This window comes from Mesorhizobium sp. WSM4808 (assembly GCF_055811675.1).
In genome coordinates, this window is the sequence record NZ_JBVVQX010000002.1 from 397585 (window position 1) to 454122 (window position 56538).

Here is a 56538-nt window from a genome sequence, read left to right on the forward strand (position 1 = left end):
GGCGCCTTGCGCAGTACCAGCGGGTACTCGACATTCGCGAGGACGTTCATGTGGGGAAACAGGGCATAGTTCTGGAAGACGATGCCGATGTCGCGCTTGTTGGGCGCCAGGCGGGTGATGTCCCGATCCCCCAACAAGAGTTTGCCGGAATCTGGCCGGACAAATCCGGCCAAGGCCATGAGCAAGGTCGTCTTGCCCGACCCCGATGGGCCTAGCAGCGTGAGGAATTCGCCAGCCTTGATGTCGAGCGAAACATCGTCCAGCGCGACGTAGGTCCCATAGGTTTTGCGAACGCTGTCGATGGTGATCGCGAGCGACTTCATCATGTGCTCCAGCCCTAGAGCCGATGTATTCGAAGCTTAGCGGCTCATCATTTCATCGAAGGCCCTCTGGGCAGCCTCGCCGTTCTTGACCCACCAATCCGCGTTCGAGAACACCGAAGTGCCGGCATTTTCAGGCGCGGTCGCAAGGGTCTTCAGACGGTCCGCGGGAATAAGGCCACCCTCATAGCCAGCAGGATTGACCGGGCCGTAAGCGATGAAATCGGTCAGCTTGGCCACGCGCGCAGGCTGTGTCATCGCAGCTATCAGCTTCATGGCCGCTTCCTTGTTCGGCGCCCCCTTCGGCACTCCAAGACAGTCAGTGCCAATGACGGAACCCTTGAACGTGTAGTCGGCCGCGCCGCCATCTTTTTTCACTGTCTCCGCCCGACCGTTCCAGGTAACGATCAAATCCGCCTCACCGTCTTTCAGCAACTGCGCCGACTGAGCGCCCGAGGTCCACCACACCGAGACATTTGGTTTGATTGCTTCGAGCCGCTTGATGGCGCGATCCAGACCCTCCGGCGTGCCGAGCACGGGATAAATGTCCGCCGGCGCCACGCCGTCGGAGAGCAGTGCGATCTCGATCGAGTCTTGAGCATTGGCGCGCAGCGCGCGACGACCAGGAAACTTGGCAACATCCCAGAATTCCGCCCACGTCTTCGGCGGGTTCTCGCCGTATGTCTTGGTATTCCATGACATGACGGTGCCATAGGAGTCGAACGGATAGCAGTAGTCGGACTTTGCGCCATCTGGCACCGACTTTGGGTCGATAATCTTGTAGTCGAGAGGCTCCAGCAGCGATTGTGCGGCAGCCTGTGCGCCTTCCGGTGAGCCAAGGTGAATGACGTCGGTCGTGATAGCCCCCGAGGTGACCTGCATCTTCAAGGCGGCTAGGCCGTCGCTTAGGGTCTCCTCGCGGACATCGTATCCAAGCTCTTTTGCAGCAGGACCCCACATAGCTTCCTTCATGGCATTACCATAGTCGCCACCCGCTGTCGTAATGGTGACTGTTTGAGCATGGGCGGGCAAAGCAGCCGAGATTGCAAATGCTGCTAAGGAAATGCGTAGCCAAGACATAGGTTCTCCTCCCGAAATTATGAAATGTCGCTCAAAATCGCCGTTTCTCTTTAATCGTAACGTTACGATTGCACTCAATCTAAACCGAGTCAAGCTGCTTCCCCGAGGAGTTAGGATTGACCGGGATATCGAATCCGGTAACGTCACGGCGCTTCAGCAGGAAATCAGCCGGCGATTTAGCAATGAAGGCGGGCGACAATGGCCAATCTAAAACAGCTCGCGGTGGAACTTTCCCTTTCGGTGACGACGGTTTCCCGCGCTCTGAAGGACGGGCCAGAAGTCCATCCCTTGACCATTGCACGCGTGAAAGACGCGGCGAAACGGGCCGGTTATCTGCCAAATCATCATGGCTACGCGCTCAAAACCGGCCGAACGCTGACGATAACGGCAGTATACCCGATGGAGACACAAGACCATCTGTCCGATCTATTGAAGCTTCCCTTGATCGAGGGCATGACGCTGGCGGCGCGGCAAGCGGGTTATAGTCTCTCCATCTATTCCACCACTCCCGATGACGATCCTGTCGAGAGTGTGCAGCGGCAGCTTCAAGCGCGCAGCACAGACGGACTGATCATCACGCGCATGGTGTCGGGCGATCCGCGAGTCAAGCTGCTGCTGGATGCAGGCATGCCATTCGTCACATTCGGAAGAACGGACCTGAACGTCGCATATCCTTACGTTGATATCGACAACGAACAGATTGCCTACGAGGCGACCCGACGGCTGATGGATAAGGGCTGTCGACGCATTGCATTGCAACTTCTCGTTCCGGAAGATCAGGCGAGTGCCATGCGTCTTGCCGGGTATCAAAGGGCGTCGGCCGAGGCCGGTATTCCGATCGACCAATCGCTGATCGGTCACGGCATGTTCACGATGGAATCGAGCGCAGGCTGGTTCGATCGCCTACTGGCGTCGTCAGATCGGCCGACCGGCTTGGCATGCGCCAACGAACTGGGCCTTCTCGGGGCGTTACATGCTCTTGGCAGAAGAGGTCTTGTGCCAGGGAGCGACGTCCACATCGTCGCTCGTGACAGCACGCGGCTTGCACGCTTCCTGCCGGCAAAGATCGGCGTTCATTTCGTGGATATGGCCGGGGTTGGACGCAAACTCATCGAGGTCCTGGAGAGCCGGATCATCGATCCGCTTGGCCCGGTCTCGACGATCTTGTTGCAGGGGAGATACGAGCCCGCTGAATAGTCTATCCGCAGACCCAACTTGCATTCTGCTGCGACATACGGATTCGCCTGACTACAACCCGGTTCTGAAAGTCACTCGGCTGGCGCGGCGCCGACCTGACCGGCGACTTCCTGGTCGAGCTCCGCCAGGAATTCGGTGATTCGCGCGGCATTGTCGCCAAGGTCGTAGCGGCCGTAGCGGGATGCCGACCGCATATCGACGATGACCGTGTCGCCATCGTCCGTCACGCGGATCGCCACATCGGCGGGAAGGCCGATCACGAAGCCCTTGGCGACGGCGGTGATGGTCACCTCGCTTTGCCCGGCGAGATCGGGATAGGGCTCCGACAGCTCCCAGTCGCGCCGGTCGAGTACGGATTCGACGGCATTGACGACAGTCTCGAACGGCAGGTCGTAGCTGCGTGCGCTGACCAGCGGATAGCTATCGGCCTGCAGCCGCTGTTCCCCAGGCGTCGACGGTGCAAGCACGTTCATATCCTTCGTCCGGTCGCTCACGTCGAGCGTCGGCGGTTCGTCGAAATCCGTCGAGATATCCCTGAGCGGCGGATAGATCGTCGCCCAGTAGGCGGCGACGCCGTAGGGTGCGAGCACCAGCAGTGCCAGCAGCGCGCCGACCGTCAGGTCGCGGCCGCCGCGGTCGCCGAAATTCCACAGCCGCGAAAAGGCAAACCCGGCAAACAACAGCGCCATCGCCGCCAGCAGCGCGACAATGCCGAGCACCCACAGAAAGACAGGTGTTTCGACGAGATCGAAGCGATGGCCCACAAAGACCGTCAGCAGCAGCACCAACGAAAAAGCCGCCGTGCGCCGCGACCAGCCGGCCGCCTTCGACGTTTGCCGTTCAGGAATGCTAACCATCGTTTTCCGTGCTGCCCCAACCCGAACGGAGACTTAGTGCCTATTTGCGATGGCATGAAGCCGAAACATGCGACATCGCGTCAATCGGTCGGCAAGCGATAGTCCTTGAATTGCTGGCGCAAGGTGATCTTCTGGATCTTGCCGGTTGCGGTGTGCGGAATTTCGCCGACGAAAGCGACATCGTCCGGCATCCACCATTTGGCCACCTTGCCATCCATGAACCCGAGAATGTCAGCCTTGGTCGGTTCCTTGCCCGGTTTGCGGACGACGACCAGCAGCGGCCGTTCGCCCCATTTCGAATGCTGAACGCCGATGGCTGCCGCCTCGGCGACATCGGGATGGCCGACAGCCAGGTTCTCGAGGTCGATGGTCGAAATCCATTCGCCGCCGGATTTGATGACGTCCTTGGCGCGATCGGTGATCTGCATGTAGCCGCCGGCGTCGATGTGGGCGACGTCGCCAGTGTCGAACCAGCCATCCTCATCGAACTGCTCCACGCCGGCGTCGCCATAATAGGCACGGGCAACGGCCGGCCCACGCACTTTCAGGCGGCCAAAAGTCTTGCCGTCCCAGGGCTGCTCGTTGTTGTCGTCGTCGGTCACCTTCATTTCGACGCCGAAGGGCGGGTAGCCCTGTTTCTGCTGAACGTCGAGCCGGGCTTCGCCCTCAAGACCAGCATGGTCCGGCTTCAGGGTACACAGCGTGCCGAGCGGCGACATTTCGGTCATGCCCCAGGCGTGGATAACCTGGACATCGTAGTTCTGCTGAAACTTGGTCATGATCGCGCGCGGGCACGACGAGCCGCCGATGACAACCTTGTTGAGATGGGGAAGCTCCTTGCCGGTCTCCTCCAGATGCTGCAGCAGCATCATCCAGACGGTTGGCACGGCGGCGCTGAAGGTCACTTTCTCGGTGTCGAGCAGTTCATAGATCGAGGCGCCATCCATCTTGCAGCCGGGCATGACCAGCTTGGCACCGATCATCGGCCCGCTCTGGCCAAGGCCCCAGGCATTGGCGTGAAACATCGGCACGACAGGCAGGATCGTATCGCGCGACGACAGTCCCATGGCGTCGGGCATGGCAGCGATCATGGCGTGCAGCACGTTCGAACGATGGCTGTAGACGACGCCCTTGGGATCGCCCGTGGTCCCGGACGTGTAACACATGCCGGCGGCGGTGCTTTCGTCGAAGGTCTTCCAGGCGAAGTCGCCATCCGCTTCGTCAAGCCAATCTTCATAGGCGACCGCGTTGGGCAATGTCGTCGGCGGCATATGCGCCCTGTCGGTCAGCACGATCACCTGTTTCAGCGACTTGACGGCGCCGGCGATCTTCTCGAGCAGCGGCACGAAGGTCAGGTCGACGAAGACTGCCTTGTCCTCGGCATGGTTCATGATCCAGACGATCTGCTCGGGAAACAGCCGCGGATTGAGCGTGTGGTAGATGGCGCCGATGCCCATGATGCCGTACCAGGCCTCGATATGGCGTGCGGTGTTCCAGGCCAGCGTGGCGATGCGGTCGCCCAGCCCATAGCCGTCGCGCTCGAGCCGCTGGGCGACCTTCAGGGCACGGCGATGGATGTCGGCGTAAGTGGTGCGCACGATCGGCCCCTCGATCGAGCGCGTCACGATCTCGCGCACGCCATGCTGCCGCTCGGCATTGTCGATGAGCTTATGGCAAAGCAGTGGCCATTCCTGCATCAGTCCCAGCATTCGATCCTCCCTCACGCTTTTGCGTTGTGCTTTTCGAGCTATTGTGGAGCGAACCGGCGGATTGTCCAGCCGCCAGCACCCCTGAGCGCCGCATTGGTGGAAAACCGCCACAATCCGGCCATCGTCGGCGTTAAGTTTCGTTAACGGGCAAAGGGGTGCGATTGGCGACTGAAAGAGGTTCGCATGGACGCGCAGCTCGACGACAAGGCTCTCGAGAGTACGCTTGCCGAAAGTCTGGCCGATCTGGTGCCGGACACAAAGACTGTTTCCGAAGATGAATTTGTTGAAGTTGTCGGCGGCGCGCTGGAAGCGGTCGGCGGCACGCTGCTGTTCAAGATGTGCGTCCAGAATCAGGGCGAGGACCAGCACGTCGCGGCCGCGTCAGTCGGCGATGGCGGAAACCGCCAGTTCCTGCTGCTCACCTTGCCTACCGGCGGCGGTTCCCTGAAGGTCGAGACCGTCTCGAGAAGCAGCAACCCGGTCGCCGGGATCGCTGCCGCCTATGCCGGTCTCATGGACGTGTTCAAGGCCGCCGCCTGACCGCTGACGACAAGTACCTCGAAGATTCCAGGGTCCGATTCATCAATGTCGGCCTCGGCAAGTTTTGCGGGCTGGATGGCGATAGCGGCCTTGCGCAACGGGCTTGCGCGACACACCTTAAGTCGACGCAAGGAGAGCCCCCCGCATGGATCAGATCGCCAACCCCGCACCCGGTTTCCAACGCAACCCGGACAAAATCATCACTGTCGAGCCCTATGCCGGCACCGTTACCGTGCGTGTCGGAGACGTGGTCATCGCTTCAACAACGAAGGCCAAGGTGCTGACCGAGGCCCCCTATCCGGCGGCCTTCTACATTCCGTTCGCCGACATCGATTTCGGCAAGCTCGGCCGCACCGACCACTCGACCCATTGCCCCTACAAGGGCGATGCAAGCTATTGGAGCGTGCTGCCTGCCGGCGAGACCGGCCAGAACGCCATGTGGGCCTACGAGCGGCCTTTCGACGAAATGGCTGAAATCCGCAACCACGGCGCATTCTACGCAAGCAAGGTCACGATCGAAGCCAAACCGGACTGAGCCAACGCCGAAGGCATCGAGATCCGCTCGGCTGGCCAGTCACTCCGTCGTGCCGTTATTGCCGATGCCCTCGGCATCGTCGAGCCGCACAAAGGTCAAGCCTTTGGCCTTGAGCGCCAGCAGCCCCTGCACCACGCCTTCGCCGGCCGCATGGGTCGGCTGGTTGATGTGCGAGATGATGACGTCGCCATCCTTGGCCGCCGCGATGCGCCGGGCGGTCTCCTTGGCGCCAAGCAAAGAGCCGCCGTCGCCATTTATCGAGAATCCCGCGACCTTGAAGCCAAGCTTGCGGATCATGGCGATTGACGACGGGCTGTATTCGGCGGTTGCGCCACGAAACCATTTCGGCGCCGGCTCGCCGGTCCCGGTAAGAGCGGCGGCTCCCGATTCGACCTCGGCCAGCACCGCATCCGGGCTGCCGGCGCTGCGAATGCCATAGATTTTCCGCGGCGTGTCGACCGCCGGGACATGGTGGCCGCCATGATTTTCCAGTTCGAACAGATCGGGATGCGCCCGCATGATCTCGACGGCGGCGGCGTTTCGCTTCAGCCAGATGCCGGTCACGAAAATGGTGGCGGGGATCTTGTTGTCCACCAGCGCCGAAAGGATCCGGTTGTCGGTCTGTCCACCGCACGCGTCGAGCGTAAGCGCCACACGGCCGGCTCCGCTCGCCTGCGACTTGATGTGCAGCGTCGGCTCGACGAGGGGCGCGGCATGGCTGGCGGATGCCATCGCCCACGACAGGGCGATCATGCAGAGATTTTTTTGCAGCAGGCGCATCAAACCGATTCCCGGACCCGTCATTTCAAGCAGGCATCCCAACGACCCGCATGAAGGCGGAAATCGGGATGGCGCATAGCAGAAAAGCGCTCCGCGACAATGTGACCATTCCTGTGGGCGACAGGTCATTCCACCGCGTCGAGAGCGGTCGTGCATGCGGCGCATGATCTCAGATGGCGTGTTCCAGCTTCATTTCGGTGCGCGAAAGAACCTCGCGCACCGCATCGACCACAGGCTTGACCTCCAGGCCCCAGACGCAGCATGCCTTGCTGGGATCCGGCGCGCGGCAGAGGTTTTCGGCCATGCAGGCGCAAGGCATCGGCGGCTGGAGCGAGATGCTGGGCACGCCGACGGGACCCCAGCGCGACGGCTCCGTCAGACCGAACAATCCGACAACCGGGGTTCCGGTGGCTGCGGCCATGTGCATCGGGCCGCTCTCATTGCCGAGAAACAGCCGGGCCTGTTTCAGCACCGCCAGCAGGCTTTCAAGCGACAGGTCACCGACGAGATTGACGACCGACGGCGCGGTCCTGGCGACGATACGTTCGGCGATCTCGCGCTCGTCCGGGCCGCCCACCAGGACTACGTCCAGGCCGGTCTCGCCGGCAATCTCGACGATCACTGCTGCAAACCGCTCCGGCTGCCAACGTCGGCCCTCGAAGCTTGCACCCGCATGTACCGCGATGAATGCGTTTGGCCTCAGATGGTGCTTACCCAGCAGCGCCAATGCTTTCGCCGTCTCCATTGGCAGCGGCTCAAGGTTTGGAATCACCGTGCGAAGTTCGATGCCGAGCGCTTCGAGCGGCGAGAGGTAGCGGTACAGGAAATGCTGACCATCAAAGCCGTAGGGCTTGGCAAAAACATTGGCGGGTTGCCGCTCCAACATACGCAAGGGTCTTTCGGAAGGACTGTAACCGACACGGGTCTTGGCGTTGACGAGCCCGGTGACGATGCGCGACGTCTTCGAGTCGGTCAGGTCAATGGTCAGGTCGAAACGGAAGCGGCGCAACGCCTGCACCATGGCGTAAAGCTCTTTCCCGCGCTCCAAGGACGTGCCGCGCATGCGGTCGCGCCTGAATGTGACCACCTCGGAAGCTATATCATGGGCGATCACGAAGCTCTCGAAGCGAGCCTCGCACAGAAAGACGATGCTGGCGCCGGGGAATGCGAGCCGCAGGTTCTTGGCGAGCGCCGAGGCGAGGACGAGATCGCCTATGAACTTGGTTTGGACGACCAGGATCGAGTGGAACGGCGCGGGAGAAATCTGCAGCATCTGTTTCCGGGAGCAATTTGCGGATAGCCGCAAATTGGGCAGGAACAATGTCGAGATTGCGCGACGCCGCCAGCACGTTCGCGTGAATTGCCTTACAAAACGGTAAGCTGGATGGATCCTATCGGCGGCCTGCCTTCGCAACCAGCACCGCAGCCTGCGCGGCCGCCAGCCTGGCGATCGGTACGCGATAGGGCGAACAGGACACGTAGTCGAGGCCGACCTCTTCGCAAAAGCGGATCGAGGCCGGATCGCCGCCATGTTCGCCGCAGATGCCGAGCTTGATGTCTGGCCGCGTCGCCCTGCCCTTTTGCGCGGCCATGCGCACCAGTTCGCCGACGCCGTCGATGTCGAGCGAGACGAACGGGTCCTGATCGATAATGCCCTTCTGGCGGTAGGTTTCCAGGAACGAGGCCGCATCGTCGCGCGAGATGCCGAAGGTCGTCTGGGTCAGGTCGTTGGTGCCGAAGGAGAAGAATTCGGCTGACTCTGCAATGACATGGGCACGGATCGCGGCGCGGGGGAGCTCGATCATCGTGCCAGTGAGATAGTCGATCTTGACGCCGGTTTCCTCCATGACGCTCTTGGCAACCGCATCGATGCGCGCCTTGACGTAATCGAGTTCCTTCACCAGGCCGACGAGCGGCACCATGATCTCGGGGACCACCAGAGCGCCGGCCTTCCTGCCGGCCTCCACGGCCGCCTCGAAAATGGCCCGCGCCTGCATCTCGGCGATCTCGGGATAGGAGACAGCCAGGCGGCAGCCACGATGGCCGAGCATCGGGTTGAACTCGTGCAGTGCCTCGGTGCGCTGCCTGAGCTTGTCCGGCGACACCTTCATGGCGGCGGCGACCTCGGCCACCTCCTCCTCGGTCTTCGGCAGGAATTCGTGCAACGGCGGATCGAGCAGGCGGATCGTCACCGGCAGGCCGGCCATGATCTCGAACAGTTCCAGGAAGTCCGAGCGCTGCATGGGCAGAAGCTTGGCAAGTGCGGCGCGCCTGTCCTTTTCGGTGTCTGCCAGGATCATCTCGCGCATGGCAACGATGCGGTCGCCATCGAAGAACATGTGCTCGGTGCGACAAAGGCCGATGCCTTCGGCGCCGAAGGAGCGCGCCATGCGCGCGTCGAGCGGCGTTTCGGCATTGGTGCGCACTTTCATGCGGCGGACCGCGTCCGCCCACTCCATGATGGCGGCGAAATCGCCGGAAAGTTCCGGCTGCAGCATCGGCACCGCGCCCTTCAGCACCTGGCCATTGCCGCCATCGATGGTGACGATGTCGCCCTTGCGGAAGGTCGAGCCCATCGCCATCAGCGTGCCAGCCTTGTAGTCGACACGCAGCGAGCCGGCCCCGGAGACGCAAGGCTTGCCCATGCCGCGCGCCACCACCGCGGCGTGGCTGGTCATGCCGCCGCGCGTGGTCAGGATGCCTTCCGCCGCATGCATGCCGTGGATGTCTTCGGGACTGGTTTCGATGCGCACCAGGATCGCCTTGCGCCCTTGCGTCTTCAATTCCTCGGCGTCGCCGGAGGAAAAGACGATCTCGCCGGTAGCGGCACCGGGCGACGCCGGCAGTCCGATGCCGATGACATCGCGCGCGGCCTTGGGGTCGATGGTCGGATGCAGCAACTGGTCGAGCGAGGCCGGGTCGATACGGGCGACGGCTTCCTCTTTGGTGATCAGCCTGTCCTGCGCCATCTCGACGGCAATTTTCAGCGCCGCCTTGGCGGTGCGCTTGCCGGACCGGGTCTGCAGCATCCACAATTTGCCGCGCTCGATGGTGAATTCGAGATCCTGCATGTCGCGGTAGTGCTTCTCCAGACTGTCGGAGATGTTGACAAAGGACTGGAACGCGTCAGGCATCAGCTTCTGCAGCGACGGCCTGTCCGAGCCAGCTGCGATACGTGCCGCTTCGGTGATGTTCTGCGGCGTGCGGATGCCGGCGACGACGTCCTCGCCCTGCGCGTTCACCAGGAACTCGCCATAGAGCATCTTTTCGCCGGTCGAAGGGTTGCGCGTGAAGGCAACGCCGGTGGCCGAGGTTTCGCCCATATTGCCGAACACCATGGCCTGGACGTTGACCGCCGTGCCCCAGCTTTCGGGAATGTCGTGCAGCCGGCGGTAGGTGATGGCGCGGTTGTTCATCCAGCTCGAGAACACGGCTGATATCGCGCCCCAGAGCTGCTCATGCGGATCCTGCGGAAAAGGCCTGCCGAGCTCTTCCTCGACCTTGGCCTTGTAGAGCGCGATGACGCCTTGCCATTCGATCGCCGTGAGTTCGGTGTCGAGTTCGTGCCCGAGACCGCCTTTCTGATCCTCCAGGATTTCCTCGAACACCTCATGATCGAGGCCCATGACGACATCGGAATACATCTGGATGAAGCGGCGGTAGCTGTCATAGGCAAAGCGCGCATCGCCGGAATCGGCGGCCAGCGCCTCGACCGTCTCGTCGTTCAGGCCGAGATTGAGCACGGTGTCCATCATGCCGGGCATCGAGGCGCGAGCGCCCGAACGCACCGACACCAGCAGCAGTTTCGACGGGTCGCCGAACCGACGGCCGGTCAGCCGGCCGATGTGATCGAGCGCGACCGCGACATCGGCTTCCAACCCGGCCGGATAAATACGGCCATTGGCGTAGTAGGCGTTGCAGACCTCCGTGGTGATGGTGAAGCCCGGCGGCACCGGCAGCCCCAGGCTGCACATCTCGGCCAGGTTGGCGCCCTTGCCACCCAGGAGATTCCTGTCGCTGGCACGGCCTTCCGCCGCACCATCGCCAAAGGTGAAAACCCATTTGGTCATGCATCGCTCTCCGGTTGCAGGAGATTGGAAAGATTGGCGAAACGGAAAGTTCCGCCGGTCCGTCCTTGGAGCGATATGATGCTGCAGTGCGAAACGCAAGGCATCGGCAAAGCCGCCCGGCCACTACAATCGATTAAGCAAAGCCGTGCCCCAGCATGCGGCAAAAAGACTTGCCAAGTCAGGAATTCTGGAGTAGAACATACAGTGAACAAACAGGTGGGCCATGAAACTGCCCGGAAAACTCGACTATCTGGAAATGCCCGCGACCGGTGGAACGCTGGACCGGCTGAAGGCTTTCTACAGTACCGCCTTTGCCTGGTCGTTCACCGATTATGGGCCGACCTATTCGGCCTTTGCCGAAGGCCTGGACGGAGGCTTCCAGGCAGATGCCGCGGAAGCGCCATCAAAGCCGCTGCCCGTGCTCTACAGCAGGGATCTGGAGCAAACCCTCGACGCTGTCGAAAGCGCCGGCGGCACGATCGTCAAACCGATCTTCCCGTTCCCCGGCGGCCGGCGCTTCCACTTCGTCGATCCAGCCGGAAACGAGATGGCGGTGTGGTCCGAATAGCCCGCTGCATATCATTTGCCAGCGCTGCGTTGCCTGCCCAATTCGAGCGTTCCAACCGTCACTCATAAGGATTGTGCTTTTTGGCTGCTCTGCTAATAACGCGCCGCACAAGCGACTCTGACGGCAATTGGGGCGTCGCCAAGTGGTAAGGCATCGGTTTTTGGTACCGACATTCCCAGGTTCGAATCCTGGCGCCCCAGCCAATCACTTTTTTTCTGGTGATGGCAGCGCGCTTGTCCACAGCCCAGGCATGCCAGTGTCGTTGCAGACCAGCTTGGTGCCGTTCTCCTCCGACAGGGGGGCGTGCTCGACCAAGCAGTCCATTCCAACCCGCGCCGCTTTCTGCTTGAATGACCCTCGACGTCCCGCAACGGAGCATCGGCCTATCTCAAACGATCCCTTCGCTTCCTTGCAGCAACGTTTCCTTGCCCGGTGTGCGGATCGGCTCGTGGAGTTGAAGGCCGCCCGTGAGAGGAGGGCTGTGCCCGGCAGCAGTTCCGGCGATACGCTGATCGGGATCGCTCACTCGCTGGCGGGTGGGGCCGGAACGTTCGGCTTTCCGGATATCAGCGTGCGAGCGTCCGAGCTTGAGACGTTGCTGATCGAGCGGTCGGATGTCGCACATACTGCGCTCGATGCGCTTATTGCGGAGATCGAGCGGACGCTGAAGTGACTCAGCCGAAGAGGCTCACTTCTTCGGTCCAGTCAGGCCGGTCCTGGTCATCTCGCCCCAGCTCTGGTCGGCGCGCAGATACTGCCACCAGCCCTTCACGCGCCAGAAATTGTTGAGCTGGCGGTAGCCGAAATTCTCGATCACCGCCACGGCCGTGAGTACGGCAAGGTCCCGCGCGCGCGGAAAACGCTGAAGCTCGGCTTCTTCGAGAACCAGCGAACACACGCTCACGCAAACGCCGTAGGTGAAAACCAGCGACGTGAATGCCAAGAGATATTCGGTCGAGAGGATGCCGAGTAGCCAAAAGGCCGGGATCAGCACATAGCCCAGCACCTCCGATATGGGCCCAAGCACATCGACAATCAGTATGTGACCAAATCCGAGGAAGCCGACCCGCCCATAGCGGGGGTTGAAGAGCATGGAGCGGTAGCGGAAGAAGCACTCGAGCGCACCGCGCTGCCAGCGCGTGCGTTGCCTGGCCAGAACGCGCAGTGACTCGGGTGCTTCTGTCCAGCACACCGGCTCCGGAATGAACTGGATGCGGTATTTGCGTTTGGTGTCCATCATGTGGCGATGCAGCTTGATCACAAGGTCCATGTCCTCGCCCATCGATCCCTTGGTGAAGCCGCCAACCGCCACCACTTCGGCGCGGCGGAACACGCCGAAGGCGCCGGACACCAGCATCAACGTGTTGATGCGGCTCCAGGCCAGCCGTGCCATAAGGAAGGCCCGCAGATATTCGACCACTTGGAACAGTGCCAGCAACCGGCTGGGTAGGCGGATCTCGCGCACCCTGCCCGCTTCGATCCTCGATCCGTTGGCGATGCGGATCGTGCCGCCGACGGCGATGGTGCGCTCGGGATCGTCGATGAAGGGCTGGGCCGCGCGCATCAGTGCATCGGGCTCGAGGATGGAGTCGCCGTCGATCACACAAAAGAGCGGCGCGCGGCAGACATTGATGCCAGCATTCTGGGCATCGGCCTTGCCGCCATTTTCCTTGTCGACCACGAACAGCCGTTCGGTCATCGGCGAGGAATAGAGGCCGCGGATCGGCTTGTGCATCAGGGCCTCCTCATAAGGCCGGTGGAATTTCACCAACTTGAAGCCTTCGATAAGGCGCTGCAGAGTCTGATCCTTCGAGCCGTCGTTGATGACGATGATCTCGAAGTTCGGATATTCGAGCGCCAGCATCGAGTGCACGCTCTCCACCACATTCACTTCCTCATTGTAGGCGGGCACCAGCAGCGCGATCGGCGGCGCTACGTCGCCATAGCGGTGCCACAGCAGAGCCGAACGCGCGACCGGCGGGCGCTTGGACAAGGCGTAGGCGGCGATGATGAGCTGCAGCAGGTAGACCGCCGTCTGCGCCAGCCCCGCCCCGATGATGAACCAGGACAGGATGGAGGCCCCCAGAACGATCTCTTGGCTCCAGTCGAACATCAGATGGCAGGCCCCTCGGCAAGGATCAGCGAGGCCGTGCGCTGCCTGCGCGAGACGTCGCTGGCGGCGATCTCGCGCAGCACCTGCTCTCCCTTCTGGCCGAACGAGCGGAGCGCGTTGGCAGCGGCATAGCGCACAGTCCATGCCTCGTCGTCCATAAGCTGCGCGAGGGGCGCGGCGAGTTCAGACAGGCCGAGGCGGCCCGCCGCATCGGCAGCGTCGGCTCGTACATCCCAGCCGCCATTTTCCATCGCCTTGATCAGGATGGCCGGCGCATTGGCATGCCCGGTCAGGCCGAGTGCCCGCAATGCGGCTGCGGCAACCTCCGATGACGGATCGCCGGCCGCGCGGGCAAAGAACTCGCCGAATTGGAAGCCACCGGCGCGGGCAAGGGCATCGATCGCAGCCGCCCTGATGAAAGGCACGGCGTCCAGCCGGCCGGCGTAATCCCTGAGCTCGTCGAACCGCTTTGGCGGAAAGCGCCTGAAAAGCTCGATCAGGCGTCGCGAGCGCTGTCCCGCTACGCCGATCTTGCGCAGCGTTATGACGAGCGGCGGCAAAGCGCCGAGATCGCACAGCGCGATCGCGACGGCGATCCTGACCTCACGTGATCCGTCGCGGTCGAGCGCCGAAAGCAGGCTTGCCACCGCGTTTTCCGAACGCAGCGCCGCCAGCATCTCGGCCGCGTGGATGCGTTCGGCGCCGTTGCCTTTTTCCAGTTGGGCGCCGACAAGCGCCGGCAGGCCACATTCGTTGAAGGCTGAGAGGAGCTCGTCGTGCTCCTCGCCGCGCAACAGCGAAATAAACTCGAAGCCGGCATCGACCGCCACCCTCGCCGGCACCGCAAGCAGCGCCGTCTTCAATGCGTCGCGATCCCGATTTTCGGTGAAGGCGATCAGCGCCGTCAGAAGAAGGCGCCGCTGATCGGCGCCCGTCGCCCCCCGGCGCTCCTGCAATACCCGACGCACGATCAGCAGAAGCATGATCGCCAGGGAAAGGGCACTGAGCAGGATGGATAGGTGCCAGATGTACAACATGATCAGAACCGCGTGGTTAGGCCGAGCCCGAATATGGTTCGGTCGAATGTCGGGCGCTGCTCATGGGCGAGGCTGCCGCGCAGCGTCAGCGGATCGGTGACGTCCCAGGAGATGCCGGCAAAAACGGTACGCGTCGGCACCAGCGTGCCGTCGGAGATTTCGGGGGCATCCGCATAGCCACCGAACACATTGACGCTCGGGGTAACTGCAAGATCGGCCCGCAGGACATAACCATCGGCGCGCGTGCCGATATCGTCGGCTGCGTGAACCCAACGTGCCGAAAGCCCCAGCCGGCCGTCCAGGACATAGGCGTGCACCCAGGGCGAGGTTGTCGTGACCTCGGCGTTGGCGAAATCATCGTAACGGGTATCGACGTTGAGCGAGAACGGGCCAAACGCCTTCCCGGGCGCCATGATCTGCCACGAAGCGCCGGCGCCGATCGAATATCGGGCCAGGAAATCGGCATCCGGCGTCGCCGCTGCCAGCACATAGGCCGAAACCGTGGGCGAAAAGGCCTGGTCGATGCGGCCGTCGATCTGAACATCGGTGCGACCGTAGCGAGTCGCCATCCGGGTGTGGCTCGAAATGGTCGTCTGCGGGGTGAGTCGATAGGCAAGGCCAACCGAACTGTCGGTCCAATCGCCAAGCCCCTCGGTGAGATCGCTCACTTCGCTGCCGAGATCGAGCCGCCATCTGCGCGGCGGCGGTGCGGCCAGCCTCTGCTCGATATCACGCGAGCCGGGTTCAAGGGCGAGCGCCTGCCTGTAGGCGTCGCGCGCGGCGTTGTCGTCGCCACGGGCGCGGCGCACATCGCCGATTCCCACCAGCGCCTCGGCATTGCGCGGATCGATCGCCAGCACCCGCTGAAACGACTGCTCGGCCCGCGTGTAATCCTGCTCGATCAGGGAAATCCGCGCATCGAGGCCGAGCGCCTCGGCATTGTCAGGCACAGTGCCAAGCACGTCATCAATCGTTGCGCGGGCGCGCGGCACGTTGCCCTGCCAGATCGCCAGGCGGACCTTGCCGAGGCGGGCGTCGAGAAGGTCGGGCTTGATGGCCAGCGCCTGGTCGAAGAAATGCCCGGCCTCGTCGAATTTCTGTTGGGAGCCCGCAACGAGACCCATGGCGACCAGGATGTCGGTGTTTTTAGGCGCCAGCCCGAGCGCGCGGCGATAGGCGTTCTCCGCCTCGGGTAATTGTCCCGCCGCCCGCAATCTCTGGCCTTTCTCCATCAGGCCGGCGACAGGATCCGGCCGCGGCGGGCGCAGCTTCTTCCTCGCGGTTGCAGGCTTCTGCTTGCTGCTGTCGGCCTGCTGGGCCTTGCGGATGTTGGCGACAAGCGTCGCCGCGTCGGCATTGCCCCGCTCGGCACGCGACACCTCTTCTGCCAGTTGCAGCGCGGCGTCGAGATTGCCGGAGCGGAATTCGATCTGGGCCATGCCGAAGGCGGCATCCAGATAGGTCGGCGCAAGCGCAAGCGCCTTGGAAAAGGCTTCACGCGCGGCCGGCAGATTGTTGCGGCCAAGCTCTGCGAAACCAAGTTGCACCAGGGCATCGGCATTGTCGGGCTTGAGCGCCAGCGCACGCCGCAGCAGCTTCGCCGATTCGTCGAAATGCTGGGCTTGCCTGGCCTTGACGCCGGAGGCGTACAGTTCGTCGACCGCCTGGGCCAGCGCGGCGGCAGGCGCCGTTTCAACCGCCAGGAAAACGCATGCCGCAATGACGGCGCGCCGGCCGCGCCACATCAGCGTTTCCCGCTCTTGCGCGCCAGCAGGCGCGCAAGCCGGGCCAGGAGCTCCTCGGGAATGAAGGGTTTCACAAGGTAGTCGTCGGCCCCCTTCTCAAGGGCCGAGACGATGTCCCTTTCGCCCTTGCGGGCGGTCAGCATGACAACCGGAGTATCGGACAAAGCGGGATCGCTCTTGATGCGGGCAAGAACCTCCAGTCCGTCGGCCTTGGGCATCATCGCGTCGAGCACGATGATGTCCGGCGCCTCATGCTCCGCCTTCAAGAGCGCTTCCGCCCCGTCTACCGCCTTGATGACGTCGTATCCCTTTGCCCTGAGCCTGAATTCCATCAGTTCGAGCAAGAGGGGATCGTCATCGCAAATCAGAACTCTTGCCTTCGCTCCGTTCACCAGCCTTGCTCCGGTTCGCGCCTCGTTTTGCCGCTTGCCCCCCGGAGTGATTGATCCATGAACCGACATCCGCCAACGCGGTTCATGCAGACAGACACATTCTTCTCAATCTCTCGCCGAGCTCCGCCCATGCCGCGCGATTATAGACAACCTGATTCGCTACGCCTGCACCTCGGCACAATCAGTAGATGAATAAGGCGACATGGTATAGGAGCCGTGAACGGCGTCGCACAGTCTGCAGCCAGACTGCGCTCGGTGCCTAAGCCAAACGTCGGATCAGGCGCGCGATAGAAGCAATCGTTTGACTTCACCGGCAAGCGCAAGCGGGTCGAACGGCTTGGCGATCACCCCTACCGCCCCCATCGCCAGATAGCGTTCGACTTCATGCGTCTGGGTGCGCGCGGTGATGAACACCACAGGTATCGAAGCCATCGGCCCGGACTCGGCCAGGCGCCTCAGCGTCTCCGGCCCATCCATCTCCGGCATCATTACGTCGAGCAGAATGAGGTCGGGCCGCCATTCGGCGGCATCGGCCAGCGCCTGCATGCCGGACGGGCAGGATCTCACCTCGAATTCCGGCTCGAGCTCCAGCGACATCTGGGCGATTTCGCGGATATCGTCCTCGTCATCCACATAGAGTATCCGTGCGGCCATCAGCGTGTCTCCTTGGTGTTCGCGCCAGGCTGAGTGAGGGACGAAACCAACATGCTACTGACCAGCTTTGCCACATCGATCTCCGACGCCCTGGTCTTTGTCATGATCGCCTGAACGCGATCACCGAGTTTCTGGTCGAGCTCCGCCGCCGAAAACACGATAACCCCGGTCTCTAGCGGCAGATCGACAAGGAGGTCCAGGCCAGATCCGTCGGGAAGTGCAATGTCCAGGATAATCAGATCGAAGCGATGCTTCGCGACCGCCTGCCGGGCTTCCTGCAGCGTCTTTGCGGATGTGATCGAGACGCCCGAACCCAGCCCTTCCGACATCACCGCAAGCACGCCCTCATCGTCTTCGACATGGAGAATCTGCGGCCTCGGCTCGGCCCTGCGGCCCAGGATCTTGGCGAGAGCCGCGTGAAGCCGTTTCGAATCCACCGGCTTCTCAAGCCAGTCGACAATGCCGACGGCGCTGCCGTTCAGCGTGCGCCTGGCCTCGTCGGCGACGGCAGAGATGACGATGACCGCAATGTCGGAGTTCGCCGGCGATGCCCTGATGTCATGGAAGAGCTTGATGCCGGATTCCCCCGCCAGCTTGATGTCGAGCGTCAGCGCCACGTAGTTCCGGGAGCTCAGGAGCGCCTTGGCGGTCTCGATATCGGGCGCGACGTCGCTGGAAAAGCCTTCCGCATCGAGAAGTGCTGCGATCACTGCTGCAACGTCGGGCTCGTCCTCGCAGATGAGAACCCTCAGGCGATTGTCAGCTTCTTGCGGTTGCCGGGTCGGCGAATCCGGCTTGGGGTCCTGCCTGCGCGCTTCGGGAAGGTCGACGTGAAACGAGGTTCCCTTGCCTTCCTCCGTTTCGAAGGAAACGGCGCCACCCAGCTTTTCAGTGATGGCCTTGACGATGCTCAAACCCAAGCCCGTGCCGCCTATCTTGCGAGTGCTGGAGGCGTCCGCCTGCTCGAACTTCCCGAATATACGGTTGCGGAACGTCGCGGGGATGCCGGCGCCCTGGTCCACCACGGAAATGCGCAGCATGTCGCGGTCACGACGCTGGAATTTCACGGTGACGGTGCCATCGGTGTGTGAGAACTTGATCGCATTTGACAGGAGGTTCGCCATCACCTGATGCAGGCGATCCGGGTCAATGTTGGCCTCGGCGCGCGGCGCATCGTCGACCAGAACTATCCTGATCCGACTATCGGCCATGTAGTTGGAACTGGCGGCGATGGCCTGCTCCAGGACCTGACGGACAGGCATCTGCTTGATCTTGAAAGTGATCACGCCCGATTCGATCTTCTCCATATCCAGGATGTCGTTGATGAGAAGAACCAGCCTTTCGCTGTTGGTGTGGGCGATGTGGACGAGATTGGCGGCCTTGGGCGGCAGTTCGCCGGCCACGCCGGCCGTGATCAGGCCAAGCGAGCCGCGGATGGAGGTCAGCGGGGTCCGCAATTCGTGGCTAACCGTGGAAATGAAATCGTTCTTGAGCTGGGCGGCGCGCTTCTGCTCGGTGATGTCGCGATTGTAGGTGATGACGCCGACGATCTTGCCGGCCTCGTCGCGAAAAGGGGCCTTGAGCGTGTAGAGCCAACCTTGCCGCCCATCGGGGAAATGCGCCGGCTGGTCGATCCGCAACGTCTGCCCGGCCTCCAGCGCGCCCATCTCATCCTGCCGGAAGCGTTCGGCCACCTCCTTGGGGTAGAAATCGAAATCCGTCTTGCCGATCAGATCGTCAACCGAAGCGGCGCGAACCATTTCGGCGGTGGCGGGGTTGGCGGCGATGAAGCGGCCGTCGACATCTTTTATGTTCAGGCAATCCGGCAGTTCGCGCACCATGGCCCGGTAGGTCATGTTGGACATCAAGAGCTCCCGCCGGCGCTGCTGTCGGTCGAGCAGGACGCCGATGATGATTGTGCTGAGAAAGCGGAACACGAGGGAGGGGAACGTGCTCTGCTGCACAAGGCCCGTGACGGCTTGCGCCGGGATGACCAGGAGCGTGATCAGCCCGGCGAGAGCGACCGTTACGCCCAGACCGAATATGTCATACATGGTGCGCGATCGGGCCGCGACGATGTGGTGCCACGCAATGCCTACGATTGCGGTGATGAGGATACCCATGACACCAGCACCCGCACCCTGCCCGCCGAGATGGACGCGATAAACAATGGAGCCGAACGTGGCGATGAGCATTGCCGGCCATCCGCCAAAGAACGCGGCAGCAGCAATGAAGGCGGCGCGCAGATCGACGACGAAGCCGGAGACGGACAGGGCCGTCGCCATGGAAATGATCGCGCCCACGCACATGACCACGCCGAGAAGCAGCGACTGCATCCGCCGCGAGAGACGCCCGGTGAAATCCGCCACAAGGTCCCAGGCGACCACAAGGATGGACACCAGGGCAAGGTTGGCGAGGAGTGAGTGCCAGATGTCGGTCATGACTTCGGCTCCTTTTTTCCGATAAATACCGACAAAACCTATCCGAGGTCTAAAGAAGCTGCCCGGCCATGCCGTTCTATTCGATTTCGGGCACATGGGACCCGAGTACCTTTGCGATCTTCCATGAAGCCGATCAGCTCATGATTCGACGGTGTCGTAAGCGCAGATGAGCAAGAGCCATCGCGGCAAATTCGGGTCTTGCACATGATCTGGACAGTGTCGCCTTGAACATCTCCTTCTTTCCATACATAGGTCGACCAGGTGGGTGGCGGCTCAACATGGAACTTCAATGAATCTTCCTATCTTCGCCATCAACCTCGATCGCGAGACCCAGCGCTGGAGCGAATTGCTCGCCAGCGCCGAAGCGGCAGGACTGACCTTGCAGCGCATTGCCGCCGTCGACGGTCGGGCGCTTGCTGAAAAAGACTGGACGGAGATCGATCTTCCAGCCGCGCGCAAGCTGAGCGGGCGCGACATCCTTTCGGGCGAATATGCCTGTTACCGTAGCCATATCCGGGCGCTGGAAACGTTCCTGGCCGGTGGCAGCGCCCATGGCCTGATTGTCGAGGACGACGTCCTCTTCAGCAAAAACACCATGCGGCGCATCGAGGCCATCATCGCGGCGGTGCCGGATTTCGACGTCATCAAGCTGACCAACCATCGCATGAGCTTCTTCATGCGCGCCGTCGAAACGGTTGAAGGCGACGAGATCGGTCGTGCGCTGCATGGCCCGCAAGGCTCGGCCGCCGCCTATCTGGTGACGCGAGAGGGCGCGCAGGGTCTGTTGTCGGCGCTCGCCGTAATGAAAATGCCATGGGACGTCGCGCTCGAGCGCTTTTGGGATACCGGCCTGAAAGTCTATTCGGTCCGCCAAAACGTGCTTGGCTTCGCCGCCAGCAGTGGGATTTCGGGCATAGCCGGTCCCTCGGGAAGCTACAAATCCGCAAGGCTGGGCGGGCCAAGCCGGCTACGTGCCGGGGTGTTGCGGGCCAGCGACGAGCTGCGCCGCCTGCATCACGTCCTGCTGCCGCCCCCTCTGCCGCGAGATGCCCTGGATGATGCCAAGGACAACGCGCCTCGCCACACCTTGCTTCTGTTGCTTGCGGCATTCGCCATTCTCGCTTTGGTCTCCGCGGTGTGGCGCGAGGCCGACACCTACCGCTATGCGGGCCTGGCGCTGGCCCTGGTCGCGGTCATCCGCTGGTTCAGAGTGGATTTGTGGACCTACAGCAAACCGCTGATCGGTTGGGTCGGCTTTCTCTGTCTGGGCTGGTCGCTCTATGTCTTCATCCGACTGGCGATCGTCTATTTCGGCACCCACCAGTTGGGTGGCGCCGAAGGCATTTACATGTTTCCGCTGTTCTATGCGACGACCGGCTTCGCGTTTCTGCTGTTTGTCAGGCAACCCGCACGGCTCGTGCTCTGGTTCATGATCCTCAGTCTCGTCTTCCTGGCGGCGGACACCTTCTATTCGGACATGTTTCAAGGCATCCAACCGACCCCGTGGCTTTTCAACAATCCCATCCACGCGTCGGTGGCGGCCGGTTTCATCTTCCTCTGCACGCTGCAATTCATGGCCTACTCGGCCCAGAGAACGGACCTCGGGAAAGCAACCAAGAACCTGCATTGGGTCCTGTCGACAGCCGTCCTGCTGCTTGCCCTCGTCAACATCATCGAGATGCGCTCAAAGGGAGTGTGGCTTGCGCTTGCGCTCGCTCTGCTCTTGTTGGCGGTCATGACCCTGGCGAGAGGCCATCGCCGCGAACTGTTGGTTTCGGGTGGCGTGCTGGTGATCGTGGCGGCCGGCATTGTCGCGGCACACAACATCTTCTCGTCCACCGCCGACGATACCATGGCATTCGTCAAAACCTTGGTTCCGGATGTGTTCAGGCATGGGGTCCTCCCCGCCTTCGACCGCGCCATCGCGAGCGACGCGGTTCCGCTTGCAGCCAAGGAAAGGCTGATGCTGTGGGCGGATGCGATCAATATCTGGAAGCGCCACCCGATCTTCGGAGCCAGTTCCAGCTGGCTGACCGAATGGCAGAACAGAACCTATCATCCCATGATCTTCAATGTCTTCCACAATGGTTATCTGGAGATTGCCGTGCGTTATGGGGTGGTCGGACTGGCGTTCTTTGCCTTTCTCTACACCTGGTCGGCCAGGCAGGTTCTGCTGGCCATGCGAGCCAAGCTCGTCGCTCCGGCCGCATGGTCCTGCTACATCTCCACACTGGTCTTCTTCGCCCTAACCATCCTCACCAATTCCAACAACCGGCTGGCCATGGGCGAGGCCTTCATGTGGTTTGCCGCAGCGTTCGGCTTCTATTGTTTTTATGTTCGCCAGCAGAAGAACCTTGTCGCGCCGCGGACCTATTTTTAGGGCCTGCCGGCGCAGCACGTATCTGACCAGCCGATTGCGACCAATCCACCTTTGACGCCCCGCTCAATTTCCCGATAATCGGGAAAGTCGATGCCAAAATCGATGGCTTATCGCCGGCAACCCCTTCGTTACGATCGACACGGATCACAGACAGGGGTTGTCACGGACATGCTGACGGACAGGCAGGCACGCGAGGCGGTGGAGCAGTACCGCGAGGAAGGATACGCGGTCGTTCGACAATTCGTCGACGGCGACGAGATGATCCGGCTGAAGAAGGAAACCGATGCGGTCTATGCCGAAGGCCTCAAGCATCACGCCACCTTCCGGCACGGCAACCTGAATTTCCAGATCCTGCCTGAATCGGACTTTGGCCAACGCTATGTGCTGCAGGCTTACTGGTTTTCCTGGATCAATTCCTATTTCGAAGAATTCCGCCGCAATCCCGACTATCTGAAGCTGCTCGAGAGCCTGATCGGCCGTGACATAAGGCAGATCGCCCAACAGCTGCACTGGAAGCCGCCCGGCGCCAATGTCACGGGTTATCGCTTCCACCAGGATTTGCGCTTCCGTAACCAGGCGGCCTTCGACAATGTCGCCGACGCCACCGTGACAACAGGCCTCGCGGTCGATCGGGCGACGCTGGACAATGGCTGCCTTCAGGTCGTGCCCGGCAGCCACAAGCTCGGCTATCTCGGCCTGTCGGACGAGGGAACCGGCGAGCTGATGAAGGGCCTGACCGCCGAAGAAGAGTTGCGCAAAGTCGGCATCGACCCAGCGACCATCGTTCCGCTGGTGCTAGAGCCGGGCGACCTTGCTTTATGGGGGCTGCTTACCGTGCACGGCTCCTCGCCCAACAAATCGCAGCACGACCGGGCCTTTGCGCTGTCCAGCTATGTGCGGGCCGATACGACGCAACGTGGCGAATGGGCGTTCAGGGACGGCGTTTCGGTGCCGCTCGGCAAGACGCCGGCACTGTGCAAATACGAAAAGCTCTTCGAGGAGCCGGGACCGATGTACGACACCACCGCCTGGTGGAAATGACGCTGCCGCGTCGGGCGACGGGGGCAGAGGGGGCCTGGCGTTCGCGCCAGGCCCCTGGCGGAGTTGGCCATGGACAATCGGGCAGCATTTCAGGCGGTGAAGTCGGCCGACAGTTCGCGGATCAGGAAATCGACGAACGCGCGCACCTTGGCCGCAATATAGGTGCGGTGCGGATAGAGCGCGTAGATCGGGCTGGAGCCGGGGCGAAACTCATCCAGTTGCACTTCCAGCCGGCCGTCCCTGATCGCAGCGTCGACCAGGAGGCTGGGCAGGTTGCCGATGCCGAAACCGGCGGTAGTCATCTGGTAGGCGGCCTCGACGCTGTTGGTCGAGATGCGCCCGCCGATAGCCGCATCGAAAGGGCCATCGGGTCCGATGAATGGCCACGTGCCAAGGCGCTTGGCGAAATTGCTCAGCACGCAGGAATGGCTTGCCAGCTCATCCGGGTGGACCGGACGGCCGTTTGCATCCCAATAATCGGGCGTGGCGCAGACATAGTTGCGGACTTCACCAAGCCGGCGCGCAATCAGGGCGGAATCCGCCTGACCGCCGAAGCGGATGGCCACATCATAGCCTTCCTCGACAATGCCGACGACATAACGCGCGGTGAGGTCGAACTCGATCGTGGTGAGCGGGTTTTCTTCGAGGAATTTCGGCACCAGCTTGGTTATGCGCGTGTGGCCCAGAACATTGGAGCAGGAAACCCGGATCAGGCCGCGCGTCTCCTTGTGCAGGCCGCGCGTCGAATCCTGCAGTTCGGATATGTCGTCGAGCAGGCTGCGCGCACGCGGAGCATAGTCGCGGCCCGCCTCGGTGAGGCTGAGACGCCTTGTGGTGCGATTGATGAGCCGGACGCCAAGGTCGTCTTCCAGTTCCTTGATGGTACGGCTGACGGCCGTCGTCGACATGTTGAGATCGCGCGCCGCCGCCGACAGGCTGCCCAGCAGGCAAACCCGATCGAACACCCGCATCGCCGTCAGAAGATTCATCTTGCCTTCCCCTCGCCGTCGCGGCCCCGCCGCCATCGGCTGCGTCCTGTAGAAAACAGCGCCCAGCAACGACGCGGCAAGGGCATTCCACCGAATTTGGGCGTAAAATCAACAATGGGAGAACCGATATGACATCCAGACCTCTTCATCCCGCGATCGGCACATTTGCGAAAGGCGCGAAGAGCGGCGCGCTTGGCCGCCGCGAGTTCCTGGCGCTGGCCAGCGCCTTCGGCGCCAGCACGGCGATTGCCTACGGGCTCATCGGTCAGCCGGTCCCGGCGCGAGCCGAGGAAGCCGTCCAACCCAGGAAGGGCGGCGTGGTGCGTGTTGCCATGCAGGTGATGGAGCTGGAAGACCCGCGCAAGTTCAAGGTTTCGCAGATGGGCAACATCGCCATGCAGTTTCTCGAACCGCTGGTGCGCTGGAAGCCGGATTTCACCTTCGAGCCGGTGCTGCTGCAGAGCTGGGAGATCAATGCCGACGCGACGGAATATGTGCTCAAGGTGCGCCCGGGGGTGAAATGGTCGAACGGCGACGATTTCACCGCCACGGATGTTGCCTTCAACATCACGCGCTGGTGCGAGAAGGATGCCGCCGGCAACTCGATGGCCGGGCGCATGACCGCGCTGATCGATCCCGACACCAAGGTGGCGCGCACTGGCGCCATCGAGGTTCGCGACGGCCACACCGTGGCCCTGAAACTGGCTCAGCCCGACATCACCATCATCCCAGCGATGACCGACTATCCGGCATTGATCGTCCACCACACATTCAATCCGAAGGCGGCGCCACTGTCGGCCAACCCCGTTTCCACGGGCCCGTTCGAACTTAAAAGACTCGATGTCGGCGTTGCTGCCTCGGTGCGCAAGCGGCCGGACGGGTCGTGGTGGGGCGGCGAGGTGTTCCTCGACGGCATCGACTGGACCGACTACGGCACCGACTCGGCCGCCACCGTCTCCGCATTCGAATCCGGTGAGATCGACCTGAATGGGCAGACGCAGTCCTATGACGTCGCCATGCTCGACAGGCTGGGCCTGAAGAAAAGCGAGATCGTCACTGCCGCCACCCTGGTCTCGCGCTGCAACGTCAACGCCAAACCCTATGACGACAAGCGCGTGCGCAACGCCATACAGCTTGCGGTCGACAACGAAGCGGTGCTGCAACTGGGCGCCGACGGCATGGGTATCGTCGCGCAGAACGATCATGTCGGACCGATGCATCCCGAACACGCCGACTTGCCGCCGATCAAACGTGATCCGGTCCGGGCCAGGGCATTGCTCGAGGAAGCCGGCCAGCTCGATTTCGAATTTGATCTGATCTCGGTCGAAGCCGATTACCGCAAGGAAAGCTCCGATGCCGTCGCCCAGCAGATGCGCGACGCGGGCTTCAAGGTGAAACGCACTGTCATCCCGGAATCGGCATTCTGGAACGACTGGACGAAGTATCCCTTCGCGACCACCAATTGGAACGCCCGACCGCTCGGCATCCAGACCTATGCGCTTGCCTACCAGACCGGTTCGGCATGGAACGAGACAGGGTTCGCCGATCCCGACTTCGATGCCAAGGTCCACAAGGCCAACGCCATCGCCGATCCGGAGCAGCGCCGTGCGGTGATGAAGGAACTGCAGGTCATGCTTCAGGATTCCGGCATCATCGTTCAGCCCTACTGGCGAAAGCTGTTCTGCCATATGAAACCTGCCTTGATGGGCTACCAGATGCATCAGGCCTATGAGCAGGACTTCACCCGGGCCTGGCTCGCGGCCTGATCGCGGGCAACCCTTCCGACAGGCGGCGCATTTTCCGGCGCCGCCCATCGCCTGCTCACCGGGAAAGTTGCGCCGAAGCTTCGGCATCAAGGGCGTTCGAGGAGCAGTGCGGGCTTCGCATCGGGCATGATGCGCAGGTGCGGCCACACGCGCCATACCTTGGCAGGTCGGCCGGAATCCCGGGCCAGCGCACCGGACCGGCTGGCACATCAAGCGTGTGAAACATTCTGGTTTCCGCCTCTGTCATCATCAAGCTCCGGTTCATGGCTGGAGCTTACTTTTGACTGATGGAAGTGAAACCCGCTTTCCCGGGCAACGACCTTCCCGAAAACCGGGAGAATTCGCGCTCTTGGTGCCGACAGGAACCGAAGCGGCAAGATCGAGCCGCATGAGCGGTCTGCCGCCGCCTGATGTTTATGCCGGATCTCAACAGGTCTCTGCCGCTCAATTGAACTGAATTCGCCTGCTTATTGCGCGGAACTCCAGCCTGTCTCGGGCGTTGGACGCCAATATCTGCAAGATATTTCCGGTCGACACGACAGGCAGTATTATGAAGCTGGCGAAACGCCCCGAGCCACACACGGTCTTCGGACATGAAGCAATTTTGCGGTTGAGATCGCGGAACATGCGGCGTTATTTCCATCCTATCTGGAGACCTTAAATTGCCAGTTCGAATATGCTGCGTCTTTGGCAGCTGGCAATTGCTCAGCCTGGTTGCTTCTCTTCGCCAGTCAACAATGGATGGAAGCTCCCCGGCGGATGAGGAGCATGAGGATTACCTTCTGCTCTATGAAACGGCCGGCGTTTCCGAGCATTTCAAGACCGGTCTTGCTGAACTTGCGTCTACAGTATGGACTTGGAAACGGGTCATATGGGCATACGACCTTCTGACGTCCGAGCGTAAATATGGGCAACTGCAAATTTTCCGGATTCATCGTCTGATCCGAGACACAATTGGCATCGACGCGAGTTCCGCGGTTGAAATCTGGGCCTGCTTCGTTAACCGGCCATCGGAAAAAATACTGCTGGACTCATACCCAGAAGCCAAGATCGTTTTGTATGAGGATGGCTTGACGTCATACCTTCCATTCGAAATATCAACCATGTCACGGCCGCCAGGCACCAGGTTTAGACGGCGCATCACCGGAGCCTTGATTGCAGGACTCTCTACAATTTCACCGGCGTTCCGACTGAGGAAAGCGGCCGACAAGATAGAAAGACACCATCTGAGACGGGTGACAAAGTTTTATTCTTTGCTCCACGAAATCCCCATTCACGATGCTCTGGAGAACGTACCAAGATTCCAGGTCGGCGCTTCGCTGATGCGCGACGTAATAGATGAAGCCTGCAGGGATGCGCTTTCCGACGGCAATGAACATTGCCGTGCGTCAGCCAACCCACGGATCCTGCTGCTCGGCCAGGCATTGTCGCGAAACGGCATAATGTCGTACGCGCAAGAGGCGGCGATCTATAGACGCATTGCGGAGCAGATCGTTGAGAGAGGATACGACGTCGTCTGGAAGGAACATCCCAGAATAAGCACGCCCTTCTTCCCCGAATTGCTGGATACCATCGGCAATGTGACGGCCGACGCCAGCACCAGGATCATGGAGGCGAACCTTCCGCACATATATCCGATAGAGCTTGTCGTATCCCGGATGAACATTGTTGGGTGCGTCTCCGGCACGTCAGCTGCCCTTCTCTACCTGAAGTGGCTTTACGGCATCAAAACATACACATTTGCGGAAACCTTGATCCCCCTGATGACTGGCGCGGATATTCTAATGAGCGAAATGGTGAAAGCCTATGCGGAGCCCTTTTCAGCACTCCACTCTTTGAACGAGACGCAGACGGGAATCCGTTGAACGGCGGCAACGCCGCGCTACGTCCCGGCGCATCAAGACCAGGATGAGGCGGAACAGACCTGGCTGAAAAGGCTCAAGCAAAAATTGCGGCTTTGAAAGACAACGCCGTCGATCTGAGTTTCAGCCTGAACCGCCAATACCGAGCTGGTTTCGACCTTCGCGGCGGGCAGGCACAGATTGGAGCAGAATGAGACTTCATCCAGCCGCCGAACGGATTGCTTTTTTCAGCACGCTTGTCGCTGTTCTTGTCCTTGCACTGGTGCCTATACCCGGACTCGAGGAGTACGGGATCGATATCGGTTTCCATTACGACAAGCTGAATCACGCCAGCGCCTTTGCCGTCATGACTTTCCTTGGAGGGCTCGGCTGGCCTGATCGCAAGGTCAGGCTGATCGTCTTCCTTGCAGTTGTTGGAGCGGCGATCGAGGTCCTCCAGGGCACGGCGCTGATACGACGTGATCTGGACGTGTCCGACTGGGTTGCCGATTGCGTCGGCATCGCGTGTGGCCTCGTGGCCGTGATCTGTGTGAACTGGATCTTGCGGCGCAGAGGTTGAGCCTGTTCTCAAGCCTTTGTGCACGGGGCCGATAGCCAGAGGAGTTCGCCCCCGGCTCCATTGACTCGGCGAAATCGGATTGCAACGGTCCGATCCGAGAGTGGGCGGTTTTTTCTACCTTGGCCGGACAGATGAAGCTTCGGGCGCGGCACCCAGGAAGCGCGCCATCAGTATTGAGGGACGATGACGATCAAGATCAGGCTTCCGGGTGGTGTGTTGAAGGTCAAGCAACGTCATGAGTTGCGGCGACGGGAGCACAAGGGCGAAGTCCCGGCCTGGCAGTTTGGCAAATATTTCGTCATCTGGTGGCCCAGTACAATTCCCGATCGACCCTCCAAGAGCTCGAATACTAACGAGGAGCTTGAAATGAACATTCCGTCGACTGGAGAAAGCACGTAAGCTCTATGCATCATGGCTTTGCGAATCAGATTGCCGGGGGCACACTGAAGGTGAAGACCTACCGCGAACTGCGTGATCGCGAGCGGGATCGCAGGGTGCCTGTGCTGAAACTGGGATCGCTCTATTTCGTCTGGTCCTCGGCCAAGCATCATTCGCACAGGCACAGTCCGCGGCCCTGACATTTTTTTGCCGGGCGAAAACCGCTTGCACACTTTTCCCAGCGCGACCTGGGTCAGCTTGCCTCGCGCATCGCCTCGGCCGCCTGCAGGTCCACCGACACCAGTTGGCTGACGCCCTGCTCGGCCATGGTCACGCCGAACAGCCGGTTCATGCGCGCCATGGTGATGGGATTGTGGGTGATGATGACGAAACGCGTCTCGGTGGTGGCCGCCATCTCGTCCATGAGATTGCAGAAGCGTTCGACATTGTGGTCGTCGAGCGGCGCGTCGACTTCGTCGAGCACGCAGATCGGCGCCGGATTGGTCAGGAACACCGCGAAGATCAGCGACATCGCCGTCAACGCCTGCTCGCCGCCGGACAGCAGCGTCATGGTCTGCGGCTTCTTGCCGGGCGGGCGGGCAAGAATTTCGAGGCCAGCCTCGAGCGGATCGTCGGATTCGATCAACTGCAATTCCGCCGTGCCGCCGCCGAACAGATGCGAGAACAGCCGCTGGAAATGGCCGTTGACGACCTCGAAGGCGGCCAGCAACCGCTCGCGGCCTTCGCGGTTGAGGCTCTGGATCGCCTGCCTGAGCTTGCGGATCGCCTCAATGATGTCCTCGCGCTCGGAGACGATCGCCTCCAGCCGGTCGGATAGCTCCTTCTGCTCCTCCTCGGCGCGCAGGTTGACGGCGCCGAGCCGTTCGCGCTCGATCTTCAGCCTGTCGAGTTGACGCTCGATCTCGGCCATCTCAGGCATCGGGCTGTCGGCCTCCAGACCGGTGTGGCGGATGACCAGATGCGGCGGCGTGTTCAGCGTTTCCTGGATGCGCGCCTCGATCTCCAGCCGGCGCTCGTCGGCCGCGGTCAGCCGCTCCTCGGCGCGAACGCGGGTCTCGCGCGCCTCGGCCAGGAACTGGATGGCGCCGGTGGCGGCCTTGTCCAGTTCGGATTGCCGGTTCTCCGCTTCCTGCAGACGGTCGGCCGCCGCCTTGCGCAAGCTCTCGGCCTCGGTGAGCTGCGACAGCAAGGCACGCCGCTTGGCGTCGATTTCATCGGGAGCATCGGCCAGCCGCTCGCGTTCGGCCTCGGCCTCGGCCTTGCGTTCGCCGAGCGATGCGATCTGCGTCGAGGCGTTTTCGGCCCGCTCCAGCCAATTGCTGCGCTCGGCGCCAATGGCATCGAGCCGGCGCGCGCGCGCCTCGGCTTCGCGCCGCAGCCCCTCATGCACCGCGCGCGCATCGGCAAGCGCGGCGCGGTCGCGGGCGACATTGGCCGAGGACTGTTCGAGCTGCAATTGCAGATCGCCAAGATCGGGCGCGTCCTGCAGCAGCATTTCCGCCTCGGCGAAGGCGGCCGAAATCTCCTCATGGCTGTCGACGATGCGGGCGCGCGCTTCATCGAGTGCGGCGCGCCGGCTCTGCAATTCGCCGCCGGCCCTTTCGGCCTCGGCCAGCGCATTGCGGGCAGCGTCCAGCCGATGCTGAGCGTCACGACCGGCCTGGCGCGTGTTGCGCTCGGCCTCGCTTGCCAGGCGGAGCGCCTGTTCAGCCTCTCCCAGCGCATCCTCGGCCTGGCGCAGGACGAGCGTCGCTTGTATCGCCTCGGCATCGAGCTCAGCCAGCCGGTTCTTCTGCGCCAGCCGTTGTGCTGCGGCGGTCGGCGCATCGGCGCTTGCGGTAAAGCCATCCCAGCGCCAGAGCGCGCCTTCACGGCTGACCAGCCGCTGGCCGGGAGCAAGCAGCGACTGCAACCGGCGGCCGTCGCCGGCGGCATCGACGATACCGATCTGCGCCAGGCGGCGGGCGAGCTGTGCCGGCGCGTGGACCACGCTGGCCAGGCTTTTAACGCCTTCCGGCAGAGCCGCGTCGCCGGGCTGGATCGCGCTTTCGCCCCAATGCACCGGCGCGCTGCGGTCAAGCGGCACGTCGAGGTCTTCGCCAAGGGCCGCACCCAGCGCCGTTTCGAAACCGCGATCGACGCTGATCTGCTCCAGCACGGCCGGGAAGAGATCGCCGCTGGCTGCATCCAGGATTTTGGCCAGCGTGCGCGCTTCGGTTTCGATCCGCGCCAGCTCGGCCCTGGCATCCTGAAGCGGTGGCCGGGCAGAACTTTCCGTGGCGCGGGCATCGATGACAGACTGCTCGGCCTCGGACACGGCAGCCTCGGCCTCCTCCAGCAGCGCCATGGCCTGTTCGACCAGCACCCGCTTCTCGGCCGGATCGGGCAGGCCAGCGACCTTGGAGAGTATCTCAGACAATTCCCGGTCGACATCGGCAAGCTGGCGCGCGAAGCGGTCGCGGCGTTCGGCGGTGTCGCGCAGCGTCCGTTCGATCTGGTTGCGCGAGGCGGCAGCCTCGGCCCGTTCGGCTGTCAGCGCGGCGAGCTTGGCTTCGCTTTGCGAAAGCGTCGACGCCGCCTGTTCGAACGCCGCACGGGTGGTGGCTTCGCGTTCGGCGGCGCCGGCATTTTCCGAATTGAGTGCTGCCTCTTCGGTGCGAAGGCGCTCGAGAATGTCCGCATTGTCGCGGACCATGCGCTCTTCACGCGCGATATCGCCGTCGAGCTGCTGTAGCCGGCGCTCGAGTTCGCTCTGGCGGGCGCGGATACGGCCGGCTTCCTCCTCGATCTGCGACTTGGCGATCGACAAGCGCTGGAAGGCAGCGGCGGCGGCGGCTTCCGCGTCGCGCAAATCCGGCAACCGGTGAGCGCCGATACCTTGCTCCCTGGCGGCGGCCATCTGGGCCGCGGCGCGGTCGCCGACAAGGGCTGTCGCAACCGCCAGCGCCGAACGCGCCTCGCCTTCCTGGGTCTTGGCCAGTGTCCAGCGCAGATGCAAGAGCGTCGCTTCGGCCTTGCGGATATCGGCCGACAGGTTCTTGAAGCGGGAGGCCTGGCGCGCCTGGCGCTTCAGGCTTTCGATCTGGCTTTCCAGCTCGCCGACGACGTCGTCCAGTCGTTCGAGGTTCTGCTCGGCCGCCTTCAGCCGCAGTTCTGCCTCGTGGCGGCGGGTGTGCAGGCCGGAAATGCCTGCTGCCTCTTCGAGCAGCGCGCGGCGTGCCTGCGGCTTGGCCTGGATCAGTTCGCCGATGCGGCCCTGACCGACCATCGACGGCGAACGCGCGCCGGTCGACTGGTCGGCGAACAGAAGCTGCACGTCCTTGGCGCGGGCCTCCTTGCCGTTGATACGGTAAAGCGAGCCGGCCTCACGCTCGATGCGGCGCGACACCTGCAGTTCGTCGGCATCGTTGAACGCAGCGGGCGCCGAGCGGTCACTGTTGTCGAGGAAAAGCGTGACTTCGGCGGTGTTGCGTGCCGGGCGCGTGCCCGAGCCGGAAAAGATGACGTCGTCCATGCCGGACGCGCGCATGTTCTTGTAGGAGCTTTCGCCCATCACCCAGCGCAGCGCCTCGACAAGGTTCGACTTCCCGCAGCCGTTCGGCCCGACAATGCCGGTCAGTCCGCGTTCGATGACGAACTCGCCGGGCTCGACGAAGGACTTGAAACCGAGGAGGCGAAGGCGCGAAAACTTCATTCGCGCCGCCCACTAAGCGGATTACCGTGGTTTTGCGATGAGAATTCGCGGCACGACCGGAAGCCGCGCACGCCGAAGCGCCGCCGCCTCAGGGCTGACTGGACGTCAGAGCAGAGGGTCGATGATGGCCGACATTTCCTCAATCGACATCGCCCCCTTGTAGGTCTTACCGTTGATGAAGAAGGTCGGTGTCGAGTCGACCTTGAATTCATTGGCGCCACGCTTCTGGACCGATCTCACATCGTCCAGAAGTTTCTGGTCCGTCAAGCAGGCCTCGAAGGACTCCTGTGTAAAACCGGCGAGCTTCGAGATTTGCAGCAGTGCATCCTTGGTGTTCTGAACGCCAGCCCAGTTCGCCTGCTGCCTGAACAGGACGTCGACCATAGGGTAGTAGTTGTCCTTGGCGCAGCGCGCCAGCATAAAACCGGCTTCGGCACTCGGATCGAACGGGAATTCGCGCAGGATGTAGCGCGCCTTGCCGGTGTCGATGTACTTGGTCTTCAGGTCCGGAAAGGTGGTCTCGGCGAAATGCGCGCAGTGCGGGCAGGTCATCGAGGCGTATTCGACGATGGTGACCTTGGCGTCGTCCTTGCCAAGCTGTTTGTCGGGCAGCGCACCCGGCTTCATCAGTTCCGCCATGTCCACGGTGCCCTGGGCTTCCGGCGCGGTGGCGGCGGCCGGCGTGGCCGGCGTCGCGGGGGCGGCCGGGGCCGCAGGCTTCACATCCGCGGCCTTCGCCTCCTCGCCAGAGTCGCTGCAGGCGGCGAGCAGGGCCACCGCCGGAATGGCGGCCAGCGAAGACAGGACGTTTCTGCGAGACAAGCTTTGGCCAAACGGGGGACGGTTCATACGAATCACCTGACAAGGGTTGGATTTTGCAATGCAAAGACACGAAAAGGCGAGAGTTGGCGCGAATTAAGGCATCTCGATCCCCAATCCAATCGGGAAACCTGACAAGGGCGATCACGAATGCGAGATATTGACGACGAATCCATGACTTTCTTCAAGACGCCTATGATTTTCTCTCCCCGATAATGGTCGCGCCAAGTTTCTCCAGCGAGGCGCGCAGTTCATCATTGTCGACGAGGCCGACAGTTCCCGACAATTTCGTCTTCTCAGCCGCCGTCAGCGGCCTCAGGGCCGGTTTGCGCCTTCCTTTGTCGGTTGTCACCGGCTTCTGCAGGATCCTGATGCGATTGATGGCGGTGAAGCCGAGGAAGGCGTTGACCCGGTTGATGATCTCGCCCGTCTCGTGCTGCATATGAAGTGCCGCCATGCCTTCGCAGGCAATGACCAGCACGGCCGGCTCGAACGGATCGTCCTCATGCATACGGCGCGGCCATTGGATTTTTTCGGGGCGCGAATGGCTGGCCAGCCGCGGGCCGGCGATCTCGTCCCATGACTGGACGAGGCCGATCGAAATGCCAGCCCGCTTGCGCAGCACCGGATCGAGGATCCTGGTCGCGAGATCGCTGACCGGGACGGGATTGCCGTAGGGCGTTCTGCCTGCCATGTACGTCCTCCAGCCAAGACCCCAGCAGATACCGGCCAGGCCGATACAGATCAATGGCACCAGCAGACCAGACCCGCAAGACCGTATCCTGGGATAGTGGCAAAGCCGCATCCGGGGATAGCAGCAGAGCTGCATCCGGGCATATCGCGTCCCGCCTGCTAGGCTGGTACGACGCGCATCACCGTGAATTGCCGTGGCGCATCACGCCTCGTGAGCATGCGCGCGGCGTGCGGCCTGATCCCTACCGTATCTGGCTCTCCGAGGTCATGCTGCAGCAGACCACCGTCGAAGCGGTGAAGGCCTATTTCCGGATTTTCGTCGAGAAATGGCCCGATGTCGGGGCGCTGGCCGCGGCGCCGGCGGAGGATGTGATGAAGGCCTGGGCCGGGCTCGGCTATTACTCCCGCGCCCGCAATCTCAAGGCCTGTGCCGATCTTGTGGCCGCGCGTGGCGGCCGGTTTCCCGACACGGAAACGGCTTTGAGAGAACTGCCAGGCATCGGCGCCTATACGTCGGCGGCCATCACGGCGATTGCCTTCGACCGTCCCGCCGCCGTTGTCGACGGCAATGTCGAACGCGTCATTTCCCGGCTGTTTTCGATCGCAACCCCGCTGAGCGAAGCCAAGCCCGAAATCCGTGCCCATGTCGATCGCATGGTGCCCGGGACAAGGCCTGGCGACTTCGCCCAGGCGATGATGGATCTCGGCGCCACCATCTGCACGCCACGCCGGCCGCGCTGCATGCTGTGCCCGCTGCGCGAAGACTGCAGCGCGGTCGTTTCAGGCGATCCCGAGCACTTCCCGGTGCGCCTGCCCAAGGCCGACAAGCCGCAGCGGCACGGCGCGGCCTTTGTCGCCGTGCGGGCCGACGGCGCCATCCTTCTGCGCAAACGGGCGGAGAAGGGTTTGCTCGGCGGCATGACCGAGGTGCCGACGACGGGTTGGACCGCGCGGATCGATGGGGCAACCACGGAAGCGGCCGCGCCGTTTCCCGCCGACTGGCGGCATGCGGGCCGCATTGCGCATGTCTTCACGCATTTCGCTCTCGAACTCGAAGTCTTTCACGCTCACATCAAAGGTGATGCGCCAGACGGGCATTTCTGGTCGCTCGCTCACGAGATTTCCGGCGAGGCGCTGCCGACTGTCATGAAAAAGGCAATCGAGGCTGCGATACCCGGCGCGACGAAAAAGCCGTCGCCACACAGTGCAAAGAGGCCCCATGACTGAAATACGCCACATCGTTTTCGACATCGGCAGAGTGCTGATCCACTACGATCCCAACATTCCGTTCAGCCGCCTCATTCCGGATGCCGAAGAGAGAAAGTGGTTTTTCGACAATGTCTGCACGCATGATTGGAACATCGAGCAGGATCGCGGCCGGACCTGGGAAGAGGCCGAGGCGCTGCTGATCGCGGACCATCCCGATCACGCGGAAAACATCCGCGGGTTCCGCCGCCACTGGCACGAGATGGTTCCACATGCCTATGACGACAGTGTCGCCATCATGGTCGGTCTGATCGAGAGCGGCCACGACGTGACCATGCTGACCAACTTCGCCAGCGACACGCTGGCCGAAGCCCGCGAGCGCTTCGATTTCCTCAATCGTCCACGCGGCGTCACCATCTCGGGCGAAATCGGCATGATCAAGCCGGATCGCGGCATCTACGATCACCACGTCGCCGCGTTCGACCTCGAACCGTCAGCCACACTGTTCATCGACGACAGCCAGAAGAATGTCGACGGCGCCAAGGCGGCCGGCTGGCAGTCGGTGCTGTTCACCGATGCAGAGACGCTTCAAGCAGACCTCGAACGTCTCGGAATCAAGGCTTGATTTGAATCACTTCGCGCGATCCGTAGAGCTTTGAATCAACGGCATTCGAAGCAATTGGCAGGGGTTCAGGCCCCTGCCCGCTCCATGCCGAGCCGCGCGATGCGGCGAAGCTCGTCGATCGGGGTCAGGCCACCGCTGCGCTCATAATGCCAGAAGGTCCAGCCGTTGCAGGCATCCAGCCCCTGCACTTCGGCGCCGATCTTGTGGATCGAACCGGCGCTGTCGCCGATCGCCACCGTACCGTCGGCGCGCACCTTGGCGGCCCAGCGCTTCTTGGCGTCGTAGAGCGTCGCACCCGGCATCATCAGGCCGGTGTCGATCAGGCTGACGAAAGCAACGCGCGGTTCGGCCCGCTTGCCGGTCAGCACGGTGAGATCGGCGCCATCCAGTGGCCGCACCGCGTCGATGCGCTCGTTGGCGGCGTCGATATAGGCCTGCTCGCGTTCGATGCCGACGAAATGGCGGCCGAGACGCTTGGCCACCGCGCCCGTGGTGCCTGAGCCGAAAAAGGGATCAAGCACGATGTCGCCAGGTTTGGTCGAGGCCATCATGATGCGGGCAAGCAGCGCTTCCGGCTTCTGCGTCGGATGCAGCTTGTCGCCATTGTCGTTCTTCAGCCGCTCGCCGCCGGTGCAGATCGGAAACAGCCAGTCGGAGCGCATCTGGATGTCGTCGTTGGACGCCTTCATCGCTTCGTAGTTGAAAGTGTACCCCTTGCCCTTCTGGTCGCGCGTAGCCCAGATCATCGTCTCATGCGCGTTCTGGAAGCGGCGGCCGCGGAAATTCGGCATCGGGTTGGTCTTGCGCCAGACGACGTCGTTGAGGATCCAGAAGCCGAGATCCTGCATCTTGGCGCCGACACGGAAGATGTTGTGATAGGAGCCGATGACCCAGATGGTGCCGTTGGGTTTCAGCACCCGGCGCGCCGCCAGCAGCCAGGCCCGCGTGAAAGCGTCATAGGCCTCGAAACTCTCGAACTGGTCCCATTCGTCATCGACGGCGTCGACCTTCGACTGGTCGGGGCGGTGCAGGTCGCCGTCGAGCTGCAGATTGTAGGGCGGATCGGCGAAGATGACGTCGATCGATTTTTCGGGCAGCCGGTCGAGCGCGGCGACGCAGTCGCCCTTGAGGATCGTGTCCAGCCATTCGGATTGCTGGGGGGCGTGGGATAGCTCGTCGAGAAGACGCACGGCAGACATTCTGACACCCAGGGCACGCGTTACTGTTTACTCCTGGTTATGGTTACCGATCAGCGTAAATATTCCGTGAAGGCCAAGGCACGGGTGGGGCGAATTTGCGAAGGCGGCCCTGTTGGTGTATGCCGCGCCGCCTGAGCCTTCCGAGGCCGCTTCGCCCTCCCATTGTCCGGATCACCATGCCCCAGCCAGACCTTGTCATCTTCGATTGCGACGGCGTGCTCGTCGATTCCGAGATCATCGCCGCCCGTGTCGACGCCGAGCTTTTGACCTTGGCAGGATACGAGATATCGGCTGAGGAGATTTCGGAGAGCTATGCCGGCCTGACCTTCAAGGACATCATGCTGCGGGTCGAGGAAAAGTCCCGCATCCCCTTCCAGGCCTCTCTGATCGACAGGGAGGAACAATTGGTCGACCGCAAACTGCGCAGCGACGTCCGCGCCATCGATGGCGCGCGCGAGGCCGTTGCCGCGGTAACCGTGCCGCGCTGCGTCTGCTCGAATTCACGCTCCGAGCGGATCGAATTCATGCTGGAGAAGGTGCATCTTTTGCCGTTTTTCGCCGACCGGATTTTTTCGGCGATGGAAACACCGACCGGGAAAACGAAACCGGCGCCGGACGTGTTCCTGTTCGCGGCGGAGAAACTCAACGCCAACCCGGCGAACACTTTCGTCATCGAGGATTCCGTGCACGGCGTCCACGGCGCAAGGGCGGCGGGCATGCGGGTGATCGGCTTCACCGGAGCCGCCCACAGCTATCCCGGCCATGCCGACGCGCTCACCGAGGCCGGCGCCGAAACGGTGATCCGCCGCTGGGCGGAGTTGAAAAGCGTGATCGCGGCGCTGTCGGAGTGGTCGGACGCCTGAGAAGCGTGCGCCGCGACGCACCCCTCATGCAACTGCCGAGACCTAGTTCGTCGCGGCAGCCCTCTTGCGGCGGGTCTTCTTCGGCTTGTCGGCCGTTGCCTGATGCGCGGTTTCGTCATAGCCGGCAAAGGCCTGATAATCCTGCGCCGTCGGCTCGGGCACGACGACATTGGAATCGGTGAAGACGAACTGCGTGGCAACCGAAGGATCGGTGACCTGGACCTGATACTGGTGGAGCTGCGAGTAGAGGACCTCGGTGCCATGCATCACAGCCGTTCGGATCGGCATGGTGATGGTGCCTGGAGAAAACTTCGGTCCGGGGACAATCTTGCCGGCGACCGCGATCTTCATCGTCAACTGGCCGTTGGCACGGCTGCAGTCGCGTGTCACGTCGCTGACCGATGCCTGGTAGATGATGTTGGCCGATTCGTCGGGCGGAGTTGCAGCAGCGGCGTCAGCGTCGGCCTGGGCCGCGGCATCCTGCGCGGCGTCGCCGGTCTTCTTGATCCTGGGCTTGGGCTTCTGAGCTTCCTTGGAATAGGTATTGAAGAAAGCCGTGCCGTCGCGCACCGTCACCCGAGGGCAATAGGCCTGCAACTGGCTGGCCAGTATCTTGGGATCCTGGGGCGGCGGTGGCGCCGTCGGGTCCTCCTTCTTGCCTATGCCGAGGTTCAGGATGCCATTGTCGCCCGATTGGCAGCCGGCGGCGGCAAGCATAAAGCCGGTGAGCGCAAGACCCGCCAAAAAGCGACCACTGAATGTACGAAACGCCATGAAACTGCACTTCCCTCTCGCAAAGCTGGTGACGTATATCAACCGCGCGGCAAAAATGCGACTGAGCCAGCGCAGAAATTAACCACCTTGCGGTGGATGGAAAAGCCAAGCAGTAACGGAATTGTGACATGCACTATGTGAGTACCCGCGGGGAAGCCCCCGTTCTTGGATTTTCCGACGCCGTGCTGGCCGGGCTGGCGCGCGACGGCGGGCTCTACGTGCCGCGCGAGTGGCCACAGTTTTCCGCCGCCGAGATCCGCGCCATGCGCGGCCTTGCCTATCCCGACCTTGCGATCCGCGTGCTGTCGCCGTTCCTTGGCGACGAAATTCCGGCCCCTGTTTTCGAGCGGCTGGTGCGCGAAGCCTATGCCACCTTCCGCCACGAGGCCGTCTGCCCGCTGGTGCAGACAGGCCCCAACACCTTCATCCTGGAACTCTTCCACGGGCCGACGCTCGCCTTCAAGGACGTGGCAATGCAGCTTCTGGCCCGGCTGATGGACCATGTGCTTACCGAACGCGACCAGCACGCCACCATCGTCGGGGCGACCTCGGGCGATACCGGCGGGGCGGCCATCGATGCCTTTGCCGGTCGCAGCCGGACCGACATCTTCATCCTTTTCCCGCATGGCCGCGTCTCGCCGGTGCAGCAGCGGCAGATGACGACGTCGACGGCTGCAAACGTCCATGCGTTGGCGATCGAAGGCAATTTCGACGATTGCCAGGGCCTGCTCAAGGACATGTTCAACGATCACGGCTTTCGCGACCGGGTTGCGCTTTCGGGCGTCAATTCGATCAATTGGGCCCGCATCATGGCCCAGATCGTCTATTATTTCTCCTCGGCGCTGTCGCTCGGCGCACCGGACAGGCCGGTCTCCTTCACCGTGCCGACCGGCAATTTCGGCGATATCTTCGCCGGCTACGCCGCCAAGAAGATGGGACTGCCGATCGAGCGGCTGGTCATCGCCACCAATGACAACGACATTCTGGCGCGCACCTTTTCGACCGGCGAATACCGCACCAAGGGCGTCTTTGCGACCACGTCGCCGTCGATGGATATCCAGGTGTCGTCCAATTTCGAACGCCTGCTGTTCGAAGCCTCCGGCCGTGACGCGGCGACCGTGCGGCGCTACATGGACGGTCTGAAGCAGTCCGGCGCTTTCACCATCGAACCCCAGCAAATCGCCGGGATGCGGTCGGAATTCGACGCCGGCCGGGCTGATATGGACGAGGTCGCCGCCACCATCCGCTCGACGCTCGCGGCCAGCAACTATCTGCTCGATCCGCACACCGCGGCAGCTGTGCATGTCGCTGCGGGCAAGGCGTCAGGCGCCGTCCCGATGGTGGTGCTGGGTACCGCACACCCGGCAAAATTCCCGGCCGCCGTCGAAGCCGCCAGCGGCGTGTCGCCCGCACTGCCCGCGTGGCTAGGTGGGTTGATGACATCGGAGGAAAAATACACGGTACTTCCCTCCGACCTGAAAATGGTGGAAGATTATGTCGGCCGCCGCGCGCGGGCGGCGCGTTAAGGAGTACTAGCCATATGGGTGTTGAGGTAAGCCGTCTGTCGAACGGCCTGACAGTCGCCACCGAAACCCTTCAAAGCATCGAATCGGTTGCCCTTGGTGCCTGGGTCAAGTCGGGTGCCCGCAATGAACGTGAGGACGAGCATGGCATGGCCCATCTGCTCGAGCACATGGCGTTCAAGGGCACGAAAAGGCGGAGCGCCTTCGAAATCGCCTCGGAGATCGAGGACGTCGGCGGCGAGATCAACGCCGCCACCAGCGTCGAAACCACTTCCTACTATGCCAGGGTGCTCTCCGACGACGTGCCGCTGGCCGTCGACATTCTTGCCGACATCCTGCAGGAGTCCGAATTCGACCCGCAGGAACTCGAGCGCGAACAGCATGTGATCCTGCAGGAGATCGGCGCCGCGCACGACACCCCCGACGACATCGTCTTCGACCGCTTCACGGAAACCGCCTATCGCCATCAGACGATTGGGCGCTCCATTCTCGGCACGCCCGAAACGGTCAAATCCTTCACCTCCAAGCAACTCCACGACTTCATCGAGCGGCAATATGGCGCCGAGCGCATGGTGATTGTCGCCGCCGGCGACATCAAGCATGACAATTTCGTGCGCGAGGTCGAAAAGCAACTCGGCGGCTTCCGCAGCAAGGCCGACAGCACCATCCCGCAATATGCGCAATATGTCGGCGGCGATTTTCGCGAGGACCGCGACCTGATGGACGCGCAGATCGTGCTGGGGTTCGAAGGCCGGGCCTATCATGTGCGCGACTTCTATGCCTCGCAGGTGCTCTCGATGATCCTCGGCGGTGGCATGTCGTCGCGCCTGTTCCAGGAGGTCCGCGAGAAGCGCGGCCTGTGTTATTCGGTCTATGCCTTCCATTGGGGCTTTTCCGACACCGGCGTCTTCGGCGTCCATGCCGCGACCGGCCAGAGCGACATCGCCGAACTGGTGCCTGTCATCATCGACGAACTGCAGAAGGCCGGCGAGAAAATCCTGCAGGAAGAACTCGACCGGGCGCGCGCCCAATATCGCGCCGGACTGATCATGTCAGCCGAAAGCCCGGCCAGCCGCGCTTCGCAGATCGCACGGCAGTTGCTTCTGTTCGGCCGGCCGATCGCCAAGGAGGAACTGATGGAACGGCTGTCGGCGCTGACGATCGAGCGGCTGACCGACCTGTCGTCGCGATTGTTCTCGACCAAGCCGACGCTTACCGCTGTCGGGCCTGTGGGTACGCTGGCGCCATACGAGGCGATCCTCGAATCGCTCGCAGGCACGCAGACCACGGCCCGTAAGCTCGCCGTCTAAGCCCCTCGAAGCGTCGTGTTCGCGCTCCCTTTCTTTCGCCGCGACCTGCCGGCGCTGAAAGGCGACCGCGTCACGCTGCGCGTGCCGTTCACCAACGACTACCGCGAGTGGGCGGTGGTGCGCGGCGAAAGCCGCGCCTTCCTCGAACCCTGGGAGCCACGCTGGACTCCCGATGAACTCGACCGCAACGCATGGCGGCTGCGCATCAGCCGCTACCGCGAAGATTATGCGCAAGGAACCGCAATCGCCTTCTTCATCTTCGAGAAGAGCAGCGGCAAGCTTGCTGGCGGCATCACGCTCGGCAACATACGCCATGGCGTCTCGCAAAGCGGCCATGTCGGCTACTGGATCGGCGAGCGCTTCGGCGGCCGCGGCCTGATGACCGACGCGGTCAAGGTGGTGGCCCGCTTCGCCTTCGATACGCTGAGGTTGCACCGGATCGAAGCGGCCTGTATTCCCGACAATATCAGGTCGATCCGCGTGCTTGAAAAAGCCGGATTTCGGCGCGAAGGACTGCTGCGATCCTATCTCAGGATCAACGGCATCTGGCAGGACCACTACCTCTACGCCCGGATCGCGGACGATCCGCCGGGCGTTGGAACGAAGGACTGATTTTTGACGAATTTCCTGCGAAACGGGCCGCTGTTCGCCTTTGTCCTCGCGACACTCCTGACGCTGTGGGCGGCATCGTCGGCCTTCGCCGTGGAGCCGATCAAGATCGCCCGCGACGACGTCGCGCTCGACCTTTCCGGCGCCGTCGAGATCTACCGGAACCAGGGTGAGAATTTCCAGGTGTCGACCGCGCCGGGTCCGGACGGTATCGTGCGGCGCATCGAGGTCGAGGCCAATGATGCACGTTCGACCGGCGACTGGGCGGTGTTCGCGCTCGCCAACACCACCGACCAGCAACTCGACCGGCTGATCGTCGCACCGCATTTCCGCCTGGTAAACTCCGGCATCTTCTGGCCGGATCTCGGCTCGACCCGCATCGCCGCCATCACGCCCAGCGAAGGCTTCGCGCTCGACCGCCAGACCAGCCCCGATGCCGACGTTTTCCGGGTGACGCTGAACCCCGGCACGGTGATCACCTTCATCGCCGAACTGGCCTCGCCTAAGCTGCCGCAGGTCTACCTCTGGGATCCGGAATCCTACAAGGACTCGGTCAATTCCTACACGCTGTTTCGCGGCATCGTCATCGGTATCGCAGGCTTGCTGGCGCTGTTCCTCACCATTCTTTTCGTGGTCAAGGGGACCTCGATGTTCCCCGCGACCGCCGCCCTTGCCTGGGCGGTACTGGCCTATATCTGTGTCGATTTCGGCTTCCTCAACAAGGTCATCGAGATCTCGCCCGGCAATGAGCAGATGTGGCGGGCGGGAACGGAGGTGGCGCTGGCTGGAACCTTCGTGGTGTTCCTGTTCGCCTATCTCAACCTCAACCGATGGCACGGCCATTTCAGTTACGGCGCGCTGGTCTGGATTCTCGGACTGGTGCTGATCGCCGGGGTCGCGATCGTCGATCCGGCGGTTGCCGCCGGCATCGCCAGGCTGTCCTTCGCCGCAACCGCACTGACCGGGCTTGGCCTGATCATCTTCCTCGGCATACGCGGCTACGACCGTGCCATCATGCTGGTGCCCAGTTGGGTCATGGTGCTGTTGTGGCTATGCGGATCGTGGATGGCGATCACCGGCATGCTCGACAACGACATTGCCCAGCCGGCCCTGGGCGGCGGGCTGATCCTGATCATCCTTCTGATCGGCTTCACAGTGATGCAGCACGCCTTTGCCGGCGGCGCCCTGCACCAGGGCCTGTTCTCCGACCTTGAGCGGCAGGCGCTGGCGGTGGCCGGATCGGGCGACACGGTCTGGGACTGGGATGTGCTGCGCGACCGCGTCGTCACCAAGCCCGATGTCAGCATCCAGCTCGGCCTGGCACCGAACAGCCTTGGCGGCGCGGCCCGCAACTGGCTGCCGGTGCTGCATGCCGACGACCGCGACACGTTCCGCACGACGCTCGACGTGGTGCTCGAACACCGGCGCGGCCGGGTGTCGCAGAATTTCCGCCTGCGCGGCGCCGACGGCCACTATCACTGGTTTTCACTGCGCGCACGCCCGGTCATCGGCTCGGACGGCGAAGTCATCCGCTGCGTCGGCACCATGGTCGACGTGACCGAGCAGAAAAAGTCCGAGGAAAGGCTGCTGCACGACGCCGTGCACGACAATCTGACCGGCCTGCCAAACCGCGAACTTTTGATGAACCGGCTGGAAGCGATCATCTCGATCGCGCGCACCGAAGAGAAGGTGCGGCCGACCGTCTTCGTCATCGACATCGACCGTTTCAAACAGGTCAATGACGGGCTCGGCATCTCGGCCGGCGACACCATCCTCTTGACCATCGCGCGCCGCCTGCACCGGTTGCTCAAGCCGAAGGATTCGCTGTCGCGCTTTGCCGGCGATCAGTTCGCTTTGATGCTGCTGTCCGAACAGGACCCGGCCCGCATCGCTGCGGTCGCTGATGCAATCAAGCATGCCATCAACAACCCGATCACCTTTGCCAAGCGCGAGATCGTGCTGACCGCGTCGATCGGACTGATCACCTGGAATTCGCCGCAGATGTCGGCCGAGGACATGGTCAAGGATGCCGAGCTTGCCATGCACCAGGCCAAGCGCTTCGGCGGCGACAGGATCGAGCCGTTCCGTCCGGCTTTCCGCACTGTCGGCACCGACAGGCTGCAGTTCGAATCCGACCTGCGCCGCGCCATCGAACGGCGCGAATTCACGCTTGCCTACCAGCCGATCGTGCGCCTCGAGGACGGCAGCGTCGCCGGCTTCGAGGCGCTGCTGCGCTGGGACCACCCGCGCCGCGGCATGATCCCGCCGGCGGATTTCATCCCGGTCGCCGAAAGCTGCGGGCTTATCGTGCAGCTCGGCCTGTTTGCCATGCAGCAGGCGGCGGAAGATCTCGCCAGCTGGCAAAAACAGATCGGTGACGCGCCGCTGTCGGTCTCGGTCAATTTGTCCAGCCGCCAGCTGATCCGCCGCGACTTGGTCAGCGACGTCCGCTCGGTCATCGCGCGGGCCAATCTGAAGCCGCGCTGCTTCCGGCTGGAGCTCACCGAATCGCTTGTCATGGACAATCCCGAGCAGACCGCGCATGTGCTGACCAAGCTGAAGCAACTCGGCATCGGCCTGTCGCTGGACGATTTCGGCACCGGCTACTCCTCACTGGCCTACCTGACGCGTTTCCCCTTCGACACCATCAAGATCGACAAGAGCTTCGTCGACGACAACACGCCCAAGCGCGCGGTGCTGCTGAAGTCGATGGTCAACATGGCGCATGAGCTCGGTCTGTCCGTCGTCGCCGAAGGCATTTCGGACGAGAGCGATGCGCTGGAATTGCGTCAGATGGGCTGCGAATATGTGCAGAGCTTCATGTTCGGCGCCCCGATGCCGGGCGACCAGGTGCTGAAGACGCTAAAAGAGCAGTATCCGCTGACGCAAGCGTGAGAGCCCGTTTGGAAACTCTACTCTGGCGGCCATCTGACGGCGTTTTCTGCGCTTCCGGTGCACGGACCCGAATGTCCGCTGCGCTCCGGTTCTCGAAAACACCACCATATGACTCTCCAGAGCGAGTTTCGAAACGGGCTCCGCGATGAGGCTGATGGGGTTTAGGCGTGTCCGGCCGCCAGGCTGAGATGCGCAAGGTCGATACCGATCGAGGCGAGGATCCGGTCGTATTTGCGCTCGATATCGGTGTCGAACAGAAGCTCGGCATTGGCCGGACAGGTCAGCCAGCCATTTTCGGCGATCTCGGTCTCCAGCTGGCCGGCGCCCCAGCCGGAATAGCCGAGCGCCATCAGCGCATGACGAGGCCCGCGGCCGGACGATATGGCGCGCAATATGTCGACGGTCGCCGTCAGGCAGATGTCGTCGGAAACGGTCAGCGACGATTCCACCCGATAGTCTCCCGAATGCAGGACGAAGCCCCGGCTGCGATCCACGGGTCCGCCATTGCGCACGACGAAATCGCGGGCCTGCGCCGGCAATCGGATCGCCTCCTGCTCGTTCATGATGCCCAGTTGCACGAGCAGATCCGGAAACAGCATCTGCTGCGTCTGGTTGATGATCAGCCCCATGGCCCCTTCATCGGAATGTGCGCAGACATAGATGACCGAGCGCGTGAAACGGTCGTCCTTCATGCCGGGCATGGCAATCAGGAACTGATCGTCGAGAAAGCCGCGGCTGGCGACCGTCTTCTTGTGGCGCAACAAGTCCATGAAGGGAGCGTAACGCGTTTCCAAAGCGCCGAAAAGATGCGCCGTGCTGGATTCGACCAAAGCCTGTGGCGGCGGCTCGAACATTCTTCTCCCTCGAAGTCACGCAAATATGATACCGGCAAGGCCATGAAATCATTGCGCGGCCACGAACGGACGATCAAATCACCGCCATGCGAAGCTTGAAAATCCTGCTGCTCGGCGCCGCCATCGGATCGGCAACCGCTCTTCCCGCCGCCGCCTCCTCATCGGCGTGGTACAACAGCGAAGGCGGCAAGGTCCGGCTGGTGACATCAGGCAAAGCCGACGACACCGGCCGCATCCAGGGCGTTCTCGACATAGCGCTCAAGCCCGGCTGGAAGACATATTGGCGCGATCCGGGCGACGCGGGCGTGCCGCCGCAGCTCGACATTTCAGCCAGCACCAACATCGCCGACGCAGCGCTATCGTTTCCGGCGCCGCAGCGCCATGACGACGGCTATGGCAAATGGGCAGGCTACAACTATCCGGTTTCTCTGCCGGTGACATTCACGCTGGCGGCGCCGAACCAGCCGGCGTTGATCGATGCCGACATCTTTCTCGGCATCTGCGAAACGATCTGCATTCCGGTGCAGACGCGGCTGACCGTCGACCCCGCCTCCGATCCGGACAATGCCGAGGACGCAGCGCTGGTGAAGGCGAGTTTCGCGGCGCTACCAGCGCCCGCGAGGTCCGATTTCGGCATCAATGTGCTGCCGGGCGACCACGAGACGCTGATTGTCGAGGCGAGCTTTCCCGGCGATCCGGAGGCGGCGGATTTCTTCGTGGCCGGCGAGCGGGACTACATGTTCGGTACCCCTGCGCGCCGCGAAAAAGACGGCAAGCTGATTTTCACCGTGCCGATCCTCGATCGCCCCTCGACGACGCCGACCGATGGCGGGCTTCACTATACGCTGACGAGTTCGGCGGGCGCGGTCGAAGGGGTTCTGCCTTTCCCTTGATCCAGCCCACCCCAACGGTTGCAGGAAGCCGTTGGGTTCGCTAGGCAAAGACACGTCCTTCCCCATTTTCCCAAGCGAGGAATCCATGACCATTTCCGTTGGCGACAAGCTGCCTGACGTGACCTTCAAGACGATGACCGCCGATGGCGCCAAGCCGATCACCGGGGCCGAGATTTTCTCGGGCAAGAAGGTCGTGCTGTTTGGGGTTCCCGGCGCCTTCACCCCGACCTGCAGCAACAACCATTTGCCGGGTTATCTCGAAAACCACGATGCCATCCTGGCGCGCGGCGTCGACACCATCGCCGTCGTTTCGGTCAACGACGTCCATGTCATGGGCGCCTGGGCGCACTTCACCGGCGGTGAGGGCAAGATCATGTTCCTCGCCGACGGCAGTGGCGATTTCGCCAAGGCGGTAGGCCTCGACAATGACCTTTCCGCCAGCGGCATGGGGCTGCGTTCGAAGCGGTTTTCGATGATCGTCGACGACGGCAAGGTCACCGCGCTCAATGTCGAGACCAAGCCTGGTGTCGACGAGTCCGGCGCGGCTCATATTCTGGGACAGCTCTGAAGTTCAGCGCGGCGTCGGGTGTGGAACGACGATCGCGCTTGTAGCCCAGGGCTTGCGTTTGGGGGGATTCTAGCGATGTTTGACATGTTCTGGCGCGCTATCGCGATCGGCATCGGCGCCACCGTCCTGATGGATCTCTGGGCCATCTTCCTGCACAAGGCGTTCGGCCAGCCACGGCCGAACTGGGGGCCGGTCGGTCGCTGGGTCTGGCATCTCCGCGACAAGGTCTTCCACGACGATATCGGCGATGCCACATCTTACGCGCATGAAAAGGCGCTGGGTTGGGCCTTTCACTATTTTGTCGGCATCGCCTACGGCATCATCCTGGTGGTGCTGGCCGGAGCGAGTTGGCTTGCCGCGCCGACATTCCTGCCGGCCTTCATCCTCGGCATCGTCACCGTCGGCGCCGGCTGGTTCCTGCTGGCACCCGGCATGGGCGCCGGCTGGGCGGCCTCGAAGCGGCCAAATCCGATGCAGATCCGGGCGCTGAACCTGGTGTCGCACACGGTGTTCGCACTTGGGCTTTGGGGCACGGCGCTGCTGATCCGATAAGGGTCTACAACTGCGCTGGCCAGTCGATCGGCAGCCAGCAGTAGATAACGCGGTGCGCGCCGATATCGTAGTAGTTGCCACCCCCGCCGGCTGATCCGCTTCTTCGTACCTGAGAGCCACGCCGCTCCGGAAATTCAATAGCTCTGGGTAGAGCGCCGCACTTTCGCGATTGCCGGTTGTTTGGCCGGCGCAGCAGGCTTTGCCGCTGCTGCAGGCTTGAACGAACCTTTCTTGAACGGCGCCATGCCTTCGCGCGCAAGCTCGTCGGCGCGCTCGTTCTCGACATGACCGTCATGGCCCTTGACCCAGTTCCAGGTGACCTTGTGGCGCTTGTTGGCCTCGTCGAGCGCCTGCCAGAGTTCACCGTTCTTCACCGGCTTCTTGTCGGCGGTCTTCCAGCCGTTCTTCTTCCAGCCGTGGATCCACTTGGAAATGCCGTCCATGACATATTTGCTGTCGGTGTGAAGGTCGACCGTGCACGGTTCCTTCAGCGCGTTCAGCGCCGAAATGGCGGCCAACAGTTCCATGCGGTTGTTGGTCGTCTCGGCTTCCCCGCCGGAAAGCTCCTTGGTGGTGCCGTTGAAGCGCAGGATCGCGCCCCAGCCGCCAGGGCCGGGATTGCCCGAACAGGCGCCGTCGGTGAAGATCTCAACCTGCTTGCTCATGATACCCCATATCAGGCCAATCCATATTCCGAAGGAGATTTGATCGCCCGGTGGAACCGCATCCTTCTGATGTATTCGGACGGATCGCGTTTCATCACCAGCCCGCCATCGGGAACGGTCAACCAGTCGTACAGCCGGGTCAGCATGAAGCGCAACGCCGAACCGCGCGCCAGCACCGGCAGCGCAGCTTGTTCCTGGTCGCTCAGGGGCCGGACGCTCTGGTAGCCGGCGAGCAGCGCCTTGCCCTTGGTGAGATTGAAGGAAAAATCCTTCTCGAAGCACCAGGCGTTGAGACAGGTGGCGACATCGTATGCGTAGAGGTCGTCGCAGGCGAAATAGAAATCGATCAGGCCGGACAGTTTTTCGCCGAGGAAGAAAACGTTGTCCGGGAAAAGATCGGCGTGGATGATGCCTTTGGGAAGGTCCTTCGGCCAGTTGCGCTCGAAATCGGCAAAGTCGGCATCGACCTCGGCCGCTAGGCCCGGCTCGACCTCGTCTGCGCGATCGCGCGCTGCATCCCAGAGCTTGCGCCAGCCGTCGATGGCCAGGGCATTCGGACGCGTCATCGAAAAATCGGCGCCGGCCAGATGCAATTGCGCCAATGCCTTGCCGACCTCGGCACAATGCGTTGCTGTGGGCCGCCGCAACGAAAGCCCTTCCAGGAAGGTGATGATGACCGCCGGCCGGCCGGCGAGCGTGCCGATGACGCTGCCGTCATGCGCGGTCACCGGCAGCGGGCAGGACACGCCCTTGTTGGCGAGATGGCCCATCAGCCCGAGGAAAAACGGCAAATCCGCCTTCTCGACGCGCTTCTCATAGAGCGTCAGGATGTAGGAGCCGCTGGAGGTGTGCAGCAGAAAGTTCGAGTTCTCGGTGCCTTCGGCGATGCCCTTGTAGGACAGGAGATCGCCGACCGGATAGTGCTTCAGGAATGCGCCGAGTTCGCCTTCCGCAACGTCGGTGTATACCGCCATGTGGCTTACGCGGCTCCATTGACGAAGGCCATGTCGGCCCGCGTCAGTTCGACATCGCGCAATACCCGCATGACCGGAAAATCCTCCGTTTCCGTGGCCGTGATGGCCAGGTCGATCGTGACATCGAAGCGTTGCCGGAACGCGTCGATGATCTCGTCGACGATGATTTCGGGCGCCGATGCGCCGGCCGACAGGCCAAGCGTCGAGATGTTGCCGATGTCATTCCACGGAATCTCGGCGGCGCGCTGCACGAGAAGCGACATGGTGGCGCCTGCACGCTCCGCGACTTCGACAAGTCGTCGCGAATTGGAGGAATTCGGCGCGCCGACGATCAGATAGAGATCGGCACCCGGCGCGGTGTCCTTGACTGCTTCCTGGCGGTTGGTGGTGGCATAGCAGATCGATTCCGCCGCTGGTGCCTGCAGCGCCGGAAAGCGATCCTGCAAGGCGCGGATGATGCCGGCGGTGTCCTCGACAGACAATGTGGTCTGGGTAACGAAGCCGAGCGCCTGCGGATCGGCGGGCGAGAGCTTTGCGGCATCGGCTTCGGTTTCGATCAGCGTCACCGCTCCGTCCGGCAGTTGGCCCATGGTGCCGATCACTTCGGGATGACCGGCGTGACCAATCAACAGCACATGGCGGCCGAGCCGCTGATGGCGCATCGCCTGCTTGTGGACCTTCGACACCAGCGGGCAGGTGGCATCGAGATAGAAGAGATTGCGCGCCTTCGCATCCGCCGGCACCGATTTCGGCACGCCATGCGCCGAGAACACGACGGGCGACTGCCGATGCTCGGCCGGTATCTCGGAGAGTTCCTCGATGAAGACGGCGCCAAGGCTTTGCAGCCCCTCGACGACGTAGCGGTTGTGCACGATCTCATGGCGGACATAGACCGGCGCGCCATATTTCTTCAGCGCCAGCACGACGATCTGGATGGCACGGTCGACACCGGCGCAGAAACCGCGCGGCTGGCAGAGCCGGATCGTCAGAGGTGGTTTAGTGGTTGTCTGAAGCATTAAATCCGGGCCGGTTGATCAAAGCCGAAATGAAGTGCGCACCCCTGCCCTGTCAAGGGCATCGGTTGAAAGGGGGCATCAGCCGCGTTCATTCGTCTTTCGCGGGACGGCGAAGCCGCAGGATGAGCACGGCTGCGAGCGCCGCGGCAAGCCCGTACCAAGTCATCGCATATTGGAGATGGCTGTTCGGGAGATCGATGATGGTGACGCCGCCAACCGGCAAGCCGCCTGGGTTTGGCGTCTTGTCTGCGTCGATGAAGATCGGCACCAGCGCGGCGCCCGCCGGCAGACCGGCGCTTGCAGCCATCACGTCGCGGTCCTTCCAGTAGAAGATGTTCTTCGCCACGTCGTTGTCGGGAAGCATCATCGACGGCTTGCCCGGCAGCGGGTTGCGGGCCAGCCCCGTGACCGTCACTCTGCCAGCCACCTGTCCCTTGGCGCGCTTGGCGGCATCCTTCAGATCGTAAGGCACGAAGCCCCGATTGATCAGGACGAAGCGGCCGTCGTCGAGCGCCAGCGGCGTGTAGACATTGAAGCCGGCATCACCTTCCCAGGTCGCGTAGAAATGGCGTTCGCCTTGATGCAGGAACGTGCCGGTGACGGTGACAGGCGTATAATCGACATCCCCGGTGGCGGCGAACTCTTTCTCGACCGCAACCAACGGCAACGGCGCCGAATGGGTGCGCTGGTCGATGGTCTGCAGAAGGCCTTCCTTCCAATACAGGCGCTGCATCTGCCAGGTGCCGAGCACCAGCAGGATCAGGAACAGCACAAGGCCAAGGCCGAGCAGCAATGCCGATCGCGGCCGCGAACGACCGTCAGTTCTAAGGGAAGCCTCGCTCATTCGCCGCGATCCAGCCGGCCCTCGGCCGCTTGGTTGCGGTATTGCAGCGTCAGCAGCACGCCCTTGATCAGCCGCAGCGCCGTCAAGCACAGCACAACAGCCAGCGGAATCCAGACCAGCAGATGCAGCCAGAGCGGCGGGCTGAGCGTGACTTCTACCCAGAGCGCCAGGCCGACGATGATAAAGCCGATGATCAGGATCACGAACACCGCCGGCCCGTCGCCGGCATCAGCGTAGGAATAATCGAGGCCGCAATTGACGCATCGCTTGCCGACGGTGAGGAAGCCGGAAAATAGCCGCCCCTCGCCGCAGCGCGGGCAACGGCCATGCAGGCCGGCCGAGATCGGATCGATCGGCGGCCAGATCGCCCTATCTTCACTCTTGGAAGAGTCGTCGCTCATTGCTTACCGCTCGATTTCAGATCGACCGGCAACCAGTTCATATTGCCACTCATTGCCTACCGCTCGATCTCGATCGGTGTGCCATCGGCCACCATCGCCCAGATTTCGTCCATATCGGAGTCCGTAACCGCAATGCAGCCGTCGGTCCAGTCGACCAATTGAAGCAGCCAGCCCCACCAGCCATAACCGTTTGGCTGGCCGTGGATCATGATCATGCCGCCCGCGTCGACATTGCGCGCCCTGGCGGCCGCCAGATCGTCGGTGTTGGGGTACGAAATATGGATCGATCTGTGCGCGATGCTGTTCGGGTTGCGCCAGTCGAGGACATAGTTCCCCTCGGGCGTGCGTTGATCGCCCTCCTGGTGCTTATGCCCGACAGGATCGCCGCCGAGTGCGATGCCGTAGCTGCGCAGGATCTTGCCGTCGCCGATGAGTTCCAGCCGGCGTTCGGCTTTGTGGACACGCACCAGATCCACCTTCTCGCCGGCAAAGGCCGGGAGTGCCGCGATCATCAATGCGCAAATGGCCCGGAAAATTGTCAGCCGCATTGGCTATCGATCAGCGATCATTGCGCCAAAAAGAAGAAGGCGGCCACATTGCCGCGGCCGCCCCTCCCCAAACGGAAATTCCTCAGGCCAGGATCAGTGGCCCTCGATCACCGCGCCGACCGATCCCCAGACGTAGATCGAGGCGAACAGGAACAGCCAGACCACGTCGACGAAGTGCCAGTACCAGGCGGCCGCCTCGAAGCCGAAATGTTGCTTGGGGGTGAAATCACCCTTCATCGCCCGGATCAGGCAGACCAACAGGAAGATGGTGCCGATGATGACGTGGAAACCGTGGAAGCCGGTCGCCATGAAGAAAGTGGCGCCATAGATGGAATCCTTGAAGGCGAACGGAGCATGCATGTACTCGTAGGCCTGCACCATGGTGAACAGCATGCCGAGGCCAACGGTCAGCACCAGGCCGTTGATCAGCCCCTTGCGATCGCCATGGATGAGCGAATGGTGCGCCCAGGTCACCGTGGTGCCGGACAGCAGCAGGATGACGGTGTTGTAGAGCGGCAAATGGAAGGGATCGAGAACTTCCATGCCCTTCGGCGGCCAGACACCGCCGGTAAACGCGGTGCGGGCATATTGCTGGACTTCGCTCGGAAACAGGCTGGCATCGAAATAGGCCCAGAACCAGGCAACGAAGAACATTACCTCCGAGGCGATGAACATGATCATGCCGTAGCGCAGATGCAGCGACACGACACGCGTGTGATGGCCCTCATGCGCTTCCTTGATCGTGTCCGACCACCAGGCGAACATGGTGTAGAGGATGATCACGAGACCGATGAAGAACAGCCATGGATTGGCGATGTTGAAGCCGAAGATCGGGAACGAGCCGCCCTTCAGGTATTCCATCAAGCAGACGCCGCCAAAGGCGGCGACAAGTGCGCCTACCGATCCCAGGAAAGGCCACGGGCTCGGGTCGACGAGATGATAGTCATGCTGTGGTTTTGCGTGCGCGTCTGCCATATCAACCCCCGAGATTTGCTTCGGTATTCGAAATTGTCTTGCTATTGCCCTTGGCCGGCTCCGAGGAGGCGACCGGCTTGGCCTTCTCGACCGGGAACATCGTATAGGACAGCGTGATCGTCTTCACGTCCTTCAGTTCCGGCACATTGACGATGTCGGGGTCCACGTAGAACAGGACCGGCATGTCCAGTGTCTCGCCGGGCTTCAGCGTCGTGTCGGTGAAGCAGAAGCACTCGACCTTGTTGAAATAGGGACCTGCCAGTTCAGGCTGCACGTTGAAGGTGGCGCGGCCGGTCACGGGACGATCGAACTTGTTGGTCGCCTGGTAGTGCGCCTGCACGGTCTCGCCGATCTTCATCGTCATCGAGCGCTGGACCGGCTGGAACTCCCACGGCACGCCAGCGATGTTGGCATCGAAGCGGACGGTGATCTCGCGGTCGAGCACGCGGCCGGCATACTGCTTCTCGGCACGTTGCGTCGTGCCGCCATAGCCGGTCGCCTGGCAAAACATCTTGTAGAGCGGCACCGCGGCATAGGCCATGCCGATCATGCCTGTGAAGAAGGCGAGGCAGACAGCCGCGACGATGACGTTGCCGTTCTTGCCAGCCGCTTTTTTAGAGGTCTCGACGCTCATCACATCGTGCCCAGATTGTGGCCGAACTTCACGATCGTCGCGATGTAGAAAATGACCACCAGCAGCGCCAGCGCCACACCGATGGCGATAGAACGGCTGCGCTGCGCCTTCTTCTGACGCTCGGTCAACGTGACGGTCTCGAGCTTTTCCTCGATCATGGTCATGCTCCACCCATGGCAAGCGCGCGTTCGACAACGCTGTCGGCCAGATAGGCAGCGAAGATGGCGAAGAGATAAAGCAGCGAATAGGCGAACAGGGCCTTGGCCGGTTTCATGACGCGGTCATCGTCGGCCATGCCAAGCACTTTCCACGCGTACCAGACAAAACCGACTCCCAGAAGCAGGGCGGCCACGCCATAGAACGGCGTGGTGTAGCCAAGCAGCCACGGCAGCACGCCGACCGGGGCCAGCACCAGCGCATAGGCGAAGATCTGGCGGCGGGTCGAAGCGTGGCCGGCGACGTTGGGCATCATCGGAATGCCGGCCTTGGCATAGTCCTCGGACTTGAACAGCGCCAGCGCCCAGAAATGCGGCGGCGTCCACAGGAAGATGATCAGGAACAGGACAATGCTTTCGAGGCTGACTGTCCCGGTCACCGCGGCCCAGCCGATCACGGGCGGAATGGCACCGGCGGCCCCGCCGATGACGATGTTCTGCGGCGTCCAGCGCTTCAGCCACATCGTGTAGACGACGGCGTAGAAAAAGATGGTGAAGGCGAGCAGCGTCGCCGCCAGCCAGTTGACCAGCACGCCGAGCGTCATCACCGACAGCACCGACAGCACCAGCCCGAAGGTCAGGGCTTCGTGCGGCTGGATGCGACCGGCGGGGACCGGGCGGTTGGCGGTCCTGGTCATCACGGCATCGATGTCGGCATCGTACCACATGTTGAGCGCGCCGGAGGCACCAGCACCTATTGCAATAGCCAGGATGGCGATCACCGCCAGCAGAGGGTTGATGGTCACGGGTGCGGCGACAAGGCCGACAAAGGCGGTGAACACCACCAGCGACATGACGCGCGGCTTCAGCAGCGCGAAGAAATCGCCCGCCGTCGCTTCCGACATGCGAAAGCCCGCTTCGTCAATCAATGGGTCGTCGACAAGGGCCATGCGTACTTAAGTCCATCATCCGTTGGCCAAAACCGCCGGCGGACCGGCGGTTTCGTATTCGAGCGGGCAGCCGCCTTACTTGATTTTCGGCAGCTGTTCCCACTGGTGGAAGGGCGGCGGCGAAGGCAGCTGCCATTCGAGCGTCGTTGCGCCCTCGCCCCATGGGTTGGCGCCGGCGATCCGCTTCTTCTGGAAGGCCTCGAACACACCATAGAGGAAGATCAGGACGCCGATGGCCGAGATATACGAGCCGATGGACGACACATAATTCCAGCCGGCGAACGCATCGGGGTAGTCGATGGTGCGGCGCGGCATGCCGGCGAGACCGAGGAAGTGCTGCGGGAAGAAGATCAGGTTCACGCCGACGAAGGTGACCCAGAAATGGGTGTTGGCGATGACGGGCGAATACATGTAGCCGGTCATCTTCGGGAACCAGTAGTACCAGCCGGCGAAGATGGCGAACACCGCGCCCAGTGACAGCACGTAGTGGAAGTGGGCAATGACGAAATAGGTGTCATGCAGCGAGCGGTCGAGGCCGGCATTGGCCAGCTGGACGCCGGTGACGCCGCCGATGGTGAACAGGAAGATGAAGCCCAGCGCCCACAGCATCGGCGTCTTGAACGAAATCGACCCGCCCCACATCGTCGCGATCCAGGAGAAGATCTTCACGCCTGTCGGCACCGCGATGACCATGGTGGCGAAGACGAAATAGCGCTGCGTGTCGAGCGACAGGCCGGTCGTGTACATGTGGTGCGCCCACACGATGAAGCCGACGGCGCCGATCGCCACCATGGCATAGGCCATGCCGAGATAGCCGAACACCGGCTTCCTCGAGAAGGTCGAGATGACGTGACTGATGATGCCGAAGCCCGGCAGGATCAGGATGTACACTTCAGGGTGACCGAAGAACCAGAACAGGTGCTGGAAGAGGATCGGGTCGCCGCCGCCGTCGGGCGCAAAGAAGGTGGTGCCGAAATTGCGGTCGGTAAGCAGCATGGTGATGCCACCGGCCAGAACCGGCAACGACAGCAGGAGCAGGAAGGCGGTGATCAGCACCGACCACGCAAACAGCGGCATCTTGTGCAGCGTCATGCCGGGCGCGCGCATGTTGAAGATGGTGGTGATGAAGTTGATGGCGCCGAGGATCGACGACGCACCGGCAATGTGGATCGACAGGATCGCCAGATCCATGGCCGGCCCGGGCTGGCCCGAGGTCGAAAGCGGCGGATAGAGCGTCCAGCCGCCACCGACGCCAAAGGCGCCCG

52 protein-coding genes and 1 tRNA gene (2 of these 53 cut by a window edge) are annotated in these 56538 nt (G+C 62.4%); 22 read left to right on the forward strand and 31 right to left on the reverse strand.

Features of this window, described 5'->3' with window-relative positions; genetic code table 11:
• Both AC0L2U_RS04625 and AC0L2U_RS04630 read right to left on the reverse strand, forming a co-directional pair.
• Positions 1–323: the beginning of an ABC transporter ATP-binding protein gene (locus AC0L2U_RS04625; protein WP_127396569.1), read on the reverse strand. It extends 715 nt beyond the left edge of the window; the window shows 323 of its 1038 coding nt (coding positions 1–323); its start codon is at positions 321–323; its stop codon lies off the left edge, out of view.
• 36 nt (positions 324–359) lie between these two features.
• Positions 360–1400 (reverse strand): ABC transporter substrate-binding protein, encoded by a 1041-nt coding sequence (locus AC0L2U_RS04630; protein ID WP_127327122.1) that lies wholly within the window; start codon positions 1398–1400, stop codon positions 360–362.
• 198 nt (positions 1401–1598) lie between these two features.
• Here AC0L2U_RS04630 and AC0L2U_RS04635 point away from each other — a divergent pair, with 198 nt between their 5' ends.
• Positions 1599–2597 (forward strand): LacI family DNA-binding transcriptional regulator, encoded by a 999-nt coding sequence (locus AC0L2U_RS04635; protein ID WP_128289079.1) that lies wholly within the window; start codon positions 1599–1601, stop codon positions 2595–2597.
• A gap of 71 nt (positions 2598–2668) precedes the next feature.
• Here the strand turns inward: AC0L2U_RS04635 and AC0L2U_RS04640 are convergent, their stop codons facing one another.
• Together AC0L2U_RS04640 and AC0L2U_RS04645 are read right to left on the reverse strand one after the other, a co-directional pair.
• Complete coding sequence (locus tag AC0L2U_RS04640; protein ID WP_128289080.1) at positions 2669–3454, reverse strand: DUF1499 domain-containing protein; 786 nt, start codon at positions 3452–3454, stop codon at positions 2669–2671.
• Between the two features lie 80 nt (positions 3455–3534).
• Positions 3535–5163, reverse strand: a complete 1629-nt coding sequence (locus AC0L2U_RS04645; protein WP_127395679.1) for a fatty-acid--CoA ligase — start codon at positions 5161–5163, stop codon at positions 3535–3537.
• A 183-nt stretch (positions 5164–5346) separates the two neighbouring features.
• On the opposite strand from AC0L2U_RS04645, the gene AC0L2U_RS04650 reads away from it, so the two are divergent.
• Positions 5347–5703 carry a hypothetical protein gene (locus AC0L2U_RS04650; RefSeq protein ID WP_013532740.1) on the forward strand — a complete coding sequence of 119 codons (357 nt, stop codon included), beginning with the start codon at positions 5347–5349 and terminating at the stop codon, positions 5701–5703.
• Positions 5704–5848: 145 nt separating this feature from the next.
• The gene (locus AC0L2U_RS04655) at positions 5849–6238 is read left to right on the forward strand and encodes a DUF427 domain-containing protein (RefSeq protein ID WP_127270456.1); all 390 of its coding nucleotides are present in this window, start codon (positions 5849–5851) and stop codon (positions 6236–6238) included.
• Between the two features lie 39 nt (positions 6239–6277).
• Here the strand turns inward: AC0L2U_RS04655 and AC0L2U_RS04660 are convergent, their stop codons facing one another.
• From AC0L2U_RS04660 to ppdK, 3 genes are all read right to left on the reverse strand, one after another.
• Positions 6278–7018, reverse strand: coding sequence for a polysaccharide deacetylase family protein (locus AC0L2U_RS04660; RefSeq protein WP_127395678.1), 741 nt, complete (start codon positions 7016–7018; stop codon positions 6278–6280).
• A 169-nt stretch (positions 7019–7187) separates the two neighbouring features.
• Positions 7188–8291: a glycosyltransferase family 9 protein gene (locus AC0L2U_RS04665; protein WP_127395677.1), complete on the reverse strand. Its 1104-nt coding sequence runs from the start codon at positions 8289–8291 to the stop codon at positions 7188–7190.
• Between the two features lie 118 nt (positions 8292–8409).
• Positions 8410–11088, reverse strand: a complete 2679-nt coding sequence (gene ppdK, locus AC0L2U_RS04670) for a pyruvate, phosphate dikinase (RefSeq protein WP_473601496.1) — start codon at positions 11086–11088, stop codon at positions 8410–8412.
• A gap of 223 nt (positions 11089–11311) precedes the next feature.
• On the opposite strand from ppdK, the gene AC0L2U_RS04675 reads away from it, so the two are divergent.
• The 3 genes from AC0L2U_RS04675 to AC0L2U_RS04685 all read left to right on the forward strand — a co-directional run bounded on the left by AC0L2U_RS04675 (position 11312) and on the right by AC0L2U_RS04685 (position 12329).
• Entirely contained in the window at positions 11312–11656 is a 345-nt protein-coding gene (locus AC0L2U_RS04675; RefSeq protein ID WP_127290804.1) for a VOC family protein, read from the forward strand.
• 128 nt (positions 11657–11784) lie between these two features.
• Positions 11785–11859 (forward strand) — tRNA-Gln (locus tag AC0L2U_RS04680).
• Between the two features lie 47 nt (positions 11860–11906).
• Positions 11907–12329, forward strand: a complete 423-nt coding sequence (locus AC0L2U_RS04685; RefSeq protein ID WP_127327114.1) for an Hpt domain-containing protein — start codon at positions 11907–11909, stop codon at positions 12327–12329.
• A gap of 15 nt (positions 12330–12344) precedes the next feature.
• On the opposite strand, the gene AC0L2U_RS04690 is transcribed toward AC0L2U_RS04685, so the two are convergent.
• The 6 genes from AC0L2U_RS04690 to AC0L2U_RS04715 all read right to left on the reverse strand — a co-directional run bounded on the left by AC0L2U_RS04690 (position 12345) and on the right by AC0L2U_RS04715 (position 20038).
• On the reverse strand, positions 12345–13769 hold the full coding sequence (locus tag AC0L2U_RS04690) for a glycosyltransferase family 2 protein (protein WP_473601498.1): 1425 nt from the start codon (positions 13767–13769) through the stop codon (positions 12345–12347).
• Positions 13769–14806 (reverse strand): HEAT repeat domain-containing protein, encoded by a 1038-nt coding sequence (locus AC0L2U_RS04695; protein WP_473601499.1) that lies wholly within the window; start codon positions 14804–14806, stop codon positions 13769–13771. The genes AC0L2U_RS04690 and AC0L2U_RS04695 overlap by 1 nt, the downstream gene beginning before the upstream one ends.
• A gap of 2 nt (positions 14807–14808) precedes the next feature.
• A complete protein-coding gene (locus AC0L2U_RS04700) occupies positions 14809–16551 on the reverse strand; it encodes a YaiO family outer membrane beta-barrel protein (protein WP_473601500.1) in 1743 nt (580 codons plus the stop codon).
• Positions 16551–16943, reverse strand: coding sequence for a response regulator transcription factor (locus tag AC0L2U_RS04705; protein WP_473601501.1), 393 nt, complete (start codon positions 16941–16943; stop codon positions 16551–16553). The genes AC0L2U_RS04700 and AC0L2U_RS04705 overlap by 1 nt, the downstream gene beginning before the upstream one ends.
• Before the next feature lie 276 nt (positions 16944–17219).
• Positions 17220–17597 carry a response regulator gene (locus AC0L2U_RS04710; protein ID WP_473601502.1) on the reverse strand — a complete coding sequence of 126 codons (378 nt, stop codon included), beginning with the start codon at positions 17595–17597 and terminating at the stop codon, positions 17220–17222.
• Positions 17597–20038: a hybrid sensor histidine kinase/response regulator gene (locus tag AC0L2U_RS04715; RefSeq protein WP_473601503.1), complete on the reverse strand. Its 2442-nt coding sequence runs from the start codon at positions 20036–20038 to the stop codon at positions 17597–17599. Before AC0L2U_RS04715 ends, AC0L2U_RS04710 begins: the two co-directional genes overlap by 1 nt.
• 289 nt (positions 20039–20327) lie before the next feature.
• On the opposite strand from AC0L2U_RS04715, the gene AC0L2U_RS04720 reads away from it, so the two are divergent.
• Positions 20328–22418, forward strand: coding sequence for an O-antigen ligase family protein (locus tag AC0L2U_RS04720; protein ID WP_127810989.1), 2091 nt, complete (start codon positions 20328–20330; stop codon positions 22416–22418).
• 168 nt (positions 22419–22586) lie between these two features.
• Positions 22587–23459, forward strand: coding sequence for a phytanoyl-CoA dioxygenase family protein (locus AC0L2U_RS04725; protein WP_236382848.1), 873 nt, complete (start codon positions 22587–22589; stop codon positions 23457–23459).
• 89 nt (positions 23460–23548) lie between these two features.
• Here the strand turns inward: AC0L2U_RS04725 and AC0L2U_RS04730 are convergent, their stop codons facing one another.
• On the reverse strand, positions 23549–24448 hold the full coding sequence (locus AC0L2U_RS04730) for a LysR family transcriptional regulator (protein WP_127810990.1): 900 nt from the start codon (positions 24446–24448) through the stop codon (positions 23549–23551).
• Positions 24449–24576: 128 nt separating this feature from the next.
• Between AC0L2U_RS04730 and AC0L2U_RS04735 the strand changes: the two genes are divergently transcribed.
• From AC0L2U_RS04735 to AC0L2U_RS04750, 4 genes are all read left to right on the forward strand, one after another.
• Positions 24577–26214: an ABC transporter substrate-binding protein gene (locus tag AC0L2U_RS04735; RefSeq protein WP_128289085.1), complete on the forward strand. Its 1638-nt coding sequence runs from the start codon at positions 24577–24579 to the stop codon at positions 26212–26214.
• A 662-nt stretch (positions 26215–26876) separates the two neighbouring features.
• A complete protein-coding gene (locus AC0L2U_RS04740; RefSeq protein ID WP_281061726.1) occupies positions 26877–28079 on the forward strand; it encodes a polysialyltransferase family glycosyltransferase in 1203 nt (400 codons plus the stop codon).
• Between the two features lie 187 nt (positions 28080–28266).
• Positions 28267–28635 carry a VanZ family protein gene (locus AC0L2U_RS04745; RefSeq protein ID WP_127810991.1) on the forward strand — a complete coding sequence of 123 codons (369 nt, stop codon included), beginning with the start codon at positions 28267–28269 and terminating at the stop codon, positions 28633–28635.
• A gap of 183 nt (positions 28636–28818) precedes the next feature.
• Complete coding sequence (locus tag AC0L2U_RS04750; RefSeq protein WP_127810992.1) at positions 28819–29034, forward strand: hypothetical protein; 216 nt, start codon at positions 28819–28821, stop codon at positions 29032–29034.
• 232 nt (positions 29035–29266) lie between these two features.
• On the opposite strand, the gene smc is transcribed toward AC0L2U_RS04750, so the two are convergent.
• The 3 genes from smc to AC0L2U_RS04765 form a co-directional block, all read right to left on the reverse strand.
• Positions 29267–32728, reverse strand: coding sequence for a chromosome segregation protein SMC (gene smc / locus AC0L2U_RS04755; RefSeq protein WP_473601504.1), 3462 nt, complete (start codon positions 32726–32728; stop codon positions 29267–29269).
• A gap of 105 nt (positions 32729–32833) precedes the next feature.
• Positions 32834–33577: a DsbA family protein gene (locus AC0L2U_RS04760; protein WP_127268828.1), complete on the reverse strand. Its 744-nt coding sequence runs from the start codon at positions 33575–33577 to the stop codon at positions 32834–32836.
• A gap of 163 nt (positions 33578–33740) precedes the next feature.
• Positions 33741–34241 carry a DUF721 domain-containing protein gene (locus tag AC0L2U_RS04765; RefSeq protein WP_473601505.1) on the reverse strand — a complete coding sequence of 167 codons (501 nt, stop codon included), beginning with the start codon at positions 34239–34241 and terminating at the stop codon, positions 33741–33743.
• Between the two features lie 53 nt (positions 34242–34294).
• Here AC0L2U_RS04765 and mutY point away from each other — a divergent pair, with 53 nt between their 5' ends.
• The gene (mutY, locus tag AC0L2U_RS04770; protein WP_128288855.1) at positions 34295–35467 is read left to right on the forward strand and encodes an A/G-specific adenine glycosylase; all 1173 of its coding nucleotides are present in this window, start codon (positions 34295–34297) and stop codon (positions 35465–35467) included.
• Entirely contained in the window at positions 35460–36071 is a 612-nt protein-coding gene (locus AC0L2U_RS04775) for an HAD family hydrolase (RefSeq protein ID WP_127395640.1), read from the forward strand. Before mutY ends, AC0L2U_RS04775 begins: the two co-directional genes overlap by 8 nt.
• Positions 36072–36136: 65 nt before the next feature.
• On the opposite strand, the gene AC0L2U_RS04780 is transcribed toward AC0L2U_RS04775, so the two are convergent.
• Entirely contained in the window at positions 36137–37270 is a 1134-nt protein-coding gene (locus AC0L2U_RS04780) for a site-specific DNA-methyltransferase (protein WP_127268824.1), read from the reverse strand.
• Between the two features lie 176 nt (positions 37271–37446).
• Here AC0L2U_RS04780 and AC0L2U_RS04785 point away from each other — a divergent pair, with 176 nt between their 5' ends.
• A complete protein-coding gene (locus tag AC0L2U_RS04785) occupies positions 37447–38133 on the forward strand; it encodes an HAD family hydrolase (RefSeq protein ID WP_127268823.1) in 687 nt (228 codons plus the stop codon).
• Between the two features lie 42 nt (positions 38134–38175).
• On the opposite strand, the gene AC0L2U_RS04790 is transcribed toward AC0L2U_RS04785, so the two are convergent.
• Positions 38176–38907 carry a hypothetical protein gene (locus AC0L2U_RS04790; RefSeq protein ID WP_127395641.1) on the reverse strand — a complete coding sequence of 244 codons (732 nt, stop codon included), beginning with the start codon at positions 38905–38907 and terminating at the stop codon, positions 38176–38178.
• A gap of 128 nt (positions 38908–39035) precedes the next feature.
• Here AC0L2U_RS04790 and thrC point away from each other — a divergent pair, with 128 nt between their 5' ends.
• The 4 genes from thrC to AC0L2U_RS04810 are packed head-to-tail and all read left to right on the forward strand — an operon-like array spanning position 39036 to position 45244.
• Positions 39036–40433: a threonine synthase gene (thrC, locus tag AC0L2U_RS04795; protein WP_127395642.1), complete on the forward strand. Its 1398-nt coding sequence runs from the start codon at positions 39036–39038 to the stop codon at positions 40431–40433.
• Between the two features lie 14 nt (positions 40434–40447).
• Positions 40448–41740, forward strand: a complete 1293-nt coding sequence (locus tag AC0L2U_RS04800; RefSeq protein ID WP_127320877.1) for a M16 family metallopeptidase — start codon at positions 40448–40450, stop codon at positions 41738–41740.
• 15 nt (positions 41741–41755) lie between these two features.
• Entirely contained in the window at positions 41756–42352 is a 597-nt protein-coding gene (locus AC0L2U_RS04805) for a GNAT family N-acetyltransferase (RefSeq protein WP_127268573.1), read from the forward strand.
• 3 nt (positions 42353–42355) lie between these two features.
• Positions 42356–45244, forward strand: a complete 2889-nt coding sequence (locus tag AC0L2U_RS04810) for an EAL domain-containing protein (protein WP_127810997.1) — start codon at positions 42356–42358, stop codon at positions 45242–45244.
• Between the two features lie 161 nt (positions 45245–45405).
• Here AC0L2U_RS04810 and AC0L2U_RS04815 read toward each other — a convergent pair whose 3' ends face one another.
• The gene (locus AC0L2U_RS04815) at positions 45406–46014 is read right to left on the reverse strand and encodes a YqgE/AlgH family protein (RefSeq protein WP_023808594.1); all 609 of its coding nucleotides are present in this window, start codon (positions 46012–46014) and stop codon (positions 45406–45408) included.
• A 170-nt stretch (positions 46015–46184) separates the two neighbouring features.
• Between AC0L2U_RS04815 and AC0L2U_RS04820 the strand changes: the two genes are divergently transcribed.
• The 3 genes from AC0L2U_RS04820 to AC0L2U_RS04830 all read left to right on the forward strand — a co-directional run bounded on the left by AC0L2U_RS04820 (position 46185) and on the right by AC0L2U_RS04830 (position 48111).
• On the forward strand, positions 46185–46991 hold the full coding sequence (locus AC0L2U_RS04820; protein WP_127398995.1) for a protein-disulfide reductase DsbD domain-containing protein: 807 nt from the start codon (positions 46185–46187) through the stop codon (positions 46989–46991).
• A gap of 85 nt (positions 46992–47076) precedes the next feature.
• Entirely contained in the window at positions 47077–47559 is a 483-nt protein-coding gene (locus tag AC0L2U_RS04825) for a peroxiredoxin (RefSeq protein ID WP_127398996.1), read from the forward strand.
• Positions 47560–47634: 75 nt separating this feature from the next.
• The gene (locus AC0L2U_RS04830) at positions 47635–48111 is read left to right on the forward strand and encodes a DUF2938 domain-containing protein (RefSeq protein ID WP_127398997.1); all 477 of its coding nucleotides are present in this window, start codon (positions 47635–47637) and stop codon (positions 48109–48111) included.
• A 134-nt stretch (positions 48112–48245) separates the two neighbouring features.
• Here AC0L2U_RS04830 and rnhA read toward each other — a convergent pair whose 3' ends face one another.
• From rnhA to ctaD, 11 genes are all read right to left on the reverse strand, one after another.
• Positions 48246–48776, reverse strand: a complete 531-nt coding sequence (gene rnhA, locus AC0L2U_RS04835) for a ribonuclease HI (RefSeq protein ID WP_128288852.1) — start codon at positions 48774–48776, stop codon at positions 48246–48248.
• Between the two features lie 11 nt (positions 48777–48787).
• Positions 48788–49750, reverse strand: a complete 963-nt coding sequence (locus AC0L2U_RS04840; RefSeq protein WP_128288851.1) for a homoserine kinase — start codon at positions 49748–49750, stop codon at positions 48788–48790.
• Positions 49751–49755: 5 nt separating this feature from the next.
• Positions 49756–50766: a 4-hydroxy-3-methylbut-2-enyl diphosphate reductase gene (gene ispH / locus AC0L2U_RS04845; RefSeq protein WP_023808604.1), complete on the reverse strand. Its 1011-nt coding sequence runs from the start codon at positions 50764–50766 to the stop codon at positions 49756–49758.
• Positions 50767–50854: 88 nt separating this feature from the next.
• Entirely contained in the window at positions 50855–51610 is a 756-nt protein-coding gene (locus AC0L2U_RS04850) for an SURF1 family protein (protein ID WP_164761698.1), read from the reverse strand.
• A complete protein-coding gene (locus tag AC0L2U_RS04855) occupies positions 51607–52011 on the reverse strand; it encodes a DUF983 domain-containing protein (protein ID WP_127395867.1) in 405 nt (134 codons plus the stop codon). Before AC0L2U_RS04855 ends, AC0L2U_RS04850 begins: the two co-directional genes overlap by 4 nt.
• A gap of 56 nt (positions 52012–52067) precedes the next feature.
• Positions 52068–52559: a L,D-transpeptidase family protein gene (locus AC0L2U_RS04860; RefSeq protein WP_127320373.1), complete on the reverse strand. Its 492-nt coding sequence runs from the start codon at positions 52557–52559 to the stop codon at positions 52068–52070.
• 93 nt (positions 52560–52652) lie between these two features.
• Positions 52653–53534 (reverse strand): cytochrome c oxidase subunit 3, encoded by an 882-nt coding sequence (locus AC0L2U_RS04865; RefSeq protein ID WP_127270321.1) that lies wholly within the window; start codon positions 53532–53534, stop codon positions 52653–52655.
• Between the two features lies 1 nt (position 53535).
• A complete protein-coding gene (locus tag AC0L2U_RS04870; RefSeq protein WP_127395869.1) occupies positions 53536–54168 on the reverse strand; it encodes a cytochrome c oxidase assembly protein in 633 nt (210 codons plus the stop codon).
• Positions 54168–54326: a hypothetical protein gene (locus AC0L2U_RS04875; protein ID WP_013532777.1), complete on the reverse strand. Its 159-nt coding sequence runs from the start codon at positions 54324–54326 to the stop codon at positions 54168–54170. The genes AC0L2U_RS04870 and AC0L2U_RS04875 overlap by 1 nt, the downstream gene beginning before the upstream one ends.
• A 2-nt stretch (positions 54327–54328) precedes the next feature.
• Complete coding sequence (locus AC0L2U_RS04880; RefSeq protein WP_127320379.1) at positions 54329–55273, reverse strand: heme o synthase; 945 nt, start codon at positions 55271–55273, stop codon at positions 54329–54331.
• A gap of 75 nt (positions 55274–55348) precedes the next feature.
• On the reverse strand, positions 55349–56538 hold the 3' portion of the coding sequence (gene ctaD, locus AC0L2U_RS04885; RefSeq protein ID WP_023808611.1) for a cytochrome c oxidase subunit I. Its footprint extends 463 nt past the window's final position; only the last 1190 of its 1653 coding nucleotides appear in the window; the start codon falls outside the window, past its right edge; its stop codon occupies positions 55349–55351.

Excerpts from the sequence above, each read along its gene's own strand:
- ispH (WP_023808604.1), bottom strand. The coding sequence starts at position 50,766 with ATGCTTCAGACAACCACTAAACCACCTCTGACGATCCGGCTCTGCCAG.
- AC0L2U_RS04645 (WP_127395679.1), bottom strand. The coding sequence starts at position 5,163 with ATGCTGGGACTGATGCAGGAATGGCCACTGCTTTGCCATAAGCTCATC.
- AC0L2U_RS04675 (WP_127290804.1), top strand. The coding sequence starts at position 11,312 with ATGAAACTGCCCGGAAAACTCGACTATCTGGAAATGCCCGCGACCGGT.
- AC0L2U_RS04815 (WP_023808594.1), bottom strand. The coding sequence starts at position 46,014 with ATGGACTTGTTGCGCCACAAGAAGACGGTCGCCAGCCGCGGCTTTCTC.
- AC0L2U_RS04660 (WP_127395678.1), bottom strand. The coding sequence starts at position 7,018 with ATGCGCCTGCTGCAAAAAAATCTCTGCATGATCGCCCTGTCGTGGGCG.
- AC0L2U_RS04745 (WP_127810991.1), top strand. The coding sequence starts at position 28,267 with ATGAGACTTCATCCAGCCGCCGAACGGATTGCTTTTTTCAGCACGCTT.
- rnhA (WP_128288852.1), bottom strand. The coding sequence starts at position 48,776 with ATGAGCAAGCAGGTTGAGATCTTCACCGACGGCGCCTGTTCGGGCAAT.
- AC0L2U_RS04855 (WP_127395867.1), bottom strand. The coding sequence starts at position 52,011 with ATGAGCGACGACTCTTCCAAGAGTGAAGATAGGGCGATCTGGCCGCCG.
- AC0L2U_RS04715 (WP_473601503.1), bottom strand. The coding sequence starts at position 20,038 with ATGACCGACATCTGGCACTCACTCCTCGCCAACCTTGCCCTGGTGTCC.
- AC0L2U_RS04725 (WP_236382848.1), top strand. The coding sequence starts at position 22,587 with ATGCTGACGGACAGGCAGGCACGCGAGGCGGTGGAGCAGTACCGCGAG.
- AC0L2U_RS04860 (WP_127320373.1), bottom strand. The coding sequence starts at position 52,559 with ATGCGGCTGACAATTTTCCGGGCCATTTGCGCATTGATGATCGCGGCA.
- AC0L2U_RS04700 (WP_473601500.1), bottom strand. The coding sequence starts at position 16,551 with ATGTGGCGCGGCCGGCGCGCCGTCATTGCGGCATGCGTTTTCCTGGCG.
- AC0L2U_RS04720 (WP_127810989.1), top strand. The coding sequence starts at position 20,328 with ATGAATCTTCCTATCTTCGCCATCAACCTCGATCGCGAGACCCAGCGC.
- AC0L2U_RS04840 (WP_128288851.1), bottom strand. The coding sequence starts at position 49,750 with ATGGCGGTATACACCGACGTTGCGGAAGGCGAACTCGGCGCATTCCTG.
- AC0L2U_RS04635 (WP_128289079.1), top strand. The coding sequence starts at position 1,599 with ATGGCCAATCTAAAACAGCTCGCGGTGGAACTTTCCCTTTCGGTGACG.
- AC0L2U_RS04800 (WP_127320877.1), top strand. The coding sequence starts at position 40,448 with ATGGGTGTTGAGGTAAGCCGTCTGTCGAACGGCCTGACAGTCGCCACC.
- AC0L2U_RS04640 (WP_128289080.1), bottom strand. The coding sequence starts at position 3,454 with ATGGTTAGCATTCCTGAACGGCAAACGTCGAAGGCGGCCGGCTGGTCG.
- AC0L2U_RS04850 (WP_164761698.1), bottom strand. The coding sequence starts at position 51,610 with ATGAGCGAGGCTTCCCTTAGAACTGACGGTCGTTCGCGGCCGCGATCG.
- AC0L2U_RS04760 (WP_127268828.1), bottom strand. The coding sequence starts at position 33,577 with ATGAACCGTCCCCCGTTTGGCCAAAGCTTGTCTCGCAGAAACGTCCTG.
- AC0L2U_RS04870 (WP_127395869.1), bottom strand. The coding sequence starts at position 54,168 with ATGAGCGTCGAGACCTCTAAAAAAGCGGCTGGCAAGAACGGCAACGTC.
- AC0L2U_RS04655 (WP_127270456.1), top strand. The coding sequence starts at position 5,849 with ATGGATCAGATCGCCAACCCCGCACCCGGTTTCCAACGCAACCCGGAC.
- AC0L2U_RS04785 (WP_127268823.1), top strand. The coding sequence starts at position 37,447 with ATGCCCCAGCCAGACCTTGTCATCTTCGATTGCGACGGCGTGCTCGTC.
- AC0L2U_RS04650 (WP_013532740.1), top strand. The coding sequence starts at position 5,347 with ATGGACGCGCAGCTCGACGACAAGGCTCTCGAGAGTACGCTTGCCGAA.
- AC0L2U_RS04735 (WP_128289085.1), top strand. The coding sequence starts at position 24,577 with ATGACATCCAGACCTCTTCATCCCGCGATCGGCACATTTGCGAAAGGC.
- AC0L2U_RS04750 (WP_127810992.1), top strand. The coding sequence starts at position 28,819 with ATGACGATCAAGATCAGGCTTCCGGGTGGTGTGTTGAAGGTCAAGCAA.
- ppdK (WP_473601496.1), bottom strand. The coding sequence starts at position 11,088 with ATGACCAAATGGGTTTTCACCTTTGGCGATGGTGCGGCGGAAGGCCGT.
- smc (WP_473601504.1), bottom strand. The coding sequence starts at position 32,728 with ATGAAGTTTTCGCGCCTTCGCCTCCTCGGTTTCAAGTCCTTCGTCGAG.
- AC0L2U_RS04685 (WP_127327114.1), top strand. The coding sequence starts at position 11,907 with ATGCCAGTGTCGTTGCAGACCAGCTTGGTGCCGTTCTCCTCCGACAGG.
- AC0L2U_RS04690 (WP_473601498.1), bottom strand. The coding sequence starts at position 13,769 with ATGTTCGACTGGAGCCAAGAGATCGTTCTGGGGGCCTCCATCCTGTCC.
- AC0L2U_RS04630 (WP_127327122.1), bottom strand. The coding sequence starts at position 1,400 with ATGTCTTGGCTACGCATTTCCTTAGCAGCATTTGCAATCTCGGCTGCT.
- AC0L2U_RS04695 (WP_473601499.1), bottom strand. The coding sequence starts at position 14,806 with ATGTTGTACATCTGGCACCTATCCATCCTGCTCAGTGCCCTTTCCCTG.
- AC0L2U_RS04830 (WP_127398997.1), top strand. The coding sequence starts at position 47,635 with ATGTTTGACATGTTCTGGCGCGCTATCGCGATCGGCATCGGCGCCACC.
- thrC (WP_127395642.1), top strand. The coding sequence starts at position 39,036 with ATGCACTATGTGAGTACCCGCGGGGAAGCCCCCGTTCTTGGATTTTCC.
- AC0L2U_RS04710 (WP_473601502.1), bottom strand. The coding sequence starts at position 17,597 with ATGGCCGCACGGATACTCTATGTGGATGACGAGGACGATATCCGCGAA.
- AC0L2U_RS04790 (WP_127395641.1), bottom strand. The coding sequence starts at position 38,907 with ATGGCGTTTCGTACATTCAGTGGTCGCTTTTTGGCGGGTCTTGCGCTC.
- AC0L2U_RS04765 (WP_473601505.1), bottom strand. The coding sequence starts at position 34,241 with ATGGCAGGCAGAACGCCCTACGGCAATCCCGTCCCGGTCAGCGATCTC.
- AC0L2U_RS04880 (WP_127320379.1), bottom strand. The coding sequence starts at position 55,273 with ATGGCCCTTGTCGACGACCCATTGATTGACGAAGCGGGCTTTCGCATG.
- AC0L2U_RS04865 (WP_127270321.1), bottom strand. The coding sequence starts at position 53,534 with ATGGCAGACGCGCACGCAAAACCACAGCATGACTATCATCTCGTCGAC.
- AC0L2U_RS04665 (WP_127395677.1), bottom strand. The coding sequence starts at position 8,291 with ATGCTGCAGATTTCTCCCGCGCCGTTCCACTCGATCCTGGTCGTCCAA.
- AC0L2U_RS04730 (WP_127810990.1), bottom strand. The coding sequence starts at position 24,448 with ATGAATCTTCTGACGGCGATGCGGGTGTTCGATCGGGTTTGCCTGCTG.
- mutY (WP_128288855.1), top strand. The coding sequence starts at position 34,295 with ATGGCACCAGCAGACCAGACCCGCAAGACCGTATCCTGGGATAGTGGC.
- AC0L2U_RS04780 (WP_127268824.1), bottom strand. The coding sequence starts at position 37,270 with ATGTCTGCCGTGCGTCTTCTCGACGAGCTATCCCACGCCCCCCAGCAA.
- AC0L2U_RS04875 (WP_013532777.1), bottom strand. The coding sequence starts at position 54,326 with ATGATCGAGGAAAAGCTCGAGACCGTCACGTTGACCGAGCGTCAGAAG.
- AC0L2U_RS04820 (WP_127398995.1), top strand. The coding sequence starts at position 46,185 with ATGCGAAGCTTGAAAATCCTGCTGCTCGGCGCCGCCATCGGATCGGCA.
- AC0L2U_RS04825 (WP_127398996.1), top strand. The coding sequence starts at position 47,077 with ATGACCATTTCCGTTGGCGACAAGCTGCCTGACGTGACCTTCAAGACG.
- AC0L2U_RS04775 (WP_127395640.1), top strand. The coding sequence starts at position 35,460 with ATGACTGAAATACGCCACATCGTTTTCGACATCGGCAGAGTGCTGATC.